The organism is Stutzerimonas stutzeri, assembly GCF_051028275.1.
Lineage (GTDB): Bacteria > Pseudomonadota > Gammaproteobacteria > Pseudomonadales > Pseudomonadaceae > Stutzerimonas > Stutzerimonas stutzeri_AS.
Genome location: NZ_CP069269.1, coordinates 1910860 through 1968280, shown reverse-complemented (window position 1 = coordinate 1968280; position 57421 = coordinate 1910860). Strand labels below are relative to the sequence as shown.

Below are 57421 nucleotides of genomic sequence, written 5' to 3'. Positions count from 1 at the left end.
TGGTGCTCGTCTTGTACCCTTCGGCGTTACTGAAATAAGTGCCTTTGACCAGCGCGCCGACGCGCTCCTCAGCACGCAGCAGATCGTCAGGATCTTTGGTGACGAACCGGATCGAACCGCCCAGCGCACCGGGCCCTGCTGTTGCGTCGCCCGTTCCGGGCTGGACCTCGGCTCGTTTGAGCAGCTCGGGCTCTATACCAATGCGCCCCGTATGGTGGAAGGTCTGGCCCGGCTGGTTAGCACCATCGATGGTGATGTTCAGCAGTGTGTCTTCGAGACCACGCAGATACAGTTTCTGAGCAACACCGGGGCCGCCGCCGACCGACACCTCTGGGCTGGCTTCGAATACATCTCGCAGATCAGCGGCTTGATAATGCTGCAGCTGCTCGGCTTCGACGCTGTCGCCTTGTACATGGCGAGCAGTCACCTCACTGCCGCTCAGCTCCAACGGCTCCTTGGGCTGCGCTTGCGCCAGGCAAGGCATGGCGCCGATCAGCGCAGCAAAAGACAGCGAACCGAGAAGGGATAGCGGAATAGGACAGTGTTGCATGAAGAGCCTCTAACATGAATGCGAACGTTTCGTATTCATGATTCTGGCCCTATAACGCAGTTGCCGCGTATCACTTTTACAACTGTTACGTTGTGTCCCCGCTTCGAGGCAGCCAGATGGTCATGCATAGCCCGCCCTGCTCGTGATTGATCGCCGCCAGACGCCCGCCGATCGCGCGGATCTGCCGTTGGGCCAACGCCAGGCCCAGGCCAAAACCGGGCCGATCACTGCTGACACGCTCGAACGGCTGAAAGATTCTTTCGAGCCATTGCGCTGGTACGCCCGGCCCCTGGTCGGTGATCTCCAGCCGATAGGTCTGGGGGTCGGATTGGAGCTCAACTCGCACCTTTTTGCCCGGCGGCGTATGGTCGAGTGCGTTGCGCACGATATTTTCAATCGCCTGACCGAGTGCGCGATGGCAACTGCCAACCAGCTCTGCTTCGGCTGGCAATTGCTTATCGATTCGGCGATCCGGATATTCGAATTGCGCGTCGTCAAGAATGCTGTCCAGCAGGTCCGTCAGATCCAGCGTTTCGTCACGCAGCCTTGGCCGCTCCGTCTCCAGCCAACTGAGCGTCAGCGCATCCTCGACCAAACGACGCATTGCCGAACAATCCTGGCGAATGCGGGGCAGCAGCGCAGTTGTGTCGCCGCCCTGCTCCGCAAGACTGACCGCCATCTCGATGCGGGCCAGCGGTGTACGAAGCTCGTGTGACATTTCAGCCAGCCGCTGGCGCTGATCGATGATCAAACCACCGATGCGTTCAGCCATGGCGTCAAACGTCTCGGCTACCCCGGCCAGCTCGTCACGCCTCGAACCCAACAGCGCTCCCGCACGGGCCGAGTAATCCCCTTCGCTGAACTGCCGGGTCGCCTGCTCCAACCGTCGCAGCGGTTGCATCAGATGGCGATAGAGCAATAAGCAGCCACAGACCAACAACACCAGGGGCAACACCAATTCGAGTATCAACCGAGCCGGATACCAGTAATGCCCTGGCCGCATGCGCTGTGGCAGCTGGATCAGGAAGCGAAGCTGACCATCGGTAAAGGGCACGTCCATGATCGGGTTCTCCTGAAAGTAGAGATGGATCTTCCAGGACGGGTCCCGCCCAAGGCTGAATTCCCGCAAGAACCGTTCGGACAGCACGCTGCCAGCAAGCGCATGTAACTGCGGATCGACGATCGCCGCCCAGGTCTGCTCCCGTTGCTGAAGCTCACGCAGCCAGTGCTGCAACGCACGCTCATCACCGGCGCGGTACAGGGCTTCGGCCTGCGCGCCGTATTCACGCAGCGTCCGCTGATGCTCGTCGTCGATGAAACTCATCTGCTCTTCAGCCTGGCCGCTCAGCCGTGCGATTACCCAGAACAGCGCCACACTTCCGAGGGCAACGCCCAGGCACAACTTCCAAAACAATCGTCGGTTCATTGGAAGCTGTAACCGCGGCCATGAAGGGTCTGCAGCCGATCGGCAGCCAGCCCGGCTTCGGTCAGTCGTCGGCGAATGCGGCTGATGTGCATATCGAGGCTGCGGTCGTAGCCGCTGTGCTCTCGCTCGAACACGACCCGATACAGATAGGGCTTGGTCAGCACCTCACCGCGCTGCAGCATCAATTGCCAGAGCAACCGGAACTGCAAGGGCGTCAGCGCCAGATCCTGCTCGCCGACGCGGGCATGCTGCCTGTGCCTGTCCAACACTAGAGCGTCTATAGTCAAACAAGGTGGCTGGACCGCTCGATTGTCGACGCTGCGCGTACGCCGCAATATGGCATCGATGCGCAGCTGCAATTCCGTCACGTTGAAGGGTTTGGCGAGGTAATCATCCGCGCCGTGGCGCAACCCGCGAATACGCTCCTCCTCAGCGCCGCAAGCGGTCAGCATGATCACCGGCGTCTGTTGCTGTTCGCGCAAGCGACGTAACACGGAGAAACCGTTTACGTCCGGCAACATCACATCCAGCAATACCAGATCCGGCGCGTTGGCCAGCGCCATTGCCAGGCCACTCTCGCCCAGCTGGCTCAAGCGCACCATGTAGCCTTGCAGGCGAAGCAACTCTCCGAGCTGCGCGCTCAGCACCTGGTCGTCCTCGATAACCAACACTTCAGCCAGATACGCTCCCATCTCGACTCCCTGTCGGGTGAGCTACACCCATGCCAGAAGATAATGATTCTCATATATCGTAAGGCAAGAAGCTCGGCCGGGCTATACGACCCTCGCCGACCGAGTGAAAGGCTGTCGCGCAGGGTTACAGCAGGCGGCGGCGAGATGAATCCACGGAAAGCATCAGCGGGTGCAGGCTACAGGCGCAGATGTGCTAGTAAGCCTGCCGCCGCCCCAGCCAATGCCGAGCCGCATGTCGCTCGATGTTAGTCATGCCTGAATAGCAAAAGAGCCCAGCGCTAGGCTGGGCTCTGTTCCCGGTCATGGATTCAAGGCAATGGATTGCCAAGTCCCGGTTCGTTCGGGTCTGGCTCAGACGCCCTGCCCGGCCGCTTTCCAGGCTGGGTGTCGCTACCAGCGCCAGGCTGAACGTCCGGGTTGTCAGTGATGAAGTCCGGCTCCGGGGAATGGCTAGGGTTCTGTTGCTGGCCCGGCACCGGTTGCTGGTCGTGGGGCCTGTCGAGCGGATCGATACTCATGGATCACCTCCGGTTGAGCGATAGATGCTCATAGCTTCGAGGCTGTTGCAGCTGGTAAGTGCTTGCCGCACGTCGCGCCGGCGTGCTCCGTAGCGTTCGGGGCGCCCCAAACAGGCGATCACAAGCCCGATGCGTTCCAGCGCGGCGACGATCACGCCCAAAGCGCCCTGTCCCGCCTGGTCGTTTGTCCAAAGCGCTCATCCAGCTTGATGGCTTTTGCCATTGTTGAGCGTCAGTCCCAGCGCCAATATCCGGAAACCAATAACAAGAAACCCAGGAGCCAGCCATGCGCGATCATGCAACAGCGGCCAGTGAGTTCGACTACGATCAAACGGTCTCTGCCATCCTATCGGGCGATCTTGCTGCCCTGAACGCCTGCGTCGAGTGCTGCGACCGTCATGCAGAGTCCGGCAAGGTTGCACTCATCTGGGAAGGCCGAGACGGTCAGCGCGCCACCTGGACCTTTGCGCAGCTCAAGGAAGCGTCCGCGCGCTTTGCCAACCTTCTGCACAGCTACGGTATCAAGCCAGGCGACACCGTTGCAGGCTTGCTGCCTCGCACACCTGAACTGCTCATTACCATCCTCGGCACCTGGCGCATCGGCGCTATCTACCAGCCGCTGTTCACCGCATTCGGCCCTAAAGCTGTCGAGCACCGCATCACGCAATCCGGCGCCAAGCTCGTTGTCACCGATACGGCCAACAGTGAAAAACTGGATGACATCGACACAGCACCTCGGCGCCTGGTTGTAGGAAATAGCGTCGATAATTTCTGGAGCCAGGTAAAAGCCCAAGCCAATGAGTTTGAACCCGTGCAGCTCAGTGGAGATGCGCCCTTTCTGGCGATGTTCACCTCAGGCACTACCGGGCCGGCAAAGCAGCTACACGTGCCGCTCAAAGCCATCGTGGCCTTCGTGACCTATATGCGCGATGCCGTGGACCTCCGGCCGGAGGACAATTTCTGGAACATCGCCGATCCCGGTTGGGCTTATGGGCTCTATTACGCCGTCACCGGCCCACTCGCCATGGGCCACGCAACGCTGTTCTATGAAGGCAGCTTTACCGTCGACAGCACCTGCCGCATCGTCAATGAATACGGCATTACCAACATGGCGGGCTCACCCACGGCCTATCGCCTGCTGATGGCATCGCGTCAAGAAGTCGAAGCCTGCGTCAAGGATAAGCTGCGGGCCGTTAGCAGCGCTGGCGAACCGCTCACGCCGGAAGTCATCCGCTGGTTCAAGAGCGGCCTCGGCTGCACCATCCACGACCACTACGGCCAGACCGAACTTGGCATGGTCCTGTGCAACCACCATGCGCTAAGCCATCCCGTCAGCATCGGCACGGCGGGCTACGCCATGCCGGGGCACCGTGTAGTCGTGCTGGATGATGAACAACGGGAGCTGTCAGCTGGTACACCCGGCATGCTCGCCCTGGACCGCCAGCGTTCGCCCTTGCTCTGGTTTGCAGGCTACGTGGGCACCAAAACCAAAGCGTTCGTGGGCGACTACTACCTGAGCGGTGACACGGTGGAGATGAACGCAGACGGCAGCATCAGCTTCGTGGGGCGCGCGGATGACGTGATCACCACCTCCGGCTACCGTGTGGGTCCCTTCGATGTGGAAAGCGCGCTGTTGGAACATCCGGCCGTGATCGAAGCAGCCGTCATCGGCAAGCCAGACCCGGAACGCACGGAGCTTGTGAAAGCGTTCGTCGTACTGCACGGCAGCTACCAAGGCGACAACGCGCTGGCCGATGCGTTACAGCAGCACGTACGGCAGCGCTTGTCCGCTCACGCCTACCCGCGCGAGATCGAATTCGTCAGCGAGCTTCCCAAAACCCCAAGCGGCAAGATTCAACGCTTCCTGCTGCGTGATCGGGAGAAAACTGCGCAGCAGTCAACGGCGGCGGCAGTTAGCTGAGCGCGGGGCGAGCGAGGTTGCGTAGCAGCTCGTTGCGTCCGGCTTTCAGCATCAGCGTTATCGGCCTGTAGCACGACGACTTATGCGGCCCATCGAGGCCGCATTTTTTGCATATGCGCTGAGCATTCCGGATCGCCTGTACAGCCATTCAGATTGAGACCGTACAAGGGCATACAGAGGGATGCTCCAATAGCCTTGCTGAAGGAACATTCATGATCGTTTCGACGGAAGATCGTCACCTGCCCACCAAACATGGCGAGGTGTTCACACGTCGTTGGCGCACCAACCATTCCCACAACATCCCCATCGTGCTGATGCACGACTCGCTCGGTTGCGTCGAACTCTGGCGAGACTTTCCCGAGCGACTTGCCGCGGCTACCGAGCGCGACGTGATCGCCTACGACCGCCTGGGCTTTGGCCAATCCGCACCCCATCCTGGGGGCTGGTCGAACCACTTCATACGAGACGAGGCCGAACGCTTCTTTCCGCCTGTGTGGCATGCGTTGGACATCGAGCATTTCATCGCCCTTGGCCACAGCGTCGGCGGAATCATGGCCGCCAGCCTCGCAGCACACCAACCGCGCCAATGCCTCGCTCTGATCACCATTGCCGCCCTCGCCTTCGTCGAAGACCGTACCCGCCAAGGCATTCTTCAGACCCAAGCGGCCTTCGTCGAACCTGACCAACTGGAGCGGCTTCGCAAATACCACGGCGATAAAGCCGAATGGATACTCTGGGCCTGGATCGAGACCTGGCTATCGGATAGCTATGCCGATTGGACCATCGAAACCAGCGCACCCAGCATTGCCTGCCCGCTATTGGCTATCCATGGTTCCGAAGATGAATACGGATCACCCGCCCACATACACCGCGTCGCTGCGTTAGCCAGCGGCAACGTGACAACGCTGCTGCTGGACGGCTGCCACCATGTACCGCATCGTGAGCAGCCGGAACGCGTGATCGAAGCCATACGGGCATTTCTCAGCAAAAACGAGGCCGATGTATGAAAAGCAATTAGTTATCCTATAATGAACATAGGCAAAAATATTGGATAACAAATTCGTTACTGCGTAGAGCGGTGGCAGCACCGTTAACTGGCACAAGCTGTTAGAGCTTTGCCCCGTACCAATATTCTCGGTTCGACAAAACAGTGTCGATGACCTCGGACTGGGTCATCGCTGTTAACTGAGGAGGCTCCGGAAAGACGTGCTTTGGATGCCACCCCTCCGCTTCGAATTGACCCTCGTCAGTAGGGATAACATGACCGTCAAGGTAAACGTAATCACGACCCGGTTCGATGTGTCCCAACATTTCCTTCATGTACGCTACCCATTCAGCGACCTCTTCATCGCTAGGCTCTTGTTTGCTATAACCGACAAGATCTTCCTTGGCAATTTCTTCCCATGTCTTTTCAACCTCAACAGCTGTAGCAAAGGTGAAAGCTTTTCTGCATTTGGTGCAGAAAAACAACCAGCCACAACCACACCAAGGACAATCGAGCTGACCGGGGTAAGAAACCAATGACTCGTCACAATGACAATGAGAGATCAAATCATCATTTTTCTTCACGAGATAGATAATGCTCAATTACTAATCCCTAATTTTGGTTTGGATAACCGGTTCTACTGGTGCGTTCGGAGCGAGGCGGATAATCGCAGGGCTGCAATGGCCTCTCCCTCCACCCCGTTTCCTCAATAACGCCGTGGTGCCTGCTCTCGGGGAAAGGTGCGATGAGCAGATCCCCCTGAAACACCGTTCGATTCGGACGGGTACCGCAGTCTGATCGGCGCCGGCCAACCCTCCTTCGGGTGGCGGCAGCGGTAGCGATCTGACCGGCCGCCAGCGGCACCTTGGCCCTACCGTATCGCTCGGCGCCGCCAGACTGCCCGATACCACGCTGGTCACGCCAGACGGCGCGCCTAACCGAGCGTGGTATTGAATGCCGGTTTAGGCTACTGATAAAGCCTCGTAGCCCAATAGACGCACCTACGGCAACGATGCGTTGTACTGGATGCGCTGGCCTGGCACTAGGCGATCGCTTTCTATGCTGATCTGCAATCCCGCCCGCGCATGCGCGCCAATACATGCCGCGGCGGTCCGATTCGCGCCGGGCAACAATCCCTTCAATGAAGTGCCCATGCGTTGACCATTCGCGGCTGGCCAGGCGTCGTAGTAGATCGGCGCCACGCCTTCGTTGCGCACCGTCAGACGCACGCAGTCGCCATTGCTGGTGAGCGACGTGATCCGAAACGCGTAGCCGGTCGCCATCGACGCCTCGCGAATACGCCAGCGCGGCTGATAGTCAGGCTGATCGTTTCCGATCATGTAGCTGATGTGATATTGCGCCGCGAGTGACTCGAAGCTCCGTCCCCAGGGACCGTTCGGGGCCAGCACATTCTTTTGGTCGTAATCGCTGTAGTAGTTGAATTCGCCGCCCGCGGGGCTGGAGCGATAACGCGTGCTGCCGAAGAACAGCCAGGAGGCGCGGTTGTATTCCTGATCGCTCTGCGAATGCGTCTCGTGCATGAAAGAATCGTCGAACAGGCCAAACTGCAGCTGCCGCAGGGCCGGAACTGCCGAGAACGGCGTGTACGTGGCGCTAGCAGCGTCGATCGACAGCGACCACGGTGTTTCTACGAATTTACCGCCCAGGTGCGTCAGAAACTTCTGTTGGAAGGCCTTCGACGGAAACGTCGTGCCGAGCTTCAAGGGTCCATCCCAAAGGTGATATTCGGCATAGGAGCCGAAACCGACCTGCAGGAAGGCAAGCCGTGAATCCTCGTCGTAGCGCTGCGCAAACCGGCTGTAGAACTCGAGGATGAAGGCCTGTAGCGTGGGCGAACGCCAGTCCGGCACGAACGTGCGCTGGCCTTCAATCTTGTGGTAGCGCAGCGCGTGATCGGGCGCGCCTGCGACGTGGGCAGGAATCGAGACCTTGGTGTGCCCAGGATAGGTGTCGTGAAAGCGCAAGATCATCTGATGACCGCGCCCCGCCGATGACGCCAGCGCCGCATCAACCCGCGACCAGTCGTAGACGCCCGACTCGTTAACGACATCGCTGTACTTGAAGTAGGCAAATTCCAATTGCACGTCATCGCCGAGCATGGCGAGGCCATTGATGTTGTCGTTCCACAACACGACGCCGGTCATAGGCTGCACCCGGTCGATCGAGGCATGCAGTGGTACCGGCACATAGTCCGCGGCACGCAGGCGTTGCGCAGCGTCGGCCTGCGATGCGCTCGCGACCGCCAGTAGCGCGGCGGTGATGAGCCCGTACAGCAAAGGGCGGCGTGTCTGCCCGGCATCTCTCACGTCGTTGATACGGGAAGTTAACCGCTTCTGCGGCTCGTTGATTGCTTCCCCAGTCGCGCCGTATTCATGATTCAGCATCACCTACCTCTTGCTTTTGGCTTGAATGATTTGACCAAGTGCGATCGAACAGCCGCCGAGATCAGCCGGATTAAGGGCTAGGTTGAACAATTGTGACGAGCCCCGTTTTGCTGCACTCAGAGCATTTAATGCATCTAACGCTACGTGAATACAGGCGTTCAGCTTTTTATGAGAGCCTTGTTGAGAAAATGAGAACACGCATTGAAAACGATGAGTTTTTCGCAAGCATATTGAGCATTTCTGAATCTTCCGTGGTGCCAACCTTTGACATGAGCGCCGGAGCAAGGGCGTGGCTGTCGTGATGCGCCGTCATGACGTAGCACGACCTCTGCAGCCGACCGTTTGACTAACGGACGGGGTTTAGCCCGACTCGAGTGAAGCAAACGGCTTGAACCCTTAGCGGCAACTGGCACAGCACAGAGCCCGCCTGACGGCGGGGTTAACCATGAAGTGAGTCCAAGTGGTTGTGGTGAGAAGCGAGACTGTCGGAACAGGCGAGTCCTGCAGCAGAGCAAGGCCGATAACAATGATGATCTTCGCGATCGCTTGAACGCGTGGCCCCTGCTGCGCGAACTACAGAATGGCCAGGGCAGTGCCCAGAACACGCCGGATATACGAATTCAACCGCACTGACGACAGGATCGAAAAAGCTATTCCTCATCGCTTGTGGGGAGAGTCCATATACGCTAGTTAGGCTACTTGCCACCTGGAAAAAGCCAAGGAAGCTCTGTAATAAACTTTTCTCTAAAACTTGCTTTTGTTGCCCATGCAGCAAGAAGAAATAGCATGGATACTGCCGATAACAACAACTGAATCAGTAATGGGATTTCAATGTATGAGAAATGACTTAAAAGAACTGGCGTAAAGAGAACTAGGCTCAGTGCGCTTAGTATTAGCTGTGTTACGCGGTCAGTGGTCATTAGGGTGTACTCACGGGCCTAACGTTTGGTTAAGGGGCGGGCTTTAGCCCGTCCCAGTGAGCGAAGCGAGCGATTTGAACCAATGGTTAGAGCGCTGCGCCCTCTGCTTGCGGCTCTAGAGATTCAATATCTTTTTTCAAAAGAAAGGGAATTACGAACCAGCCAAGCCCGGCAACAAAGCATGAAAAAACAATTGAAAATAAAACATAGCCTTTAGTAATTATCTTTCTTTATATGCTAAGGCCAGGCTTGCGATAGTAAATGGCACAGAAAGAGCGGCTGTAGCTATCGAAGATATAAACAGAGCATTGAAGAATTTTGGAAATAAAATTACAGCTATAGTTCCGCCTATGACGAAAATGCCAGCGGCTAGCCAGAGCAGAAATACTGAAATTTTAAGCGTGATTCTTAGTGGTTTCATGGCGCTGATAGCCTGTGTACGACTTTAGGAGTCTTTAACGATTAAGCTAAGGGGCCGGCTTTAGCCGGTCCCGAGTGAGCGGAGCGAACGACTTGAAGGCTGTAATGGACTCTCCCCGCACCACGTTTCTTCTATAACACCGTGGTGACTGTTCGCTGGGAGAGGTTCGATGAGACGCATAGCGTTGATTTGGCCAAGTCCGTTTACCAGGTTGCCGAGAGTGTCCAGGTCGGCCGGGTGGATCGGCGCAAGCGGCTCGATTCCGGGGCGTTTGCGCGATATGTACAGGAGCAGCTCGAGCCTGTCGAGTGGGTGATGGAAGCCTGTGGCACGGCTCACCATTGGGGTCGGTTGATGCGGGACAGTGGGCATCGCGTCGTGCTCTTGCACCCCCGTTACGTGCGCCCGTATCGGCGACGGAACAAGACCGATCGCAACGACTGCGACGCGCTCCTGGAAGCCGCGCGCTGCCAAGAGATCCGCCCGGTTCCGGTTAAGAGTGTGCAACAGCAGCAGGTCCAGCAGCTGCATAAGTGCGCTAGGGCTGGCAGAAATCTCGAGTGCAACGCATCAACCTGTTGCGCGGCATCCTGCGCGAGGCTGGGGTTGAAATGCCGACCAGCATCAAGCCCTTTCTGCGCCAAGCGTGCGAACTGATCGAACGGCCTGAAGTGCAGGCGCTGCGCGGCGCGCTGCAAGTGGTGCTGGCTGAGATCAACATAGATGAGCAATCGATGCGCGAATGCGAACAGCAACTGGCTCGCTGGCATGCCGACGATGAAATCGTGCACAAGCTCGACGAAGTCAGCGGCATTGGTCTGCTGACCGCAAGTGCTTTGAAGACCGCCGTCGGCAGACCCGAGCGCTTCGCCAGCGGCCGACATCTGAGCGCCTGGCTGGGCATGACGCCGAACGAATACAGCAGTGGCGAACGGCGACGGCTCGGGCGGATCAGCTGCAAGGGCAACGTCTATGTGCGCACTTTGTTCATCCACGGCGCGCGAGCCGCGCTGTTGGCCGCTAAACGCTGCCAATCAAAAACGCCTGAAAGGCTGACTCAACTACAGCGTTGGGCCTTGGACACAGCCGACCGCATCGGCCACAACAAAGCCGCCGTGGCGCTGGCAAACAAGCTGGTACGGATCTGTTGGGCGGTGTGGTGCCATGAGCGTCGGTTCAGCGGCAACTGGCAAAGCACAAAGCCCGCCTGACGGCGGGGTTAACGATGAAGTGAATTCTAGTGGTTGTGGTGAGAAGCGAGACTGTCGGAACAGGCGAGTCCTGCAGCAGAGCAAGGCCGATAACAATGATGATCTTAGTGATCGCTTGAACGCTTGGCCCCTGCTGCGCGAACTACAGAATGGCCAGGGCAGTGCCCAGAACAGGCCGGATATACGAATGCAACCGCGCTGACGACTGGATCGAAAAAGCTATCCTCATCGCTTGTGGGGAGAGTCCATATACCAGTTGTTAGCTGCGCCGAGGTGGCGGCGGAGGAGGTGGTGGTTTTACGTTTGTGGGTTGAGTGGGGTTAACGGTTATACCACCGTTAATTCCGTTATTAACTGGCGTTCTTGGTGGTGGAGGATTAGGCGCTTTCTTTGACATTTTTAAGCTCCATGAACTCAACAAGTATTACATTGCCGGCAGGGATTAGAATGTTCTTAACATTTAACATGGGTATTTCATTGTTGTCATCGTCAAGCCATGATGAGTCTTCCAGAAGGAAGTGTCCAGAACCCGCCTGTGATGGCCATTCGGTTGGCCATCCGTAAATTCGATTGCCGTCATTTAGATGCAATACTACATAAGTGATATTTTTATCAAAGGCACCGAACCACTCAGAAGGGTAGGATGTTTCTCTTGTGATTTTAAAGAATCTCATTAGACGATGAAATTTGTCATTGTTCGTGAAGTAGGCAAAAGCGATACCGAGTACTATTGCTGAAATGACTGATGTTGTTAATTCGGAATTTTGCGACCATACCCCTAGTGATGCAAGTTTTCCTATGAATAATGCAAGTGCTTTGAATGTATACGCTAATGGTTGTATTAATAGCGTAAATATTAGGGCTTGTACCACGCGTTCAAATTGCGATGGAAGTGAAAACGAAGTAAGTCCGTAATACACCCAGGCTGAGAGGAAGCCTGGGAGCAGGTATCGCAATAAGTTAATGAGTTCTTGCCCGATACTATCCATGGTTGCTCAGCTAACGTTTGGTTAAGGGGCGGGCTTTAGCCCGTCCCAGAGAGCGAAGCGAACGATTTGAACCACTAGTTAGGCGACAACTCACTGCCTGCTAACCGTGAATATGCTTCCCATTCCGGATCACTAAAAGATGAAATGTTTATCGGGAATGCTGGGAAGCACGATAAAGACTAATTGAGAATTTTCATGAAATCATCATGGCTTTTTGCATAGTACTGCCATTCTCGTGAATCTGGGCCAGTGACGATGGCTGTTAAATATGCAGTTCCTTGTTTTTCAACGGCATCTGTAAGTGTGTCCTCTAGGTTATTCATAGCCTCTTGGGTTCCCGGCGACAGGGACTCAAATGCCCAGCTAATAGCATTAACATTAGGGAAGTGTGCTTTGCCCAGCTGCTCAGCCGCATTAACGCGAAACCTAATTATTAAAGACTCTTCACCTAGAGCCGCAGTCGTGACTGACCATGACCCTTGAGGTGGAGTTATTTCGTCGCGCTTCATGCTTCGTAGGCGAGAAATTAGGTTTCGGAGCATATTGTTACTTAACGTTTGGTTAAGGGGCGGGCTTTAGCCCGTCCCAGTGAGCGAAGCGAACGATTTGAACCAGTAGTTAGACGCTGTACTGAGCCGGGCACATAGAGTGCTAAAAGTTAAGGCTCCCAGCCTTGAACAAGGAAATTACTCTTTTGTTTTAACCAGTTCTAGATAACGCCTTAAGCCCTTTTCAAGACTTGCATCTTCGATATAGAAGATGTTTTCGGCTGTGGGCTCACGCATATGGGCTGCATTCATGATTAGTTGACCAAGCCGTAGATCCGGATTGTCCTGCCAAACTTCACGAATTAATTCCAGCATCTCGTCGATGCGTTCTGGGTCTCTCATGTTTAAGCGCCTAACGTTTAAGCTAAGGGGCCGGCTTCGCCGGTCCCAGCGAACGGAGTGAGCGCTTTGAGCGCATAGTTAGAAGCCATATACGCAAGCTCCCAGCAAATCGCCAAACGCATTTGTTAAAGTTCCAATGGCTGTAACAACTATGCCTAATATGACGTTGTTGCCAATTTTTCGTTCTTCAAGGATTGTGGTAATTAGCGTGCCGTCAGTGTGGAGATCAGCAAAGCGGCCGGCACCGGACTGCGACTTATAGATGCCATTTGAGAATAGTGGGGACATTGTGAACAGGAGGCCGACCACTATTACTACCGCCCCAAATCTATTGATCCATGACCAATCTTTATGGATAACAGAAGTGAAGATTCCTGCGCCAATGGCAACGAGGGAAATAACAACCAAGAAAGCTCTAGATGCGAGCGGTTTTACTAAAGGGTCGAGTAGGTGGTTGTCGGGATTTCGGTTTTTGGTGAACACAGATCAATCCTTTGGCTTCTAACGTTTGGTTGAGGGGCGGGCTTGGCCCGTCCCAGAGAGCGTAGCGAACGACTCGAACCACTGGTTAGGCGCATTCCAGAGTAACCTCGTCTATTGCGCGGCGCGACATAGACTCCAGCTCTTCGATGAACCTATCTAGTAGCACAGGCTCCGTTTTCAGAAAAAAGCGTGCTTCAGCCGCCTCCTCCCGGGTCTTGTACTTTACGTGTTCCGCCTGTTGATATGTTGAAATGTACAAAATCTCGGGCACTTGGAAATGCAGTCTCGCGGAAAATGCACCACTCGCGTATTCCGGACCGCTCTTTCCAAGCTCCATATCGTGCAAACCACCATATATCTGTGTTCGAAAGACCTGAAGCGAGGCAGCAGTCTCTTCCGGCCAAGATGTCGGTACGTAAACCTCGTTCAGAAACGAGGACCTTCCGTCGCTCACTTCCACGGTAAGTTCGATAATGTCGTCGTCCGACCAGACTTTGGTGAAGCGAACTCGTGGTTTCATATGCGCCTAACTATAATTAGACACCAAGTGGTGTATAAGACGCCGGACGGGCGTGGTGTATAACATTCTTGAGCATCGTGGCTGAACCCGTCTAGATCAGGGATCTTGGCGCTCCGGTGACGGTATAAGGCAGTTATACACCAGCAGCCTATGGCCTGTGGTGCGCCATAAGCGCCTACGAACAGAAGCCGACATTACGCCTTAGCCGCCCAAGAGACTACTGGCCGCTTCGCATGCTGTGACGGAGGTTGGCCTCGCCCTCTCCTGCCGGCTTCTCTATATCGCTGTTACAGCGGTACTACCAGTTACAGCCGACACGCAGACGCTCACCGGCTTGCCTGCAGTTGCTGACCAAAGAAATTCTATTAAGACGCACCGGACGATGAGGCCGTCGACCTACGCCGGCAAGCCACTCGTCAAATATCTTCGTCTCTGTAAGCTGAGCTAGGTGGCAATCGGGCCGCGACAGTTACCGGCTTGCAACGCCTAGCGGAATTCACCCGTGCATCAATACTGACGTTACGAGCGCTTAGGAGGGAGTGCGCTTCGCTGGATTCAAGGATCAGCCTTGGTACACCAAGAGGAGACGCTACATGGATCAATTTACCGGTGGCTGCCTTTGCGGAGACGTTCGCATCGTGGCCTCTGGTCGCCCATTTCGAGTTGGCGTTTGCCATTGCCTCGATTGCAGGAAACACCACGGCGTGCTCTTTTTCGCTGCTGCGGTATTTCCAGAACATGCCATCTCGGTTGAGGGTGAAACGCATGATTACGCCGGCCGGCATTTCTGTCCTCGCTGCGGCTCGTCCGTTTTTGCCCGCACCGGTGACGAGATTGAAGTGCACTTGGGTGCGCTCGATTTGCCGGACCAACTGAAGCCTACATATGAATGCTGGACGACCCGCCGTGAATCCTGGCTGCCCTCCTTCGGGCCGACCCAGCGCTTCACGCATGATCGAATTGCCGCTGACGGCCAGGAAACCAGCGCTACTGAGCAATGCACTGAAAAAGAAGACGTCAACGACAGCTAAGGCTAGTACTGCGTGAGTGAGACGAAGCAGTGACGTTTCCTCAATTCCCAACACTCCGCTCGCTCTTTAGCCGATGCCAGCCAAGCCAAGCCAAGCCAAGTCTGACCCGCTCCTGCGTACGCAAAAGTATTGTGGGGCTGATAGCGACTGGCAGCCGATGGCTTAAAATCGCGCCCGGGCCGGACCATGTCAGCCTCCCCACGGCTGGTTGGCGAAAGGTGCAGCGAACGGGAATGTGCCGTTTGCCTCGCTGGGCTCTCCTCTCTTACCCGCTGCCCTTTCGCATTCGCTGACGAAAGGCACAGGCTGTTTTCTTCCGACTGGACTCACCGATGCTCGCGTTCGTCATCTTCATCATCACGTTGGTTTTCGTCATCTGGCAGCCCAAGGGGCTCGGCATTGGCTGGAGCGCACTGGCCGGAGCCCTGGTGGCGCTGGCCACTGGCGTGGTCGGCCTGCAGGATGTTGCGGTCGTATGGGATATCGTCTGGGATGCGACCTTCACCTTCGTCGCGTTGATCATCATCTCGCTGATCCTGGACGAAGCGGGGTTTTTTGCCTGGGCAGCCCTGCACATCGCCCGCTGGGGTGGTGGGCGCGGACGGCTGCTGTTTCCCTTGATTATTGTGCTCGGCGCAGTGATCGCCGCGCTCTTTGCCAACGATGGTGCTGCACTGCTGCTGACGCCAATCGTGCTGGCGATTCTGTTGCGGCTCGACTTCAGCCCGCCCGCAGCGCTGGCCTTCATCATCGCCACGGGCTTCGTGGCAGACACCACCAGCCTGCCGCTGGTGACATCCAACTTGGTCAACATCGTCACCGCCAACTATTTCGGCGTGTCGTTCTCCCGCTACGCGCTGGTCATGGTGCCGGTCAACATGGTGTCGTTGTTGGCGACGCTGGCAGTGGTCTGGCTGTATTTCCGCCGCGAGATACCGCTTCGCTACCCTGTCGATCGGCTGGAAGACCCCGCCTCGGCGATCCGTGACCATCGGGTATTCCGCGCCGCGTTTCCGCTGCTCGGTCTACTGCTGGTGTGCCTGTTCGTTACGGCCCGCTGGGAGATCCCGATCGCCTTCATCATGGGCAGCGCTGCGTTGGTGTTGATGGCGATTGCGGGTCGCTGGCTGTCGTTCGGCAAAGGGCACGTCGTCTCCATGCGAGCCGTATTGACCAATGCGCCATGGCAGATCGTGCTGTTCTCGGTGGGGATGTATCTGGTCGTTTATGGGCTGGGCAATGCGTGGCTGACAGACTGGTCCGCTGGCGTTCTGGCCTGGTTGGCGCTGCAGGGTGACCTTATTGCGACCCTGGGGACCGGCTTCGCGGTGGCGATCCTCGCCTCGATCATGAACAACCTGCCCGCAACCTTGATCGGCGCCCTGGCTATCGATCAGGCCCAGGTCGCGCCGCTCACCCAGGAGTTGATGATCTACGCCAACGTCATTGGTAATGACCTGGGGCCGAAATTCACACCCATCGGTAGCCTAGCAACCTTGCTCTGGCTGCATGTACTGGCAGGAAAAGGCTACCGCATCACCTGGGGTCAGTACGTCAAGGTGGGCCTGATCATCACGCCGCCTGTCTTGCTGGTGACGCTGACAGCGCTCGCATTCTGGCTGCCGCTGATCTCGGCCAATTAAACGCTAAACGTGCGGATCGAGCATGAGCCAGCTCGCCGGTGATCCGATCTCATAATCTCACGGTCACCGGCAAGCGGCCCTACCCGGTATCACTCGGCAGTGCTGAGCACACCGCGCTGGATCTGGTCGCGCTCGATGGATTCGAACAGCGCCTTGAAGTTGCCTTCGCCAAAGCCGCTATCGCCTTTGCGCTGGATGAACTCGAAGAACACCGGGCCCAGTACCGTACCGGAGAAAATCTGTAGCAACAGGCGCTGTTCGCCGTTTTCCTCCGCGCCATCAAGCAGGATGCCACGCGACTTGAGCTCCTCCACCGGCTCGCCGTGGTTGGGCAGCCGCTCTTCGAGCATCTGGTAGTAGGTTTCCGGCGGTGCGGTCATGAATACCGTGCCGCCAGCCTTCAGTTTGTCCCAGGTCTCGATCAGGTTGTCGGTCAGGAAGGCGACGTGCTGGATGCCCTCGCCGTTGAACTGCATGAGGAATTCCTCGATCTGCCCGGCGCCCTTCGATGATTCTTCGTTGAGCGGGATGCGGATCATGCCGTCCGGCGCAGTCATGGCCTTGGACGTCAGGCCGGTGTACTCACCCTTGATATCGAAATAGCGGATTTCACGGAAGTTGAACAACTTCTCGTAGAAGTCCGCCCAGTAGGCCATGCGGCCACGATAGACGTTATGGGTCAGGTGATCGATCAACTTCAGACCGGCACCGACTGGATGACGGTCAACGCCTTCGAGGAACACGAAATCGATGTCATAGATCGAGCTACCTTCACCGAAGCGGTCGATCAGATACAGCGGCGCACCGCCGATGCCCTTGATCGCAGGCAGCCGCAATTCCATCGGGCCGGTAGGCAGCTCTACGGCCTGCGCACCCAGCTCCAGCGCGCGCGAATAGGCCTTTTGTGCGTCTTTCACTCGAAACGCCATGCCACACACGGACGGCCCATGCTCGGCTGCGAAAAAGGCAGGTAGACCTTTCGCCTCGCGATTGACGATGGCATTGATTTCGCCTTGGCGATACAACGCCACATCCTTGGACCGATGATTGGCGACGTGGGTGAAGCCCATGCTCTCCAGCACCGGCTCGATGACGTTCGGGGTGGGCGAGGCAAATTCGATAAATTCGAAGCCCATGAGGCCCATCGGGTTTTCAAACAGGTCGGCCATGATTGGCTCCTTGACTAACTGTGCATTGATTGGAGTGACGTGAGGAAACGTCACCCCGGCGGCGCACAGGAGATGCCTCGAACACTGCGACCGAGGTGGTCGCCGAGGGTCAGTCGGAAGCCAAGGATTTTCATGATGCCGGTGTATCTGGCTGGACATCCGGATGGGCTTGCTGGAACGCTGGGTGCGCCAACGCCAGTTGCTCGACACGCTGGATTCTTGGAAGCGCACTCAGGTCCACGTTGAATCGCCGCGCTGCATAGAGCTGCGGAAGCAGATAGACATCGGCCAGGCCCGGCTCCCCAAAACAAAAGCCTTCGTCACCAATCAAGGCTTCCACCGCCTTGAGACCCTCGCCGACCCAATGGCCGATCCAGGCCATCACATCGTCTTCGGCGACGTGCAGACCGCGCAGGCGGTTGAGTACCGCCACGTTGTGCAAGGGGTGAATATCACAGCCGATCAGGGCAGCCACCGCACGGTGGCGAGCACGCGCCAACAGGTCGGCAGGTAGCAGCGGCGTTTCGGGATAGCGTTCCTCGAGATACTCGATGATGGCCGGTGACTGGATCACCCGCTCCCCTTCATCGGTGGTGAGCATCGGCACCCGTCCTTGAGGATTCAGCGACAGATATGCCGGTTGGCGGTGCTCGCCTCCTTCACGTATCAGGTTGACCGGCATCGAACGGTAATCCAGCCCCTTCAACGCAAGCGCAATACGCGCGCGGTAGGAGGACGTGGAGCGGTAATAAGTATGAAGTTCCATGGCGAATCAGACCTGCAGGCTCGCGTTTAGTTAGCGCGCTTTTATTTTTGCGTAATCAAATTACGTTTAGTGGAATTTGCTCGACTGAAGCACAGGTGTCAAGCGCCGACGCGTTGCACGTGGGCAGTGTTGATTTCAGCAATCCACTGTTTCGTTACGCCACTCGTCTGCTGCCCGCTTATCCGCCAATCAGAACAAAGAACCGAGCCGCGTTGCCGAACGCAACACAGAGCGAGGTAAACCCATGAACGCTGAAAACGCCCACCCGAACGAAGACCAAACCCAACCTGACTACGACGAATACGGCGATGTGCCTGACTCAGCCGATACCACTGGCACCGACGAGCGGCCCGATCGGGACGAGAGCCCGCTGGGGTGATCCCGAGCGATGTGACCGCGCCGGGCGTCGTCGCTGCCCGCCACCAACCCTGATGATGACGAGCTAAGGAAAAGACATGAACCGACTCTTCGACAAGACTGCTTCCCAGAACGTCCACGGCTGGGAGCGTACCGCTTCGCTGGCGAGCGGCTTGATGCTGATCCGCAAAGGGCTGCACCGCGGCGGGCTGAGTGGCATCGTTCAGCTGGCAATGGGCGGTATGGCGTTGGCTCGTGGGATCAGTGGCCGCTGTGAGGCCAAGCGAGTACTCACCCAAAACGCTCAGCATCGCCAGAACGTACCGCAGCACAATCCAGTGCAGAAGGAGCGCTACGCCCACATGCCGCTCGACTCGGAAGTTCATAGCCCTGATTTCGACGAGCCGCAGACAACGATGCCTGACACGACGCCGATGGGCCACGAAACGCACCCTGGCGAGCGCAGCGTGCCGCGGTAAGCGGGTACTTGATGGGGCATTAACCCTGAGTCGCTGGCGACAGTGCCCGTTCTCTCTCCTGAGGTGATTGGCCATCTGTAGGGCGGCCATCCGACAGATTCGACACACAAAGGACGCTGCCGCCGAACGGCGATTGTCTAGTTTTTGACGGCATGATATTTATGCGACGTGATTCCGTCACATATCGAAACAATTCGCTAGGTACACACAGAAATGGGCACAACAACAGTGGATATGCCAGAGGCTGAGCAGTGGGGTGTCGTTTATTCCTACGGCAGCGTGCTGGCGTTGTTTGAGAATGAGCTGGACGCTCAAAACGAAGCGTCCAGCTTCGGCGGCGCCGTGGTTCGGGTTGCCCGAAACCTATGGTCAGCCCTTTGCGATACAGGTGCCTCTGCCGAGACCTGTTGAGCCACCTCTACGCAGCGCAACGGATCTACCAACCGTTGCGCGACGCGAAGAGCCCTTCCCAGATAGGCATCCGGCTTCGCCTGTTGTCCTCAGCTTTGCATCCAACCGAGTCTCGCACCTGAGCAGCTTCGGGCGCGCCCCGCTACCAGATGATTCGTCTGATATGCGGCGCCGCCATGTAGGCACAGGCAATACAAAGGCTAACGATAAACATCATCATAGGAACGCGATTGGGTTTCGGCTGCTTGATATGACGCTTTCGGCTCATGGCTGTCTCCGGTATGCACACCTGCGTGCGATGCTAAGAACGATCCAGCCTGCCGAAGTTTCACCCCGCACCCGTTGGCCTGCTGCCGAGGGTTACACGTTGGAATCCGACGTGACCCGGCACATTCAGTTTGCAGCGTTGTCGCACTCTGATGTCCGCTACAGGCGCAAGCAAATGCGATCCAGACGGCCTGTACTCATCGCGATACGGGACGAGCCGTAGGCCCGGACTTCGCCCTCGTTCCGGACCCGTCTTATCGTAGCGCCTGCTGTACCGCATTGATCGTGCTGCATGGCGCCTGCGACTGTTGAATGAGCTTCTGACGCTGCTGGTCGATGATGTCGAAGACCCGGCTTGGTTGAATCTCGATATCGTCAAACGTCAGCAATTGGCCCGGTTCCACGGCTCGCTTGAGTACGGTATTACGCAGCAGACCGATGGGCACATGGTCCAGCTCGTCTGCCAGGCGTACCGCCTCGCCTCGTACGTCGAAACCGCCGATACCACGACCTATCATTTCGCCTGCTTTCATATCGCGCTTTGCAATCGCGGCGACACCCAGAGTCGGTTTGACGGAGTTGTTGAGCAATACACTGCCACCGGCTAGCACGCGTCGAACGGTTTTACCGACCTCAAGCGAACACAGATGGAATGGACGCGTCAGCACGTAATACGGGCCAGGGCCGAGCTTGAAGTACTCGATGGCGGGCGCCTGGTTTTCGTCATGACGGCACACCAGAAACACGCCGCCAGCCGGATAACCACTCGGAATTACATAGTCGACGATTGGCTGCGCCATGCCATCGGCAATCAGGCCGAGCACGTTGCCGCTGAGGTTGAGGTCGGTCGACGCAAGCCCTTCCAGACCACGGCGGGTGATGGTCGCGCCGAATCCGTTGCCGACTACAACCTGCTCTATCTGCACCTTGGTGCCATCAGTGAACGAGGTGGTTTGGTTGATGCTGATGCCCTGGCGCTTGGACCAGTACGTCATGTCTTCAAGGCTGGGGTTGTGGTTCAGATAGCCCTTCATGTTGCCGTACACAAGGGGCTTGAAACCCATCTGTATCGCTTCTTCGTGCAAAGCCGCCAGAGAGCCGGGCTGGTCGCCTTCGGCTTCGGTCAGGAAGCCTTTGCCCGCCAGGTGGGACCCGGTGGTGACCTGCAGTTCGGCATTGATGGTAACAACCGGTAAACCGGCTTCAAATGCACGCTCGATCACTTCAGTGCCAAAGAACACATCGCCCGTACATTCGACAATGATGTCGGAGTTCTCAAGCAGATCATCGATCGAGTTGGTCAGCGCGTCCTTTAGCGGAAAGTCGCCCAAGCTGTCGATTCGTCTGCGGGTTAGAACACGACTGATCGTCATGTCCTGGTAGTGCTGCATGATCAGGCGAACGAAGCAGTGCGAGATCATCCCTGTACCCGAAACACCCACCCTTTTGATCGTTGCGTCTGTCATTTCTGAAATCCTTTTGCAAAGCTCAGGCCTTCCGACCCTAACAGTTGGATATGTTTTGCGACTCGACCATTCGGCCTAATCAGTTTTGATTCACCGCCTGGCTAACCGATAGCTGCGCTGGTTCTCCAATGCTGAACGGGTAGGCCTTGAAAGGGACTCTGCTGGGCGCAGGTCCGCACGGTTCTGCTGGCAGATCGCTCATGCGGCGAATGACGTGGCGTAGCTCATCCCGCCAGTGTTTTGGCCGAATGCCGAAGGTCGTTTCGATTAGCGAGCAGTCCAGCACTGACCAGGCGGGCCGCATGGCGGCGCGAGGCAATCGATCGCTGGCTACCGGCACAACGCGAGGGGCTTGCTCGATCAGCCCGACCAGTTCGGCTTCACGGAATATCTCCGTGGCGAACTCCGCCCAGCTGCAGGATGATGAACCGCTGTAGTGATACAGCCCCCACTCCAGATCACCGTCGCGGCAGTAGCGCAGAGCCAGCTCGATCAGTACACGCGCAACGCTGCGCGCGCGGGTCGGGCAGCCGACCTGATCGCTGACCACTGAAACTTCGTCGGTCTTGCCGCCCAGATTGAGCATCGTTTTGACGAAATTGTTGCCCCGCTCACCGTAGATCCAGCTGGTTCGCAAGATGAGGAAGCGATGCAGCGTCTGGCTGATGGCTTGCTCGCCTGCGTGACGAGTGGAGCCGTATACGCTGTTCGGCATCGGCTGATCGGTTTCACGGTACGGCTCGGTACCGTCGCCTGAAAACACGTATTCGCTGGACAGATGGAACAAGGGGATATCGAACTGGCGGGCGGCGGCAGCCAGGTTGGCCGCACCGTCGCGGTTGACCGCCTCAGCCTGTGCCACTTCCGCCTCGGCGTGATCCAGGTTGGTATAGGCTGCAACGTTGATGATAAGCGCCGGTTTGTAGCGCTCGACCGCCTCGTAAACGAGGTCTGCGCGGGTGATGTCCAGGGCACGGCGAGACAAACCGATTGCATCCAGCCCAAAGCTCGCAGCCTGATTTATCAGGCAATAACCGACCTGCCCTTCGGCACCACATACAAGAATTCGCATGTTGTCTTCTAACGCACGAGAGAGCCCGACAACAGACGCGTCAGTACAGGTAACGGTTTTAGAGGCAGCTTTGGGCCGCTGTTCATTCGTCTCGCCCGCCCCCTTTGGGAATAGCTCGCGCACTGTCACGCCCAGCGCCTCAACCGGCGCATCGGCCGGCTCCGGAACCGGCGAAAAGCTGAAGCTCTCCATCAGCCCAGCCGCGATGATGCGTGCTTTGGCGAACTGACCTCGGACCAGCATCGCAGCGATCAGACTGAGCCGGGACGCGAAGAGGCCCAGCACGCGTCGTTTTCGGAAGTACTTTCGAGCAACGAAAATCTCGTTACGCACGAGATGTCGGTGAAGTGCGATGCGGGCGGGATCTGGCTCTCGCAGGATATCGATCGCGCCACTGACGCGCCGCAGGTGCAGTACCTTGCTGGCAGCCACCAGGTAGCCCGGCACGTTCTGGCTGATGCGCATGGTGAATTCGGTATCGTCCCCCCACATGAACATGGGGGCCAGCGGCAAGCCATGCTGAGCCAGTGAGCTGCGCGGAACCAGAATGGACACATAAGTGGCCGGGCGCACCGGAATGACGCCGATGTCCAGCAAAGCAGGCCAGTTTTCGTAATCGATGGAATTGGTACGCTCATCGACCCGAGGCACGTTGGTGAGCAAACCGCTTTCGGTGTAGGCCATCGAGAGCAGGTACGCATATGGCTGTTTCCGCTCAGCGAGACGCTCCCCACCCTGCATCAACTGCTCAAGCGCATCCGGCTCGGGTATCACGTCGTCGTCCATCATCCAGATGAAGTCCGCACCCTGTTGATAAGCGAGCCGAAAGCCCGCGCTGAAGCCTCCTGAAGCGCCAGTGTTATGCGACAGCACATAAACCTTTAGGTTGGGTAGCTCCGACTGCAACAGCATCTGGTCTGTGCCGTCATTACTGGCATTGTCCACGACGATGATGCCCGCGCATGGGCGGGTCTGTGCATGAATCCCGTCCAGGCAGCGCTTTAGCAGGTCCTTGCGTTTGTACGACAGCACGACTGCGTATATCTGATCCATTGAAACGCTCGGTTCAATTCAACAAGGCAGAAAATTGCACCCAGACAGCAATGCACTTACCGGTTCGCGTGGCGCGACGGAGATGAGCTGCGGTGGCGTGATGGGCTTTAGCCATGACGCACAGCTCAGACTCAGTTGCTTCAAGAGGGTTCACTAAATTGCAACGAAATATATTGCGCTTTCGGCCATACGTTCCCACCTGCCGAACCGGACAAAAACCCCGCGCCAGACGCCACGGACGGACTCGATGAGATAAACGGATGCATCGCGCTGGCTGCAACGAGCACCCGCGTCGCTCGACCGATCACTGAACCCACCACAATACGACACGCGTGGCGAACTCAATGTCCGGGGCCTGTTCAGATGTTCTGATAGCCAAAACGGAGAAGCTGGATGAATAGACGTTTATTGGCGCTGGTTAGCCTGACGTTTGCAGTGCCTGCGCTAGGACAGGACCCGTTAGTAGCCACACAATTGAATGGCATGGACCTGGAGATTGAAGAACTGGGCGTACCTTCGGCGTCTTCCGACAAGGTAGACCTTAAAGGCGTGCTGGCGATCAGAGTCACCAATCGCAGCGGGGAGATTGCCTCCTGCCAGTTTCACGCATTACCCGAGGAGACGGTGATGACGGCAGCGCCGGCCGCTTCCATCAGCCCAAACGAGCAAGCTGTCATGAGAGTGCCGGGTAAGTATTCGGCGGGCGGACCTATCGCCTTACTGGTGTGTAAACCAGAGGGTGTTCCGAATCGCTGAACCGAAGCGTCTTGTCTGCAGTGAGTTAAGCGGGCATCTATGCCGATTCGTCGGCTTACAGAACGAGGAGAACGTCATGAACAGATCCATCATGAAGTCGCTGGCATTGGCCACGCTGCTTGCCGCTGCTGCTCAGCCAGTTCTCGCGCAATGGCCGGCAGGCACGCCCCGTGAAGACACCGGCGCGCGGCCAAGCCCAATGGGCAACCCCACCCCCACGGAAAAGCTCGAAACCTACCGAAACGAGCAGGGTCAGATCGTGACCGAGGATGGACGTCGAGTTAGGGGCATGCCAGAAGACGATTCGGTACCTAATAGAAACATGCACCGTACCGAACAAGAGACTGTCACAGCCGACCCGCCGCACGCCTCGGCAACGCCGGGCGAAATCGAATAACCAACCGTCCACGGGTTGGCTGGAAGCAGCCAGCAGCCGTTGGGACTGGGAGACAGGGCCGAGCAGCGAATTGCTCGCCCTGTTTTGTTATACGAAACGCTCTGTATACCAGCAGACCGCGTCAATTTTTCTATAACGCTTTGATCGAATCACGGAACGCAACCGAATGAGCCGCTCGACGCTGGCTGGACGACTAGTGGCTACTGCTTTGCTCGGCCTGTTGACAGGCTGCACCGGGACCGAACGCCTCGACTCGGCAGTCGCAACCATCAATCAGGATTACAGCCGCCTGCAAGACGAAGCGCTGCTGCTGAATATCGTACGTCGCAGCGTCTCGCTACCCGCCCACTTCACAACGGTGACCACCATCCGTGGCCGGAGCCGTTTTTTCGCAGGAGCCAACCTGACACTTCCATTCGGCGGGCAGGCGCCCTCGGACTTCAGCTTCAATCCCCATATGTCGGTCGAACAAGGCCCGGGGTTCGACGTGTCGACTCAGGATAACCAGGAGTTTTACCGCGGCTATGTGGCACCGATCAGCACTGTCTCGCTGGCGTTCATGTTGCGCCAGGACTATGCACCGGAGCTGATACTCTCGCTTTTCCTCGAGAGCGCACAGATCGAAGGGCCGAACGGAACGGAGCGTTTCTACAACAATCCGTCCAAGGTGGTCGACTTCGAGCGCTTCCAGAACCTGATAAACCGCCTTGTCGATCAGGGCATCACCATGGAAACCGCCTTTCTTGTCAGCAACTTTGGTCCGGAGCTCGAGCTCAAGCAGCCCCCCTCCATCGATCAGCTGATTTCAGTTCGCAAGGAGGACCTGGCAATCAGTTCGAGCGGCAACAACCGCTATCAGCTCACCGAGTCGGTTGAAAGCGCCCGGTTCTGCTTCGTCCGCCCTAAGGAAGAGCTGTTCAAGCTTGCACGCTGCAAGCTTGAAGGTCGCAAGGAGTTCCAGCTAGGCGACTCGGACTTCTTCGGCAGCGTGGGTGGCGGCCGGGTGTATTTCGAAGCCAAAGGCATCGGCAAGGTCGAGCTGCACACCCGCTCGCTGGCCGAAGTGTTCGACTATCTCGGGGAGTGCGTGCGCGAACAGGAAGCGCAAGGCTCATTGCTTACGATCAGAACCCACCTAGGGCCACAACCCATCATTCGCGTGCAAAAAGGCATGACGACGAACGCGGTAGTCAGCACCGAATTCGCGGGCGATCGCTACTGGATTCCCAAAGGACCAGACGGCGGGCAGTCCGGAGCCGTGCTGTCGATGGTTTCGCAATTGCTGGCCCAAGCTCAATCCGTTGAGAACATGCCCATCAACAGCACGATCAATTTGATTGGCCAGTAGGCGTTGCGCCTGAATGGCCGACCGTCGGTAATGAGCCTCCGCCCAGAACTCTCATGGATGATGGGGTACGAAATTCATGTCAGCGCCATCCTCTGGTGATGACTTCCCAGAAAATTGCAGAGGAGAAGCAGCATGAACCTGAAATGGCAAAGAACCGTTGGCGGTATCGCTCTGGCAACTGCCCTGGCGGCTGGATCGACCATGACTCACGCGGCCGACACGGACTACAACACCTGGGATGCCGATAAGTCTGGCTCCGTGGATTACAACGAGTGGGGCACCCGCTTCGATAACGATGGCATGTTTTCACGCTGGGATGCGGACAGAGACGGTGTCCTGACCAACGATGAGTACGGCCAAGGTGTCTATAACACCTATGACAGCGACAAGAGCGGTGACTGGAACGAGGATGAGTACAACCGGTTCCGCGATGACTCGGGCGACGGAGGTTGGCTCGACGTCTAGCACCGCGGCTCCAGTCTTTACCATGTAGTAACCACCCCCTCTCGGGGGTGGTCTCGTTTCAGGCGTCAGGTTTTTTCTTCAGCGTGAGCCCAGCCGCCCGCGAATGGAACGTCCCGCCCACCCCAGGCTCCCATTTTGATCTGTTGATCAATCAATCGGAGAACCTCGATGGCGCAACAATCGCAACACAACCGCAGCATCCGCCTCGCTTCGCGTCCGCATGGCGCGCCAACGCGCGACAACTTCCGGCTCGAAACCCATCCGTTACCGAGCCCAGGCGACGGCCAGCTATTACTGCGCACGGTCTATCTTTCACTGGACCCCTATATGCGCGGCCGCATGAGTGCCGGCCCCTCATACGCCCCGCCGATGGAGGTCGGCGATGTGATGGTTGGCGGTACGGTATGCCGCGTCGTCGAGTCACGTCATGCGGATTATCAGGAAGGCGACTGGGTGCTCGCTGGCAATGGCTGGCAGGACTATGCGCTGTCCGATGGACAAGGGCTGATCAAGCTCGACCGCAACATGCAGCACCCTTCGCATGCCCTCGGCGTGCTGGGCATGCCTGGGTTCACTGCCTATATGGGGCTGCTCGACATTGGCCAGCCCAAGGCTGGGGAAACGTTGGTGGTTGCGGCGGCCACCGGCCCGGTCGGAGCGACAGTTGGACAAATCGGCAAGCTTAAAGGCTGCCGGGTCGTGGGCATTGCCGGTGGGGCTGAAAAATGCCGGCATGCTGTCGAGACGCTCGGCTTCGATGCCTGTGTCGATCACCGGGCCAGTGACTTTCCAGATCGGCTGGCCCAGCACTGTCCCCATGGCATCGACATTTACTTTGAAAACGTCGGCGGCAAGGTATTCGATGCCGTGCTACCACTACTCAACACCAGCGCACGGGTGCCGGTCTGCGGGGTCGTTGCCCAGTACAACAGCACCGATCTGCCAGACGGCCCGGACCGCCTGCCATTGCTGCTCGACACCCTTCTGAAAAAGCGCATGCGCATGCAGGGCTTCATCATCTTCAACGACTACGGTCACCGCTACGACGAGTTTGCCCGAGACATGAGCGCCTGGTATGCCGAAGGCAAGGTCAAATATCGCGAGCAGATCGTACAGGGCCTGGAGAATGCGCCCGAGGCGTTTATCGGCCTGCTTGAAGGCAAGAACTTCGGAAAGTTGGTCGTGCAGGTTGGCGAGGCCTGAGTCCTTTCTGGCCATTCGGGGCGCATAAGACGCCGGCTTGTTTTTTTTGGGGGGGGGCTGGAGCGTAAACGCCAGCCCCAACGGTCGAAACGCAAGTCGGCGAAACCCAATCCTCAATGTATCGCCGACTCCGCCAGCAAGACTCATTATCCCGCTCGCTCTTACAGATGCACTAGCGAAACCGCATGCTGTTTGTAGCAGCGCGCTTGCTCGCGATCCGCCCACCTCTGTCAAGCGCAGCGCGATGCATCGGGATCTTTCAGCCCTGCCCCAACCCGGCGGACATCTCACAACGCCGCGCATCCCTCGCCTGTTGCAAGTGCGGCGGGCGTACGCCGGGGATTGGCTTGGCCAGCCGGATTTTCAGGAACTCGGTGGCGTCTGCGTTAAGGCCCCTACCGCCGCCGTAGGGGAAGTTGTTGTCGTTGGCCACCAGCAAGGTGCGCGAGTCCAGCGGCAACACGCTTTCTATAGTCACGTACGGAAAGGTGAACGAACGCAGGCCGTCACGGTTCAGGTCGTCTGGGTCGGCAAGCTGCATGAGGTCGACCACTTCAGTCTTGTGAACAGCCCCGCCGCTTGCGACACCACGCGTGTCGATCAGGTAGATTTTTTTGAACGGTGTGCCATTGGTGGCCGTCGCTCCGTTGCGTTCGATAACCAGAAAGCGTGTCTCGTCGACAGCGGTCATGTCGCCGATGGCGTGATCGGGCGCTTGCAGGCGATAAAAGAACACCTTTCCGGTGTAGCGCTCCTGATCGATGTCGAACTCATTGATACGCAGCGTGCCGGCAGGATCGCCATTGACGGTCTTTTCCAACAGCGCATACAGACGGTCGCCACGCGGGTTGATTGCCATCCCTTCGAAACCGCCCGAACCGTTCAGGTTGGCAGTCGCGCGCCCCGCTACGACGTCGGCGTGCTGCGGGGCGTAGACACCCGGCAGCGAGATGGCGCTGCGAGTAACGGTGCCAGACGCATCGGTCTTGACCAGGTACGGGCCGAACTCATCGCCAAACCACATCGCGCAGTTCTTGTCGCGGCGCACCGACTCGACGTCCAGGTCGGCGCCGGTCAACAGCCGACCAAAGTTGATGGCGCTGTCCACGCGCGGCTTGGAGCCGTCGTTGTAATAAAAGCGGTAATCGGCCTGGATCGGCAGTCCCAGCTTCTGATTGACATCGTTAAGCGTCAGGCGCGACGGATGGGTGAAACGCGCCAGGGGTGCACCGCTGAGGTAGTCGCTCGCGCTGACCTTGCCGCTGCCGCCAGTAGCTGTACGGAAATCCGGCCGGACGCTGTAGAGCCGCAACAAGGTGTCTGCAGAGTTGGTCTGACCGCCGAAACCGTTGTCGGTCATGAATATGAAGCTGTTTTCATCCGCACCCGGCAGCACTGCGGAGAAGCCCTGGACCGGTTGGCGGTTTTCATACGGTGGCGCGAAAGTCCCGTAGGGGTTCGCGCTGGCCATCTGCCCCGAAGTCGGGCCATCTGAGAAGGTATCGGCCGGCATCATTGCCCACCCCACCAAGGTGTTGCTGGCGGCCATGGCCGGAGCGGAGATCGCAGCGGCAAGCGCTACGACCAGCGGCTTAAGGATTCGCATGTAGGGTTCTCCATCCAGTCGGAGCCGGCGCTGCGCGACATGCACGACGCTCTGGCATCGGAGACCAACCATAGAAACTGACTGTGTCAGGAATATGGCTAAAAACTGAAGAAGTGTCGACATAACGGCGCAACAGCTTGCGAAGACAGCATCCGGCTAGGACTGGCAGGGTTTCAGGCGACGTAATGCGACTCGCTGCCTGGGCGAGGTTGAACCAGGCGCGGGTATCAAGCAGCAGGTTGGTACCGTTCAAGCCCTCATCGCGCCGCTTTCACCGCTAGCTGTTCAAGCTCGGTACCAACTGCGCCGGGCAGCCTGCGATGCCAAACCAGCGCGAACCGATTGGCGGCGGGGTGAGTGGCCACACTCATGACACGCGAACGGCCGTGAGCAGCTATCGCCCCAAAAAAGGGATCGCTCGGCGAGTACCGCACCTTTGTGGTTCGACTCTGGCGGGGCTACAGCCAGATGCCGTATTCCGTAGGGCGGGCTTTAGCCCGCCAGTACTGCGCAGCTCCGCCCTTTCTCAGGGTCGCTGGCACGCAACCTGCTATGGCTTAGGCAACGCCTGCCGAGCGATTCGGCAGAGCCTCCCACGGTCAGCGAAGACCACTAGCCGTAAACGGCGCGGGACAGGTGCAACGGGCAACGAGGCTCGACAGTCACCTCCATACCATACGAATACCAGGCAAAGGCGCCTGGAGCTGCCCGACGGCTCCAGGCGCCTTTTTTGTTTTTGTACGACGGAGTCGCACGCGGCTTCGACGGAGGAACCGGTCATGAACGCAATCGTCACCCCGATCAAGAGTGAAACGCTGGTCGTTATCGGCAACGGAATGGTCGGCCACCACTGCGTCGAGCAGCTCGTCGAGCGCGGCGCGCTGGGTCAGTACCAAATCCATGTGTATGGTGAAGAGCGCCAACGCGCCTATGACCGCGTGCACCTCTCCGAATATTTCGGTGGCCGCGATGCCGATTCACTGGCCCTGTGCGAGGCCGACTACTACGCCACCCACGGCGTGAATCTGCACCTGAATGTGCAGGTGCTGGAAATTGACCGGGAACGCAAGGAGGTGGTCACCAGCGAAGGCCGTCAGGCCTACGACAAACTGGTCCTGGCGACCGGCTCCTATCCCTTCGTGCCGCCGATCCCTGGCGCTGACGGTAATGCGCGCCTGGTCTATCGCACCCTGGATGATCTCGACGCCATCCGCGCTGCCGCCAGCAACGCTCAACGCGGCGTAGTCATCGGTGGCGGGCTGCTCGGGCTGGAAGCCGCCAACGCGCTCAAGTCGCTCGGCCTCGAAGCCCATGTGGTCGAGTTCGCCCCGCGCCTGATGCCGGTGCAGCTCGATGAGGAAGGCGGCGAGGCACTCAAGGCTCGCATCGAGGCGCTGGGCGTCGGCGTGCACCTGTCACGCGCCACTCAGGAAATCGTAGTCGGCGAGGAATATGCCTATCGGATGAATTTCAACGACGGCGAGTTTCTTGAAACCGACCTGATTGTCTTCTCCGCCGGTATCCGCCCGCAGGACGCCCTGGGCCGCAGCGCTGATCTGGAAATCGCGCCACGCGGCGGTGTAGTGATCGACTCCGACTACCGCACCAGCGACCATTCGATCTTCGCCATTGGCGAATGTGCGTCCTGGAACGGCATGGTCTTCGGCCTGGTCGCCCCTGGTTACACAATGGCACGCAACCTGGCCGCCCTGCTCACCGGCGCACCGCATCAGCCGTTCAGCGGCGCCGACATGTCGACCAAGCTCAAGCTGCTCGGCGTCGACGTCGGGTCCATCGGGGACGCTCATGCCGCCACGCCTGGTGCCAAGAGCTACCGTTTCATCGACGAAGCCAACGCCAGCTATCGACGTCTGGTGCTATCCGCAGACGGCAAACGGGTCATCGGCGCGGTGCTGATTGGCGACAACAGCTACTACGACACCCTGCTTCAGTACGCGCAGAACGGCATCAAGCTTCCGGCCGATCCGTCCAGCCTGATATTGCCCTTGTCCGATGGAGCTCCGACGCTGGGCGCGGACGCCCTGCCCGACACCGCGACGCTCTGCTCATGCCACAACGTCACCAAAGGCGCAGTCTGCTGTCAGGTCGATGCTGGCGTTATCGATCTCGGCGAACTCAAAGCTGCCACCAAAGCCGGCACCGGTTGCGGCGGTTGCAGCGCCTTGCTCAAGCAAGTCTTCGAGCATGAGCTGACCGCCCGTGGCGTGGAAGTCGACAAGAGCCTGTGCGAGCACTTCGCCCACACCCGCCAGGCGCTGTACGGCATCGTGCGCGTCGAAGGCATCCTCAGCTTCGAAGAGTTGCTGGCCAAGCATGGCCGCGGCCACACCGGCTGCGACATCTGCAAGCCCGCCGTGGGCTCGATTCTCGCCTCTTGCTGGAACCAGCCGATCACCGATCCCGGTTTGATTCCGCTGCAGGACACCAACGATACCTTCATGGCGAACATGCAGAAGAACGGCACCTACTCCGTGGTGCCGCGCATCGCCGGCGGTGAAATCACCCCGGACAAGCTGATCGCCCTGGGCGCCGTCGCCAAGAAATACGACCTCTACACGAAGATTACCGGTGGTCAGCGCATCGACCTGTTCGGCGCCCAGCTGCATGAGCTGCCGGACATCTGGGGCGAGCTGATCGAAGCGGGTTTCGAGACCGGCCATGCGTACGGAAAGTCGCTGCGAACGGTGAAGTCCTGCGTCGGCAGCACCTGGTGCCGCTACGGCGTGCAGGACAGCGTGGGCATGGCGCTGCGTTTGGAGGATCGCTACAAGGGGCTGCGCGCGCCGCACAAGATCAAGTTTGGCGTTTCCGGCTGCACCCGTGAATGCGCCGAGGCGCAAAGCAAGGACATCGGCGTCATCGCTACGGAAAACGGCTGGAACCTCTACGTTGCAGGCAACGGCGGCATGCGTCCGCGCCACGCCGAACTCTTTGCCACGGATCTGGATGACGAAACCCTGATCCGCTACATCGACCGCTTCCTGATGTTCTACATCCGCACCGCCGACAAGCTTCAGCGCACCTCCGTCTGGCGTGAGTCGCTCGAGGGCGGCCTCGACTACCTCAAGGACGTCATCATCGACGACAGCCTGAACCTCGCCGCCGAGCTGGAAGCACAGATGCAGCGGGTGGTCGATCGCTATGAGTGCGAATGGGCCAACGCCATCAAGGACCCGGAAAAGCTCAAGCGCTTCCGCACCTTCGTGAACGACCAGCGCGGCGATCCGGACATTCACTTCGTCAAGGAACGCGGCCAGCGCCGACCCGCGCACGCATCCGAACTTCATCTGATTCCCGTCACCGAGGAGGTGCTCTGATGAGCCAGCCCAACGCTATCGGCAAGCAACCAACCGAGTCCGTCTGCTGGCGCGCGCTGTGCAGCCGCCGCGATCTGGTCGCCAATTCAGGCGTGGTCACCTGGCTGGACGGCAAGCAGGTGGCGCTGTTTCACCTGCCTGAAACGGAGACCGGCGAGCAGGTGTTCGCCATCTCCAACAAGGACCCGAAATCGGGCGCCAATGTGATCGGTCGCGGCATTTTGGGGCAGCTGAAGGGCGACCTGGTGATTGCGTCGCCGCTGTACAAGCAGCACTTCCGCCTGACTGACGGCAGCTGCCTGGAATATCCGGAACAGCAATTGCAGGTTTGGCCAGCACGCCTCAATGGCGATGCAGTGGAAATCGCCGTCGAGTGAATTTCCTGCGGTTGAGAGCGCTCCCCAGTGCTTCCACGATCAGGCCCACAGGGGGAGCGGTCCTGACCGGGAGTTTTTTTCTAACAGTTAGCGCACGCACTGCCCGGCGATTCGCCGGGCCAGACACGAATCCAGCCCGCCCCCTTTGGTCGGGCTCTAAAACGCCCACAGGGAAACCGTCATGTCCTACATCATTCCTTCGGAATTCGTCACCAAGATGGTCGACGCCGGTGAGTCCAAGATTTTCATGTCCACACGGGATACGCTGATTCGCGCCTTCATGGCGGGCGCCATCCTGGCTCTGGCCGCGGTATTCGCCGTGACCATCACCGTGCAGACCGGCTCGCCGCTGGTGGGCGCGATGTTGTTCCCGGTCGGTTTCGTCATGCTTTACCTGATGGGGTTCGACCTGCTCACCGGCGTCTTTGTCCTCGCGCCGCTGGCGCTTCTGGACAAGCGCCCGGGCGTGACCGTCAACGGCGTGCTGCGCAACTGGGGGCTGGTGTTTCTGGGTAACTTCGGTGGAGCGCTCACCGTCGCCTTCATGATGGCCTTCGTGTTCACCATGGGCTTTTCCACCGATCCGGGCCCCGTTGGCGAAAAGATCTCTCACGTCGGTGAGTCGCGTACCCTGGGCTACGCCGAGTTCGGCGCCGCTGGCTGGTTCACCATCTTCCTGCGCGGCATGCTGTGTAACTGGATGGTCTCGATGGGCGTGGTTGGCGCGATGATTTCCACTTCCGTCAGTGGCAAGGTCATCGCCATGTGGATGCCGATCATGCTGTTCTTCTTCATGGGCTTCGAGCATTCGGTCGTGAACATGTTCCTCTTCCCCTCGGCGATGATCATGGGCGGCAATTTCTCGGTCATGGATTACATGGTCTGGAACGAAATCCCGACCGCGCTGGGCAATCTGGTGGGCGGTCTGGCCTTCACTGGCCTGACGCTCTACACAACCCACGTCCGGACCGCACCGAAGCGCGCACTGGCGCGTTGAGACGGCAATAGAGCGATCCAACTGCTTCGCCAGCAAGCTGGCTCCTACAAAGGCGGCGGTGACGTCACTGGAGGTCAGGCACACATGCTGTAAGAGCGAGCTTGCTCGCCAATAGCTGGCCGATACCACAAGCCAGCGTGACGTTGGGAACAGCTTCGCCAGCAAGCTGGCTCCTACGAAAGGCGGCGGTGACGTCACTCGAGATCAGCAACACATCCTGTAGGAGCGAGCTTGCTCGCGAATAGCTGGCCGATACCACGAAGCAAGCGTGACGCTGGGAACAGCTTCGCCAGCAAGCTGGCTCCTACAAAGGCAGCGGTGACATCACTCGAGATCGGGCACACCCCCTGTAGGAGCGAGCTTGCTCGCCAATAGCTGGCCGATACCACAAGCCAGCGTGACGCTGGAGCAGCTTCGCCAGCAAGCTGGCTCCTACAAAAGGCAACGGTGACGTCACTCAAGTCAGGCACACATCCTGTAGGAGCGAGCTTGCTCGCGATAACTGGCCGATACCATGAAGCAAGCGTGACGCCGGAGCAGCTTCGCCAGCAAGCTGGCTCCTACGAAAGGCGGCGGTGACGTCACTCGAGATCAGCAACACATCCTGTAGGAACGAGCTTGCTCGCGAATAACTGGCCGATACCACAAGCCAGCGTGACGCTGGAGCAGCTTCGCCAGCAAGCCGGCTCCTACGAAAGGCGGCGGTGACGTCACTCGAGATCGAGCAACATCCCGTAGGAGTGAGCTTGCTCGCGAATAGCTGGCCGATATCACGAAAGCAGCGTGACGCTGGAGCAGCTTCGCCAGCAAGCTGGCTCTTACAAAGGCAGCGGTAACGTCACTCGAGATCAGGCACACCCCCTGTAGGAGCAAGCTTGCTCGCGATCAGGTTGTTGCGCCGCTTACGCAAGATTGGTTGGGTTAGATGTCGAGCAAATGAGCAGTCAACTCAAGGTTTCGGTGGGCCAACACACCGACAAGGGCGTCAAGGAAACCAATCAGGATTTCCATGGCGTCTACATTCCCAACGAACCCCAACTGAGCACCAAGGGCATCGCCATCGCCCTGGCTGATGGCATCAGCAGCAGCGCCGTCAGTCACATCGCCAGCGAGTCGGCCGTCAGCGGCTTCTTCGCTGACTACTACAGCACCTCTGACGCCTGGTCGGTGAAAACCTCGGCGCAACGCGTTTTGATGGCGACCAATTCCTGGCTGCATGCCCAGGGCCAACAGAGCCCTTATCGATTCGATCCGGATCGTGGCTACGTGTGTACCTTCAGTGCGCTGATTATCAAGTCGACCACCGCGCACCTGTTCCACGCGGGCGACTCTCGCATCTACCGGGTCCAGGGTGCTGCGCTGGAGCAACTGACCAACGACCACCGCATGTGGCTCTCGGAAGACAAGAGCTACCTGAGCCGGGCATTGGGTATCCATCCGCAGCTCGATTTGGACTACCGAGCCGAGCCGGTCGAGGTGGGCGACACCTTCATCCTTGCTACCGACGGCATCTACGAGTGGATCAGCGCGTCGTCAATGCTCGGTGCCGTAGCCCACCACAGTAACGACCTCGACGCAGCCGCGCGGGCCATCGTCGAGCAAGCGCTTGAACAGGGCAGCGACGACAACCTCACGGTGCAGATCCTGCGCATCGACGCGCTTCCGTTACAGGCCGCCGAGGAGCTGTTCCAGCAGCTGACCGAACTCCCCTTCCCGCCCATTCTTGAAGCGCGCGCGTCATTCGACGGCTACACCATCGTGCGTGAAGTGCACGCCAGCAGCCGCAGCCATGTCTACCTCGCCACCGATGATGAAAGCCACACGACGGTGATCATCAAGACGCCCTCGATGGACCTGCAACGGGACGTGCAGTATCTGGAACGCTTCCTCATGGAGGACTGGGTGGCGCGCCGCATCGACAGCGCGAATGTAGCCAAGCCGTGCATGCAGACGCGCAAGCGCAACTACCTGTACAGCGTCAGTGAATACGTCGAAGGCCAGACGCTGGCGCAATGGATGATCGACAATCCCCGCCCCGACCTGGAAACCGTGCGTGGCATCGTCGAGCAGATCGCCAAAGGCGTCCGAGCCTTTCACCGTCTGGAAATGCTGCATCAGGATCTGCGTCCGGCCAACATCATGATCGACGGCACCGGCACGGTGAAAATCATCGATTTCGGCTCCACTCGCGTTGCCGGCCTCATGGAAGTGGCTTCGCCCATCGCACGCAACGAGCTGCTAGGCACCGCGCAGTACACGGCGCCTGAGTACTTTCTTGGCGAGAGTGGCACCCCTCGTTCTGACATGTTTTCGCTGGCGGTAATCACCTACCAGATGCTGACAGGCGCGTTGCCATATGGCACTCAGGTCGCCAGCTGCCGCACCCGCGCGGCGCAAAACAAGCTCAGCTATCGACCAATCCGCGAGCACGACCGCGGCGTACCGGCCTGGATCGATGACGTCCTGCGTAAGGCGCTGCATCCAGACCCGTACAAACGCTATGAGGACATGTCGGAATTTGTCTTCGAGCTGCGCCAGCCAAACCAGTCTTTTCTAAACAAGGCGCGCCCGCCTCTTCTGGAACGCAACCCGGTGCTGTTCTGGAAAGGCGTTTCACTGCTGCTGATGATTGCCGTGATCGTGTTGCTCGTACGCTAAGCATCAATCCGGTCGTTGCGGCGCGTAAACGTTGAGTTCCGGATCGGTAATGCCATCTTTCGAAGGGTCGAGAATCCAGCGCAGTTGCGTTACGAGCTCCTCACAATTTTCGCCGCGCTGCTGCCAATCCTGAAACGCGATACGCGCCGCAGTCAGCGATGACTCAGCGACCTGCTCAGCCTCGGTCGTGGCGTCAACGGGCTGCCACTGATCGAAGACCGATTTGAGCGCGTGCTGCGCCTGCTCGACGCCCAGCTCGCCGTCGGCCCAGCGCGACGTGATGTCCTGTGCTTTCTGCAAGGCGGTTACTGAGGGGTTAGACGAGTCCATCTTGGGGTTACCTCCAGCTAATGCTTGTTTTGCTTGGAGTGCTGCAGCACCTGCAAATTCGCCCCGCCGATCAGCCGAAGCGTTGATGCTGCAGATGTGCCGTCGAATAAAGGGGTGATTGCCAACCTGCCGTTCGGCCCCTTATCGGAACGCGTGCTCAAGATGCGGTGCCAGATCAAAAACGGCTCTGTTTGCTTTGATCCTTCCGCTCTTCCGATGGCGAGGCCTAATCTTGACTTCAAAACAGTCCAGCCAGAACGCCGATGTGGTCATCGTCGGCGCAGGTATTGCCGGACTTTCCTGTGCGGTACGCCTGGCCGATGCTGGCTTGCGTGTCATCGTATTGGAGAGCAGTGACGTTCCGGGCGGTCGCGCGCGCAGCTGGGCAGACCCCACCACGGGTCTCGATGTCGATATCGGCCCCCATGTGCTGCTCAATAAGTACGCGAACATGCAGGCCCTGCTGGAACGCCTGGGCACGGCCCATCAGATCTGCTGGCAAACGGAGGAATTGCTGACAGTGCTCGACCGGGGCAAGCATCTACGATTCAAGGTCGGCGGTCTGCCCGCACCACTGCACTATGCGCGCAATCTGCGGCAAATGCTGCGCAACGTTCCGCTGCGTCATCTGCTCAGCAATGTCCGCTTGGGTTGGCGAACCATGCGCAGCTCGCCGCGCGAGCTGATGATGCTGGACGACCGTAACGGCCGCGACTACCTGCTGAGCAGCGGTGTCAGCCCCGGATTTATCGATTGGTTCTGGGCGTCGGCCTCCATGGCGTTTCTCAACTTGCCCGTCGAACAATGCTCGGCCGCCTCACTGATGCGCCTGCTGGCGCAGGGCCTGGGGCACAACGACCTGGCCTTCGGCTTCCCAAAGGTAGGCCTGAGCGACCTCTATGCCTGGCCGGCGATTCGGTTGCTACAACGCAACGGCTGTCAAATACGCTTCGGCTGCGCCGTTAACGGCCTGGATCGGCTCGGATCGGACGTGCGCGGGGTGACGCTTGCTGATAGTTCCAGTATCGAAGCATCAGCGGTCGTGCTCGCCGTGCCGCCCACCGCAATTGAATCGGTACTGCCTCGCCACCACTTGCTGACTAAGACCGCGGCCCGCTTCGAGCCCAGCCCTTATATCAGTTGCTACCTATGGTTTGATCGCACACTCAGCGACGCTCGCTTCTGGGCGCGCCCATGGTCTCCGGAGTGCTTCAACACGGACTTCTATGACCTGGCGAACATTCGCGACGGCGCGACCGGTCCAGGCTCAATGATTGCCACCAACATCATCTGGAGCCACCGCGCCGCCGAGCTGTCGGACCGGGAAATCATCGACGCAACGCTCGCGGAAATCGCCGACTTCGCTCCAGCAGTACGACAGGCCAACGTGGTAGGCACAGCCGTACACCACATACCGATGTCAGTCCCCTGTGCGGCACCTGGAATCGAAACCAGCCGACCTGCCATACAACAGGAAAAAGGACTGTTCATCGCTGGCGACTGGGCCAATACCGGGCTGCCGTTCTGTATGGAAAGCGCGACACGTGCTGGCGCGCTCGCGGCAGAACAACTGCTGGCAGAGCGCGGCATTACGGCGAAACTGGCGTTGCCAACCCCTGTGCCTGGCGGCCTGACCAAATGGCTCAGGCGCAGCGATAGTCCCGATGGCTTCTAGACGCCAAAACTGGGCCTTGGAGCCCCGCTTTCGCATCGAGCGCACGCGCTTGTGGTCGTATCAGAAAGCACGCTACTTGCCCGGAACCTCTGCATGCACCTGATCAATCTCTTTCTGCCATTGTACGACAACGACCAGCGCGCATTGCCCAAGGCGCTGTTTGCTGAAGTTCGGGACGAACTCGTCAATGAGTTTGGCGGCCTTACCGCCCATAGCCGAGCCCCTGTCGATGGGCTCTGGCAAGAGGATGGCCGCCGTGCCGTGCGCGACGACCTGGTGATCTATGAAGTGATGACGGCCGAGCTTGACCGTGCCTGGTGGAGCGAATTTCGCGCGTCGCTGGAGACCCGCTTTCGCCAGGAGCACATTCTGATACGTGTGCAGGCCGTTGAAGTGCTCTAAGCGGCGACGCCACTCGGGGCGCCAATTCACTTGATGACCACCTAGTAGAAGACATTCATTCCGGGTATTTGCGGCGGGCTTTGCTGTTTCTGGTCCATCGCAACCATGCCGCTGCGCACAGAACCGTGAAATTTTAATGAACCCGCCGGGGTTTCCATTGTCAGTCCAGTCTGCAGGACTACAAGGGCCAGTGGCCCACACAGGGAGAAAGCACCCTCCCGCTTATGATCGGCATTTCCGGAGCGCTGTTGTTCGACCTATCGAAGCATGCAGCTGACGCACTTAGCCAGACCGGAATTCCGCCTATGTTTCGGCCCGTTCACCGGGGCCTTCATCTTTGCCAGCGCGAACATTATTCATGCCCTTATCTCGTCATCTCGTTGCACTCCTATCCCGTATCAACTGGACCGTTGTTCAGCGCCGTGCCTACAAAGCCGGCCTAGTCGGTACGTTGCTGGCAGTCATCGCGCCAGCTCACGCTCAACAGGCGACCAATGATCGCTGGGTCAGCGACACGCTCTCCACCTACGTACGCAGCGGCCCTACTGATGGGTATCGCATCGTTGGCAGCCTCACCTCAGGCCAGAAGGTGGAGCTGCTGGATACCAGCGGTGACTACAGCCAGGTACGCGGCGAGAACGGCGATCGCGTCTGGATTCGCAGCAGCGATCTGCAGGAACTCCCGGGTCAGGCCGAACGTGTGCCGCAGCTCGAGCAGCAGGTTGCCGAGCTCAGCGAAGAACTGAAAACCATCGACGAATCCTGGAAAACCCGCGTTCAGGGCATGCAAGAAACCCTTGATTCGCGCAAGGCGCTCATCGATGAACTGGAGGCACGACGCAAGGCTTTGGATCAAGCGCTGACGGCCACCGAATCCGACCTGCGCGAAGCCGAGGCGCGCCTGGGCGACGAGAACAATCAGGTACTGATGCGCTACATGGTCTATGGCGGCAGCATTGCTGGCGCCGGACTGCTGGTGGGCCTGATACTTCCCGCCATGACCCGCGGTCGCAAGCGTAACGACCGCTGGTTCTGATTAGAGCGAATCGAGCGGAACTCAACTCGGTTCGACGACTCGCTCAGGCTCGGATGGTTGGAATGCCGAAGGGGCAAACTCGGACTGACCAGTGCGTTCCAGAATTTGTTCTGGCGTCATCGGTCTGTCCAGGAGAAAGCCCTGCAGTGTCTCGCAACCGAGCCGGGTGAGAAATGCCTGCTGCTCGGCTGTTTCGACGCCTTCGGCTACCACCTCCAGGCCCAGCGCTTTGGCTAGCGCAATGATGGCCGAAACGATGACCGAGTCTTCATTGCCGACACTCATCTCCTTGACGAAAGCCCGGTCGATTTTCAGCTCGCTGGCCGGCAGACGTTTGAGGTAAAGCAAGCTCGAGTAGCCCGTGCCGAAATCATCTATGGAGGCCTTCACGCCCAGCTGCGTGAGTTTTTCCAGCGTTTCGATTGTGGTCTCCGGGCTGCGCATGGCCACGGTTTCGGTCACTTCAATGGTGAGCATCTCCGGCGCAATGCCGTGTCGCTCGATCGCTTCGATCACCGTGCCGACCAGGTCGGGTTGATCGAACTGAACCGCCGAAAGGTTGACCGCCATCGTCCAATCACCAAAGCCCTGCTTGTGCCACGCCCTGAGCTGCTGGCAAGCCTCATTGAGTACCCATTTACCCATTGGGATGATCAAGCCGGTCTTCTCCGCCATCGGCAGGAAGACATCAGGTGACAGCAGGCCACGCTGCGGATGCTGCCAGCGCAACAAGGCCTCGAAACCTCGCACCGGCCCGGCCGGCGCTTCGAACTTGGGCTGGTAGTGCAGGCGCAACTCGCCGTTGGATTCAGCCAGCCTCAAGTCATGCAACAGCTGCAACTGTTCAACCGCATTGGCATTCATCGAGGCTTCGAAAAAACTGTAACCATTTCGGCCCGCGCTTTTGGTGTGGTACATCGCTGCGTCAGCATGCAACAGCAGATCGCGCTCGGTCTGACCGTCACCTGGGTAGACAGCAATACCAATGCTCAACGAAACGCTGAGGGCATAGCGCGAGAGGACGAACGGCTCGCCGACGGTCTGCACCAGCTCGGCAGCCAGGGTGGCTGCGTCGTTGGGATCGGTGATGGTCGCCAGCAGCACGAACTCGTCTCCTCCCAGTCGCGCCAAGGTGTCCTGGGCACGAATGCGGGCGCGAAGGCGCTCGGTCACGCTGATCAGCAACTGGTCGCCCAGGTGATGACCATAGGCATCGTTCACCGCCTTGAAGCCGTCCAGATCCATGAACATCACCGCGAAGCAGGACCGTTCACGCTGCGCCACCTTGAGAGCCTGGCTCATGCGGTCCTCGAGCAACAATCGGTTCGGCAGTCGGGTCAGGTTGTCGTGAAGCGCCAGCTGCAGCAGCTCGCCATTGGCTTTTTCCAACGAGCTTGCCAACACCGAGGTCCGAGCCTGCAGCCGCGCATCCAGCACCGAAACGATCAGGGTGATTGCCAGCACCGCGAGCGTTACCACAATGACCAGTAGCGCCAGCCAGTTGGTATTTACGCCGTTGGCCGCCCCGCAGAAACTCCCCTCCGGAAAGCCCGCCGCTGCCATGCCGGTGTAGTGCATCCCAACTATTGCCAGGCCCATCACCAGTGCCGCAGCACCGCGCCAGATCCGCACGTGCTGCACATTGGACCGCAGCCGGAAGGCCAACAACAGGGCAGCGCCAGACGCGACTACGGCGACCACCACCGAAGCGATCAGCCACGCAATGTCATAGACGATACCGGGTTGTATGCGCAGCGCCGCCATCCCGCTGTAATGCATCGCTGAGATACCCGCTCCGATCAGCAGCGCACCTTGGACAAGACGATTCCAGGGGAGCTCGCTTTGACAGACCAGCCATAGCGCCAGCGCGGAAGCGCCGATGGAGATCAGTAGCGAGCCCGCCGTTATCAAGGGGTCATAACCCAGCGGAATCGGCAGATCGAAGGCCAGCATGCCGATAAAGTGCATCGACCAGATTCCCAGCCCCATCGAGAACGCACCGCCGAGTAACCACCACCTCGCCGCGCGGCCAGCCGACGTCGCAACACGGCCTGCCATGTCCAACGCTGTGTAGGAGGCCAACATGGCCACAACAAACGAAAAGAAAACGAGAATCTCGTTATAGCTACCGACCAGCATTGGCCTTCCTTCCCAGAAACGAAACGTGATCTTGACTGAAAAACCCAATGAAGGCTAAGTGCCATCTATGAAGCACTGCTAGCGGCAACCAAGCCTGAGCTGTTTGCTCTGGTTCTGTTCGCTGTATCGGTTTCGTCTCGGATGGCTGGAGTAGAGGGCACGGATATCTGCCAAACGGTCTTGGACCTACTCGACCATGGGCCTCGACCAACCGTCACGTTCGCGCCATTAAACTTGACCGAACGACCGAACTTGAGGCGAAATGCGGCCACTTTGTCGTCATGAGGACTGGGCTAAGCGCCGCACCAGCGTGCTACACGGTTCGATCCCGCTATACATCCCGGGTGGGTGTGCTTGGTCACGCCCTCGGCTCGTTCCGCTCTGTATTGCTTTCAAACACTTGTGCCGTCTGGCCGCTGATCGGCCAGGGGCAGTTCTGCCCCACCGGAACGCCTGCCATCAATTCGGATCAAACTCGATACCGCTGCACTTCCTACAAGGACCCGCGCCAATGGCCTCATTGCAACAACGCACCTTCTCCGTAATTGCCAAGAAACAGCACGAGCTGCTCGACAGCTGGACCCGAGAGCTTGAAGCCAGCGGCATGTATCGCAACGTCAAGATCGAAGAGTTTCGCCAGCAGACCGCCGAATTCATCCGTTTGCTGATCGAAGGGGCTGGCCAGGCCGAAACCACCGATCTGCGCGCGGGTAGCTGGGAAGAGATGCGCCTGTTTCTCGAGCAGCTGTCACGCAGCCGCGTGCTGCTGGGATTCGATTCGCAGCAAACGGCTGGCTTCATCTTCTCGTTCAAGCGCCCATTGATGCCGCTGCTGCAGGACGAATACGCCGACGAGCCGGCTTTGCTTGCTGAACAACTCTGGACGCTCTCCGAGCTGATCGACCAACTCGGCTTGCACACCGTGCGCACCTTCCAGAAATCCCGTGAAGCAGTCATCAAGCGTCAGCAGGAGGAGCTGCTCGAGCTGTCCACCCCTGTGGTCAAGCTATGGGACGGCGTCCTCGCGCTGCCGATGATCGGCACCCTCGACTCTCAGCGCACTCAGGTGGTAATGGAGTCGCTGCTGCAACGAATCGTCGATACCGGTTCGGAAATTGCCATCATCGACATCACCGGCGTGCCGACTGTGGACACACTGGTCGCCCAACACTTGCTGAAGACGGTCACGGCCATTCGCCTGATGGGTGCCGATGCAATCATCAGTGGGGTACGGCCACAGATCGCGCAGACCATCGTGCACCTGGGGCTCGATCTTCAGGGCATCGTCACCAAGGCTTCTCTGGCTGATGCGCTGGCGCTTGCGCTGCGTCGCTCCGGGCTGACTGTCAGCAAGGCGGTGTAATGGAGCGCATTCCAATACTACGAATGGGCGAGTTTCTGCTCGTCACCATTCAGGTCGACATGCACGACCAATTGGCACTGACCCTGCAGGACGATCTGGCCGAGCGCATCAGCTCGACGTCTGCCAAAGCGGTGCTGATCGACATCTCCGCGCTGGACATGGTCGATTCGTTCATTGGCCGCATGATCAGCTCGATCTCAGGGCTATCCCGCATCATGGACGCCGAAACGGTCGTGGTTGGCATGCAGCCCGCAGTGGCAATCACGCTGGTCGAATTGGGGCTGACGCTGCAAGGCGTGAGCACTGCGCTCAACGTCGAAAGAGGCATGCAGCTGCTGCATAAACGGATGGCCGCTAAATGACCGTTCGCACCAGCGGCAGCACCCCGGTACGAATCGAACAGGACGTGGTCATGGCGCGCCAGGCGGTTCGCAAACTGGCGCAAGACTGTGGCATGCGCTTGATCGACCAGACCAAGCTCGTCACCGCGGTCAGCGAATTGGCCCGTAACACCGTCGTCTACGGCGGCGGTGGCGATATGGACTGGGAGGTACTGGATGAAGGCCCGCGGACCGGCATTCGCCTGACCTTTCGTGACGAGGGACCAGGCATCGCTGACATCAAACTGGCGCTAACCGATGGCTGGACCTCTGGCGGCGGCCTCGGGCTCGGGCTGACCGGCGCCAGGCGTCTGGTGGACGACTTCGAACTCGACAGTACACCGGGCATCGGCACACGCATCAGCATTACCAAATGGTCATGAACATCCAGGGGTCCGTCACCACCGTTCTGCCGATTGAAGACGAAAGCCAGATCGGCCATGCGCGGCGCGTCGCACAATCACTGGCCGTCGAGCTTGCGTTCGACAAGACCGATGCCGGTCGCGTCGCACTGGTTGCAACGGAGCTGGCGACCAACCTGCTCAAACATGCGCACCATGGCGCTTTGCATCTGCGCAAGTTACCGGCGCTGAGCGGTCAAGGAATCGAGCTGATCGCCATAGACCGTGGCCCAGGATTCAACCCCAACGAATGCCTGGCCGATGGGTTCTCCACCGGTGGCACTCAGGGGACAGGGCTCGGTGCGTTGACGCGGCAGACACAGCTGTTCGATATTTATTCCGACAGCAGAGGCTCGGTAGTGCTGGCGCAGCTGTACCCTCGTCGCGTTTCGGCGCTGCCACTTCGGTTCGGGGTCAGTCAGCATTCGCTAAAGGACGACCCGGCCTGCGGTGACGTCTGGCACCTGGCTATAGATGGCTCAAAGCTTAGTGCGCTGGTCATCGACGGCATCGGACATGGTGAAGATGCTGAGGAGGCCGGTCTGGCCGGTGCTGCCGCTTTTGCCGAGACCCCGTTTGCCGACCCAGCGATCAGCATGCTCGACCTGCACCAGGCGATGATCGGCACACGCGGTGGCGCAGCAGCCATCTCGTTGTTCGACGCTGGCAAGGTGCGTTTCGCCGGAATTGGCAACATCGGGGCTTGCCTGCTGACATCCGAAAAGAGTCGCGGCATGGCGTCTCATCCTGGCATCGTTGGTTCTCAATTTCGCAAGGCCGTTGCGTTCGACTACCCCATCGACTCGCGGCAGCTTCTGGTCATGTTTAGCGATGGGCTACAGTCGCGTTGGGACCTGCGCGACTACCCTGGTCTGGTGCATCGTCACCCGGCCATTATCGCTGCGCTGTTACACCGCGACTTCTGCCGTGGCCGCGACGACGTGACCGTCATGGTGATTGCGCTGGAGGCAATCGTTGACTGACTCGAACACGAACGATCTTATTGACCAGCTGCGCAACGAGAACGACCTCTTACGCGCCGAACTCGAAGAAACCAACCAGGGCGTCCTCGCGCTTTATGCCGAACTCGACACCCAGGCCGAGCAGTTGCGTCAGGCCTCAGATCTGAAAAGTCGCTTTTTGTCGTACATGAGCCACGAGTTCCGTACGCCGCTGGGCTCCATTCGCAGTATTACCCGTCTGCTCAGCGATGAGCTTGACGGTCCGCTCAGCCCGGAACAGCACAAACAGGTGCTGTTCATCAGTGGCGCAGCCGGCGAGCTCAGCGACATGGTCGATGATCTGCTCGATCTGGCCAAGATCGAAGCAGGTCGCATCACCATTTCCCCGGCCTGGTTCGACATGTTGGACCTGTTCGCTGCGTTGCGCGGGATGTTTCGCCCGATCGTCGACGCCAACGCGGTGGACCTGATCTTCGAAGAGCCGCAACACATGCCACGGCTCTATACGGACGACAAGAAGCTCGCGCAGATCCTGCGCAATTTCATTTCCAATGCGCTCAAGTTCACCCAGAACGGCGAGGTGCGTATTTCCGCCTGTGCCGAAGGCGACGGCGAGGTTCGCTTCGCCGTGACGGACACAGGCATCGGTATTCCGGAAGACATGCACGTCAATCTGTTCGAAGACTTCGTCCAGATCGATACCCCGTTGCAGAAGCGCCTTCGTGGCACCGGCCTGGGGCTGTCGCTGTGCAAACGCTTCGCCGAGCTGCTGGGTGGCCGCGTTGGTGTCGACAGCAAGCCGGGGGTGGGATCGACATTCTACGTAGTCATTCCCGTCGCGATTTCCACGGAGCGCCCAGATGGAGCATAAAAGCCGGCTGCTGATCGTCGACGACAATGCTGCGACCCGCTATGCAATACGCCGGGTGCTGGAGCGCCACGGTTACGCCGCGCTCGAAGCCGGAACGGGCACCGAAGGACTGGGCCTGATCGCCTCCGGGGAAATAGACGCGCTGATCCTCGACGTGAATCTCCCCGACATGAGCGGCTTCGATATCGTGCGCCAGCTGCGAACCGATGACCGCACGCGTCTGCTTCCGGTGATTCACGTTTCCGCAGCATCGATCCAGACCGGCGACATCATTACCGGCCTGGATGCAGGAGCCGACGCCTATCTCATCCATCCGGTCGACCCGGACGTGCTCCTGGCTACCCTGCGTACGCTGTTGCGTGTGCGAGATACCGAGCATGCGCTACGTGAAAGCGAGGCGCGGTTTCGTGAGATTTTCTCCCAGGTGTCGGCGCCAATTGCGGTTATCGACCCACAGTTGCGGATCCATGAAAGCAACCGTGCGCTTTCCCTGTTGCTCCGCGATCAACCGGAACCAACCGCATTGACTGCGAGCCTTGCCGAGGGGCAAGACGCCAAGTTGCAGACGCTGCGGGACAGTCTGGCGAGTGGCTCCCGCTGGCATGACACCTTGATCATGCATGTGGCGGGCGAGCATCGCGAAACCAAGTGGCAGGTTTCACCCTACAGATCGTCTGAACTCGGCCTGGTGGTCATCGAAGACATTACCGAACAGCGTCAACGCGAGCGATCGCAACGGCAGCAACTCGACAACGCCAACAACGAGCTTGCTCGCGAAGTCGCCGAGCGCGTCCGCACCGAAGGGCAGCTGATGCAGGCGCAGAAGATGGACGCGCTGGGCAAACTGACCGGTGGCATCGCGCACGACTTCAACAACCTGCTGACCGGTATCATTACTGGCATCGAACTGCTCAAGAAGCGCCTGCAAGAAGGCCGCACCGATGCCGTCCTGCGTTTTGCCGATACAGCGCTCAACTCGGCTCGCAGTGCCGCGTCGATGACCAACCGTCTATTGGCCTTCGCCCGGCAGCAACCGCTGGATGCGCGTCCGGCAAACCTCAACGACCAGATCCGCTCGCTCGAAGAGCTGCTGCAGCGAACCATCGGCGAGCACATATCGCTGAATCTGGAGCTGTCTGAGCAAAGCGCGGTGGCCCAGGTCGATGCGAATCAGCTTGAAAGCGCCATCCTCAATCTGGTCATCAATGCGCGCGATGCCCTGCCCCGTGGCGGCAATATCACCATCCGCACAGCTGCCTTACGGTCTGAGCATGATCCAGACCTGGCTGACGGAAACTATGTCGTGCTGACCGTGAAGGATGATGGTACCGGCATCGCACCGGATATCCTTGGCAAGGTCTTCGACCCCTTCTTCACCACGAAACCGCTTGGCCAAGGTACCGGCCTGGGTTTGTCATCGATTTATGGATTCGCCCGGCAATCCGGCGGCGAAGCCAGGCTGAGCAGCGTTGTCGGTGAGGGCACCGAAGTCTCGCTGGTGCTTCCAGCAGCCGCCGTTACCACCCAAACGGTCATCGCCTCGGGCAATGACCTGCCGCAGGGCAACGGGGAGCATGTTCTCATCGTCGAGGACATGCCGGCCGTCCGTATGCTGGTCGCTGAGATGCTGAGCGAGGCTGGCTATCGATGCAGTGAAGCCGGTGACGTCGCTACCGCATTGTCAGTGCTGCAGGACGACCCCAGCGTCAATTTGCTGTTGACCGACGTGGGGCTTCCTCAGCTTTCCGGACGGGAGCTGGCTGACGCAGCGCGAGCGCATCGCCCTGCTCTACCCGTGTTGTTCATGACGGGTTACGCGGAAAACGCGGTCCGCCGCGATCGCTTTCTCGCCGCCGGAATGGATATGGTGGTCAAGCCGTTCCAGATTGGCGAGCTGCTCGGTAAAGTGCGGCAGATGCTCGATCAGACAGCGACGTCTGCTGCTGGCTGATCGGGCCGCAACGCCGGCAGCGCGCGTCAGTGCTTTGTTTCATGCTTGTCGGTCGCGATCAGGTCTTCCCAGTCGCCGAACTTGTACCAATCGTCCCCCATCATTTCAGCTGGATGCTGGGTTCGGCCTGCACCGTTGCCGCAGGCCAGCGAGTCGGCGGGGCAATAGCGATCGCACCCCCAGCAGATGCGCTCGGGGTGCGGCGGGTTCAGCGGAAATTTCTTGGCCATCGCAGGCCTCGGTCGTCGCATGGAAATGAGCGGTCAGGCTAACCAGCTCAGCCTTTGACGGACTTGATCCGGCTCAAGAGCCCTCTGATCTCAGACTTTGACCTCGGTCAGTTCCATCACGTGGGTGATCGCGCCCATCTTGGCGTCCCAGACATAGCGAAAATGCGCACCTTGTACAGGGAGCGAAACCGCCTGCGGACGAAAGGCTGCGACACACTCATGCCCTTCCAGCCTCACGCTTCGATAGAGCAGCCCCCAGGTCTTGCCGTCGCGATGCTCACGTGCGAAAGCCTGACTGGCAACGTAAGTGGTCAGGTCCGGTTGATGGAGTTCAGGATGGTCGCGTACGTCTAACACCGGCTTGATCACCTTGTTGACGTAGGCGCGCATGGTGATTTCGACGTTGGCTTCACGGGTCGCGGCGAGGAAGCGCTCCTGGTGAAATTTGGTTTCGGCAATCGCGGCATCGACCGAACTGGCGCAGTAATAGACACCATAGGTGCCGTCACTAAACCGACTTGGATTGCCGATATGGGTGAACGCGGCCATCACTGCCGTCGAGCCCGGCCCGCTGACCCGGTCGCCCGGTGCCACGCGCTGCAGCATTCCCGCCTCTTCACGAAGCCGGTCGTTGGTCATCGCCTCGATGGCAAACGCCATGTCCAGGTCATCGGGATCGAGCGTGTCTTCAAACACGCCGAGCGGGGGAAACGAACTGTTGACCAGCCGATAAGCCTTTCGCCAGGCCGGCAATACCGATGGCGGCGGCATCAGCCCCGAACCCCGTCCAGATAACGGCGCACGTCCGCCAGATCGACAACCTGACCACCCAACATGTAGTCCAGTGCGCTTTTGCCATTGAACGGTGCAGCATCGTTGGCTTTGTGCACCCACTCATAGGCGCGCTCGCTCTTGTTGCTGAAGATGATCCGCAGCGCCTTGTGAATCCCCATCAGATAGGAAATGCGCTCCAGCGTGTCACGTGGCAAACGCACTTCCGGCAGTTTCTTGTATTTGAAGTAAGTGGTATTACCGACCGACCCCAGGAGCACCCGCTGTTGTTCGGCGCTGCACTTCCACAATCCCATCAGATTGAAGAAGAACGTCAGCGCCACTCGGCCCGCGTCGGGCGAGGTAATGTCGGGCTTGCTGACCGCCTGTTCGAGCTTCATGTGGACTCCGCCTGGTGAGTTGAAACTAGCTATAGGCTACTACGCATACGAATAACTTCAAGTTTTAAATACGCTTATGTATAACTTTCCTTTGGGCACATATGTTCCCGTGGGTGGTATCAATAGCCTGACTGTCATGAACTGGCCTTGTATCGGCAACGCTGGTCGCGGCGCTGAGTCAGATCATCAGTGAAGATTCGAAAGCTATTGGTGGAAACCAGATGGTGAACAGCCGTGCCTTGCCTGCCGATGCGCCTGACGCCGCCGTGCCCGGCCTGGTCCTGTTGTGCAAGCGACCAGCCCTCGGTCACGCCAAGCAGCGATTGGCAGCGACGCTGGGTAAGGAGCGTGCGCTAATATTGGCGAACGCGTTACTCGAGTGCGCTTTGGAGGACCTGTGCCAGTGGCCCGGCGCAAGCGTTATCGCGCCTGACAACTCTGTGCACCTGGAATGGGCGCGCTCACTGGCCCCAGGCGCCCACTGCTTAGCGCAAGCGGAAGGCAACCTGGGCCAGCGTCTAAACGCGCTGGACATCAACCTACGCAATCAAGGCATGCGTCAGCTGATGTTCATTGGCAGCGATTGCCCTGCTCTGACGCCGGGCGACTACCGCAACGTCAAAAGCCTCCTTCAGGACTTCGACACCGTTCTGCTCAATGCACGTGATGGCGGCGTCGTGCTGATGGCCTCGAATCAGCCCTGGCCCGACCTTACTTCACTTCCCTGGAGCACTGGTGATCTGGGGGCTGCACTAGCACAGCTGTGTCGACTGGCGGGGCAGCGGGTTGCCGTTGCTGGCGAGTCCTTTGATATCGACATCGCGGCCGATCTGCCATTGCTTCAAGAAGCCTTGACGAACGATCCCCGCCCCGCGCGACGCCGCCTGCTGGATCACTTACAGATTCAGAGCAATGCGTAACCACCGATCAATCAGCGTAATCATCCCCTGTTGGCGGGATGAGCGCGCATTGGCGCGACTGTTGGACCGTCTGGTCTGCGTATTCATTACCGCGGCTGTTCCTGGTGAAATAATCGTCGTGGACGGGGCCAATAGCGAAACCTGCAAGCAGCTGTGCGAGCGTTTCGCCGCCCACTGGCTGCCGTCCGAGCCCTGTCGCGGTAAGCAGTTAAGGCTCGGCGCCAGCCATGCCCGCTACCCGCTGTTGTGGTTCCTTCACGCTGACGCCGAACTAGCAGGCGAGCCGCTGGGCGCGATGCTGGCCGCCACAGGCAACGGAGCTGTGGGCGGCTACTTTCGGTTCCGCTTCGCTGGTGCACCCAGCTGGCAGGGCTCCGTGCTCGAACGCTTGATCAACTGGCGCTGCCGCCTCGGCGTGCCGTATGGCGACCAAGGACTGTTCGTCGACGCCGCGCAGTATCAGATCTGCGGTCAGCACAGCCCTTGGCAGCTGTTTGAGGAAGTGGAGCTGGTGAAAAAGCTCCGTCGACAGGGTAGATTCGTACGCTTGGATGACGGTGTTCGAGTCGACCCTCGTCGCTGGCAACGCGACGGCTGGTGGCAGCGTTCTCTACGCAACCGCATCCTGGCGCTGAAGTTCGCCTGCGGCGTTCCGGCTGACCGCCTCGCTCGACAATACAACGCACGCAAGCACGGCTGAGCTGCCGAATTGGCCGACTGCTGAACTCTGACCGCTCGACTGTCTCTACAGTTTCTATCCCCCGCACCGAAGCGGGCATTCCGGAGAGAAACTGTTTGCTTGATCTAGACGCAATGGATCTGCCGACAAGCGTGGGCCTCCTGATCGCCTGCGCGGTGGTGATTGGCGTCGTAGGGACCCGTCTGACCAAGGTCGTCGATGAACTTGCTGATCGAACAGGCATGGGCGAAGCGATGGCGGGCGCGATTCTGCTGGGAATGGCGACGTCGCTGTCTGGCATCGTCCTGTCGATTACCGCAGCCTGGCAGGGACAACCGGAACTGGCGATGAGCAACGCCCTCGGTGGCATCGCGGTGCAGACGCTGTTTCTTACGGTTGCCGACCTTGCGTTGCGACGGGTCAATCTTGAGCACGCGGCCGCTTCGATGGGAAATCTCATGCAAGGCACTTTGGTCTTGTGCCTGCTATCACTGATTCTCGTTGGCGCCTTCTCACCAGATGTAGCCGTCTGGAGCATTCATCCAGTTACCCCGCTGCTGCTGATCGGCTATCTCTACGGTTTACGCGTGATAGCCAAAGGTCAACGTGAAGCCATGTGGCTTCCGGCCCGAACGCGGGAAACCCGTGAAGACACACCGGATGAGGGACCATCGGAACACTCGCTGGCTTCGCTTTGGATCCGATTCGTGATCATGGCCGGGATACTCGGCATCAGCGGCTGGCTGCTGGAAGCCTCGGCAAGCGGAATAGCAGCCCGCACATGGCTCAGCGAAGCGGCTGTAGGGGTCCTGATGACCGCTGTGGTGACCTCCCTGCCGGAGCTGGTTACCTCGGTTGCCGCGGTCAAGCGAGGCGCTTTGACCCTGGCCGTGGGCGGGATCATCGGAGGTAATGCGTTCGACACCCTGTTCGTCGCGGCTTCGGATGTCGCCTATCGAGACGGCTCGATCTACCACCATATATCGAGCAGCGTTCTGCTTTGGGTGGCGCTGTCGATCCTCATGACAGCTGTGCTGCTGATGGGCCTGTTACGCCGAGAGAAACACGGCCTTGGCAAGATCGGCTTCGAGAGCGTGACGCTGATCGTGCTCTATTTCTCCGGGGTCGCGATGGTGCTCGCGAAAAGCCAGCTCGGCTGACTAAACCTCAAAACAGCCCCAGCTGTTCATCGATCAAAGCGGAAAAACAGTCGTTCACGAATGGCAGGATGGCGTCGGCAATCGGTTTCAGCTGCCGAGAGACGTAGTGGTCGTAATCAATGGCTGCACGGCGGACCTCCAAAGGCTCCGGTCCGGCGACTGTGATCACGTAGCTGATCCAGCCACCATTCTGGTATTGCCGCTGACGCCCCTGCTGCAGGTTATATTCGTCGGCGATCCGCGCAGCACGTACATGCGGGGGTACGTTGCGTTCGTAGTCGTCCAAACGACGACGCAAGCGCTTGCGAAAGATCAGCAGCTCATCAAGCTCACCGCCCAGCGTGCGTTGAACATAGCTGCGCACGTAGTCCTGATAGGGTTCGCGGTTGAAGATGCGCCGGTACAGCTCCTGCTGAAATTGCTGCGCCAGCGGTGACCAGTCGGTTCGCACCGTTTCCAATCCTTTGAAAACCAGCCCATCACTGCCGTCGGGCCGCGTGACCAGCCCAGCGTAGCGTTTCTTGCTGCCCTCTTCCGCGCCACGGATAGTCGGCATCAGGAAGCGTCTGAAATGGTTTTCAAATTGCAGTTCCAGCGCGCTTTGCAGCCCGTATTCCTCCAGCAGATGCTCGCGCCACCACTGGTTGATCTGCTGAACCAGGCGTTGGCCGATACGCGCCGCGTCCTCATCGTTGTGAGCGCACTTGAGCCAGACGAAGGTCGAATCGGTGTCGCCGTAGATCACGCTGTAGCCCTCGGCTTCGATCAGCTCGCGGGTGCGCCGCATGATCTCATGGCCACGCAAGGTGATGGACGATGCCAGGCGCGGGTCGAAAAACCGACAACCACTGGAGCCGAGCACCCCATAGAACGCGTTCATGATGATTTTCAGTGCTTGGGACAGCGGCTTGTTGTCTTCCCGCTTGGCCGCCTCACGACCTTCCCAGACGCGCTCGACTATCGCCGGCAGGCAATGCCGCGTTCGCGAGAAGCGTGCGCCGCGAAAACCCGGAACCGATTCGCTGTCATCGGGCTGGCGCATGCCTTCGACCAGCCCCACCGGGTCGATGAGAAAGGTCCGGATGATCGACGGGTAAAGGCTTTTGTAATCCAGCACCAGCACTGATTCGTACAGGCCCGGCTGCGAATTCATCACGAAGCCGCCAGGGCTAGCCTCGGGTGGCCGCTCGCCGAGGTTCGGTGCAACGAAGCCCTGGCGGTGCATCAATGGAATATAGAGATGTTCGAACGCAGCCACCGAACCACCCATACGGTCCACAGGCAGACCAGTGACCGTGGCGCGCTCGAGCAGGAAGGTCAGCAGTTCGGTCTTGTGGAAGATTCGGGTAACCAGCTCGCAGTCTTTGAGGTTGTAGCGCGCCAAGGCCGGCTTGTCCTCGGCGAACATGCGGTTGATTTCGTCCATGCGGTGGTAAGGCGTGTCGATGGCCTTACCTTCACCGAGCAGCGTTTGAGCCACGTTTTCCAAGCTGAACGAGTTGAAGCTCCAGGTAGCCGAGCGCAGCGCCTCGATACCATCGATTATCAAGCGCCCCGCTGCCGCAGCGAAAAAATGGTTGCCTCGACCGCCATGCTCGCGCCACGCCATTTCCTCCCCGCCACGGCCCAGGCGTAGCGGGACCTGATAACGCTGGGCCTGTTCGCGCAGCACACGCAAGTCGAACTGAACCAGATTCCAGCCAATGATGGCGTCCGGGTCGTGCAGCGCCATCCATTCATTGAGCCGTTCGACCAGTTGCCGACGGCTATCGCAGTATTCGAGCTGAAAATCCACCGTGCCTGCATCGCCGTTGGCTGGGCCGAGCATGTAGACCTGCCGCTGACCGCACCCCTCCACCGCGATGGAGTACAGCTCACCACGCATGGTGGTTTCGATGTCCAGGGAGGCCAGTCTGAGCCGTGGTCGATAATCGGGTGACGGTTTGATCTGCGCATTGAGGAGCACACCGTCAGCGTCCGGCTCACCCACGAAGCTGACCGGAGCGGTGATGAATCGCTCCATCAGATAACGCTCCGGTGGGCGGATGTCTCCCTCATAGACGTCGAGCCCCGCCCCCCCCAGTCGCTTGTCCAGCGTCACCAGCTGACGGTGTTGCTTGCAATACAGGCCCACCACCGGCCTGTGTCGAAAATCGGTAAGCCCCAGCGGCCGCAGCTCTACGTCGAGCTCACCCTTGAGCAGCATTTCCGCTTTACGCTGTTGCGCCACCGGGACGAACGCAACCGACGGCTGATACGGGACACGAAGTCGGCGCGGCCCGGCGTCGGTCGCCACCCAGAACTCCACTTCTGTGCCAGCTGCCGTGTCGCGCCAATGCCGGGTCAGGACGAAGCCCTGCTGTAAATCCACCGCGTTTCCCGTCCGAGCCTGTTTGAACGCCCATTCTACCGCGGTGCTGAAGCGCCGGGTCGGGCAAGAGACTTATCAAGTCATCATACGACACCTTTGAATCCATGACGCTCAAGAGCCTCATACAGCGACTTTTCTGCGTTGACAGGCTCGATATCGCTGCAATACTCGACCAGGTCATACGACGACTATACGAATAACAACAATGGAAACTTCACATGACCACACGCATCACCGATTCACGAGTCGACGAGACACTCGACTCCCGTCGGAGCTTCCTGAAACATTCACTGATGGTCACGGCCGGCGTTGCCTCGGTTGGCAGCCTCGGTCTGACACGCCTGGTGGCTGCCGAGCCGCTGACCCAGCGCTACCCGGACGAACTGGTGGAGATACTCGATGAAAGCTTTGCCAAGTATCGGTTGTTCAATGCCAGCGTCGAGCGGCTGGCCAGCGGCATGCGCTGGGCAGAGGGGCCGGTATGGATTGGCGATGGCCGCTACCTGCTGGTCAGCGATATTCCTGAAAACCGAATCATGCGCTGGGATGAGATAACCGGTTCGTTCGACGTCTACCGCCAGCCGTCCAATCACTCCAACGGGCTGGCGCGAGATCTTCAAGGCAGACTGCTGACATGCGAAGGCTCGACTACTAACGGCCAAGGCCGGCGTGTAACACGCACCGAAACCGATGGCAGCATCACTGTGCTGGCCGAGGAATTCGAAGGCAAGCGCTTCAATTCGCCGAATGATCTGGCAGTTCACATGGACGGCTCGATCTGGTTCACCGACCCGCCCTTCCAGACCAGCAATTTCTACGAAGGGCACAAGATCGAAACCGAGCTGCCAGACGCCGTCTACCGCATCGATGGGGAAACCGGCACCGTAACGCGCGTAGTCGACCAAATCTCCGGTCCCAACGGGCTCTGCTTCTCGCCGGATCAAAAGACCTTGTACGTCGTCGAAGGCCGTGCAAAGCCGAACCGCCTGGTCTGGGCCTACCCGGTCAATGACGACGGCACCTTGGGCGAGCGTCGCAAGCACATCGAAGCATCGGCCTATGGCGCGCTGGATGGAATCAAGTGCGACGAAGACGGCAACCTGTGGTGTGGCTGGGGCAGTTCGGGCGCACCGGAAGCAGTGACGGCCGATCTCGATGGCGTGATGATATTCAACCCGCAGGGCAAGGCCATTGGCAAGATTCGGCTACCGGAACGCTGCGCCAACCTGTGCTTCGGCGGGGCTAAGGGCAACCGCCTGTTCATGGCCAGCAGCCATTCGCTCTATGCCCTGTACGTCAACACGCGTGACGCGACCTTCGGTAAATCCGCCACCTGAACGGTGGCGCGCCTCATCAGACTCCGCGTTGTATATAGCGTTTGCTCGCGATCGGATACGCACCGGCTAGAGGTGATCGCGAGCAAGCTCGCGCCTACAGAGCGGAAGCGCATCAGAATGCGCGAGCAGGTCAGGCGACGGAGGACTCTTCACCCTGGTGAATGACCCGCGCAGCGCGCAGCATGCATTTGGCCATTTCCGGTGGGGAGAACTTTGTCAGGATGTCGTTGGCGCCGGCGGCCTTGGCCTTGTCGGTGCTAATGGTGCTGTCCAGCGAAGTATGCAGCAGCACATAGAGCGATGCGTAATCGGGGTGTTTGCGTAATGCCTGAGTGAACGAATAGCCATCCATTTCCGGCATCTCGATATCCGAGACCACCATGTTGATCGCATCGTAGCTGCCCTTGAGGCTGTCCAGTTTCTCGAATGCCTCTCGGGCGCTGCGCACCGCATGGCAGGTGACGCCCATTTTGCTCAGCGCCGAGACGGACATGTGGATGGCAACCTGGCTGTCATCGACGACCAGCGCACGGGTTTCGGTCAGCAGCTGGGCATCCTGATCATCCAGATCGGAGAGATCGGCCTCGACCGGTATCGGCGAGATGTTATGGATGACCTTTTCCACATCGAGGATCTGAATCAATTCCCCATCCACATCCGCCGTGCCCGTGATGAACGAGCTTGAGCGTGCGCCGTAGGGCGGCGGCAGAATCTTTGATGACTGGATATGTACGATCCTCACCACCGATTGCACGTGCAGCCCCTGCTTGGAGCGGCTGATTTCGGTGACGATCAGACAACCGCCCTTGGGGTCCTGCAACGGCGCCATGCCGATGGCCAGGCTCAAATCAATCACCGACAACGGCTGACCGCGAAGCGTGGCGACACCACGTACATGCGGGTGCGATTCAGGCAGGCGCGTCAGCGAGGGCGTCGGAATGATTTCGCTGACCTTCAACAGGTTGATCGCCATCTGCTTGCCGCTGCGAAGCGTGAACAGCAGAAGCGATAAGGAGTCGGTGGCGGATACGTTGTTCATGGGTCGTCCTGATGAGAAAGCCGGTCTCGAGCGGAGATATCACCTCGCTACCGGCTTGTCGGCAAGAGACGAAAAATCTTCAGTCGCCCGCTGCGCAAGCCGACGAGATGTCCGCATAGCACTGATCAGACGCGCTCGAATACCGCCGCGATACCCTGTCCGCCGCCAATGCACATGGTGACCAGCGCGTAGCGACCCTGGATGCGCTGCAGC

At 59.0% G+C, this 57421-nt stretch carries 53 protein-coding genes and 1 pseudogene (2 of these 54 running past the window's edge); 30 read left to right on the top strand and 24 right to left on the bottom strand.

The window, feature by feature from the left end:
* From JQR87_RS09125 to JQR87_RS09110, 4 genes are all read right to left on the bottom strand, one after another.
* Positions 1–550, bottom strand: the start of a protein-coding gene (locus tag JQR87_RS09125) for a TonB-dependent receptor domain-containing protein (RefSeq protein ID WP_407290758.1). Its footprint begins 1412 nt before the window's first position; the window shows 550 of its 1962 coding nt (coding positions 1–550); it begins with the start codon at positions 548–550; its stop codon lies beyond the left edge, outside the window.
* An 85-nt stretch (positions 551–635) separates the two neighbouring features.
* Positions 636–1976, bottom strand: coding sequence for a histidine kinase sensor domain-containing protein (locus JQR87_RS09120; protein ID WP_407290760.1), 1341 nt, complete (start codon positions 1974–1976; stop codon positions 636–638).
* Positions 1973–2668 carry a response regulator transcription factor gene (locus JQR87_RS09115; protein ID WP_407290762.1) on the bottom strand — a complete coding sequence of 232 codons (696 nt, stop codon included), beginning with the start codon at positions 2666–2668 and terminating at the stop codon, positions 1973–1975. The genes JQR87_RS09120 and JQR87_RS09115 overlap by 4 nt, the downstream gene beginning before the upstream one ends.
* Before the next feature lie 308 nt (positions 2669–2976).
* Entirely contained in the window at positions 2977–3186 is a 210-nt protein-coding gene (locus tag JQR87_RS09110; RefSeq protein ID WP_407290763.1) for a hypothetical protein, read from the bottom strand.
* A 286-nt stretch (positions 3187–3472) separates the two neighbouring features.
* On the opposite strand from JQR87_RS09110, the gene JQR87_RS09105 reads away from it, so the two are divergent.
* Entirely contained in the window at positions 3473–5107 is a 1635-nt protein-coding gene (locus tag JQR87_RS09105; protein WP_407290764.1) for an acyl-CoA synthetase, read from the top strand.
* Positions 5108–5319: 212 nt separating this feature from the next.
* On the top strand, positions 5320–6114 hold the full coding sequence (locus tag JQR87_RS09100; protein ID WP_407290766.1) for an alpha/beta fold hydrolase: 795 nt from the start codon (positions 5320–5322) through the stop codon (positions 6112–6114).
* Positions 6115–6214: 100 nt separating this feature from the next.
* Here JQR87_RS09100 and JQR87_RS09095 read toward each other — a convergent pair whose 3' ends face one another.
* Positions 6215–6694 (bottom strand): hypothetical protein, encoded by a 480-nt coding sequence (locus JQR87_RS09095; RefSeq protein WP_407290767.1) that lies wholly within the window; start codon positions 6692–6694, stop codon positions 6215–6217.
* A gap of 399 nt (positions 6695–7093) precedes the next feature.
* Entirely contained in the window at positions 7094–8257 is a 1164-nt protein-coding gene (locus tag JQR87_RS09090) for a hypothetical protein (RefSeq protein ID WP_407290769.1), read from the bottom strand.
* Between the two features lie 1725 nt (positions 8258–9982).
* On the opposite strand from JQR87_RS09090, the pseudogene JQR87_RS09085 reads away from it, so the two are divergent.
* Positions 9983–11049 (top strand): annotated as a pseudogene (locus JQR87_RS09085) (IS110 family transposase).
* Positions 11050–11426: 377 nt separating this feature from the next.
* Here JQR87_RS09085 and JQR87_RS09080 read toward each other — a convergent pair.
* The 5 genes from JQR87_RS09080 to JQR87_RS09060 form a co-directional block, all read right to left on the bottom strand.
* On the bottom strand, positions 11427–12038 hold the full coding sequence (locus tag JQR87_RS09080) for a DUF6338 family protein (protein WP_407290770.1): 612 nt from the start codon (positions 12036–12038) through the stop codon (positions 11427–11429).
* A gap of 179 nt (positions 12039–12217) precedes the next feature.
* The gene (locus tag JQR87_RS09075; RefSeq protein ID WP_407290771.1) at positions 12218–12547 is read right to left on the bottom strand and encodes a DUF695 domain-containing protein; all 330 of its coding nucleotides are present in this window, start codon (positions 12545–12547) and stop codon (positions 12218–12220) included.
* 177 nt (positions 12548–12724) lie between these two features.
* Positions 12725–12928, bottom strand: a complete 204-nt coding sequence (locus tag JQR87_RS09070) for a hypothetical protein (protein WP_407290773.1) — start codon at positions 12926–12928, stop codon at positions 12725–12727.
* A 78-nt stretch (positions 12929–13006) separates the two neighbouring features.
* Entirely contained in the window at positions 13007–13411 is a 405-nt protein-coding gene (locus JQR87_RS09065) for a hypothetical protein (protein ID WP_407290774.1), read from the bottom strand.
* An 85-nt stretch (positions 13412–13496) separates the two neighbouring features.
* Positions 13497–13871: a hypothetical protein gene (locus JQR87_RS09060; RefSeq protein WP_407290776.1), complete on the bottom strand. Its 375-nt coding sequence runs from the start codon at positions 13869–13871 to the stop codon at positions 13497–13499.
* A 653-nt stretch (positions 13872–14524) separates the two neighbouring features.
* Between JQR87_RS09060 and JQR87_RS09055 the strand changes: the two genes are divergently transcribed.
* Together JQR87_RS09055 and JQR87_RS09050 are read left to right on the top strand one after the other, a co-directional pair.
* Entirely contained in the window at positions 14525–14962 is a 438-nt protein-coding gene (locus tag JQR87_RS09055) for a GFA family protein (protein WP_407290777.1), read from the top strand.
* A 332-nt stretch (positions 14963–15294) separates the two neighbouring features.
* Complete coding sequence (locus tag JQR87_RS09050) at positions 15295–16605, top strand: arsenic transporter (RefSeq protein WP_407290778.1); 1311 nt, start codon at positions 15295–15297, stop codon at positions 16603–16605.
* An 89-nt stretch (positions 16606–16694) separates the two neighbouring features.
* Here the strand turns inward: JQR87_RS09050 and hppD are convergent, their stop codons facing one another.
* Positions 16695–17774 (bottom strand): 4-hydroxyphenylpyruvate dioxygenase, encoded by a 1080-nt coding sequence (hppD, locus tag JQR87_RS09045; protein ID WP_407290780.1) that lies wholly within the window; start codon positions 17772–17774, stop codon positions 16695–16697.
* A gap of 130 nt (positions 17775–17904) precedes the next feature.
* Positions 17905–18540 (bottom strand): maleylacetoacetate isomerase, encoded by a 636-nt coding sequence (gene maiA / locus JQR87_RS09040; protein ID WP_407290781.1) that lies wholly within the window; start codon positions 18538–18540, stop codon positions 17905–17907.
* 244 nt (positions 18541–18784) lie between these two features.
* Here maiA and JQR87_RS09035 point away from each other — a divergent pair, with 244 nt between their 5' ends.
* From JQR87_RS09035 to JQR87_RS09025, 3 genes are all read left to right on the top strand, one after another.
* A complete protein-coding gene (locus JQR87_RS09035) occupies positions 18785–18919 on the top strand; it encodes a hypothetical protein (protein ID WP_407290783.1) in 135 nt (44 codons plus the stop codon).
* A 76-nt stretch (positions 18920–18995) separates the two neighbouring features.
* Positions 18996–19376 carry a YgaP family membrane protein gene (locus JQR87_RS09030; protein ID WP_407290785.1) on the top strand — a complete coding sequence of 127 codons (381 nt, stop codon included), beginning with the start codon at positions 18996–18998 and terminating at the stop codon, positions 19374–19376.
* A gap of 213 nt (positions 19377–19589) precedes the next feature.
* Positions 19590–19787 (top strand): hypothetical protein, encoded by a 198-nt coding sequence (locus JQR87_RS09025; protein ID WP_407290787.1) that lies wholly within the window; start codon positions 19590–19592, stop codon positions 19785–19787.
* Positions 19788–20308: 521 nt separating this feature from the next.
* On the opposite strand, the gene JQR87_RS09020 is transcribed toward JQR87_RS09025, so the two are convergent.
* A complete protein-coding gene (locus JQR87_RS09020; RefSeq protein ID WP_407297770.1) occupies positions 20309–21475 on the bottom strand; it encodes an NAD(P)-dependent oxidoreductase in 1167 nt (388 codons plus the stop codon).
* Between the two features lie 124 nt (positions 21476–21599).
* Complete coding sequence (rfbD, locus tag JQR87_RS09015) at positions 21600–23645, bottom strand: dTDP-4-dehydrorhamnose reductase (RefSeq protein WP_407290789.1); 2046 nt, start codon at positions 23643–23645, stop codon at positions 21600–21602.
* A 393-nt stretch (positions 23646–24038) separates the two neighbouring features.
* Here rfbD and JQR87_RS09010 point away from each other — a divergent pair, with 393 nt between their 5' ends.
* The 5 genes from JQR87_RS09010 (at position 24039) to JQR87_RS08990 (ending at position 27814) form a co-directional block, all read left to right on the top strand.
* Positions 24039–24401: a hypothetical protein gene (locus tag JQR87_RS09010; RefSeq protein ID WP_407290791.1), complete on the top strand. Its 363-nt coding sequence runs from the start codon at positions 24039–24041 to the stop codon at positions 24399–24401.
* 76 nt (positions 24402–24477) lie between these two features.
* Positions 24478–24798 carry a hypothetical protein gene (locus tag JQR87_RS09005; RefSeq protein WP_407290792.1) on the top strand — a complete coding sequence of 107 codons (321 nt, stop codon included), beginning with the start codon at positions 24478–24480 and terminating at the stop codon, positions 24796–24798.
* A gap of 166 nt (positions 24799–24964) precedes the next feature.
* The gene (locus tag JQR87_RS09000) at positions 24965–26146 is read left to right on the top strand and encodes a hypothetical protein (protein WP_407290793.1); all 1182 of its coding nucleotides are present in this window, start codon (positions 24965–24967) and stop codon (positions 26144–26146) included.
* 132 nt (positions 26147–26278) lie between these two features.
* On the top strand, positions 26279–26611 hold the full coding sequence (locus JQR87_RS08995; RefSeq protein ID WP_407290795.1) for a hypothetical protein: 333 nt from the start codon (positions 26279–26281) through the stop codon (positions 26609–26611).
* A 168-nt stretch (positions 26612–26779) separates the two neighbouring features.
* On the top strand, positions 26780–27814 hold the full coding sequence (locus JQR87_RS08990) for an NADP-dependent oxidoreductase (protein ID WP_407290797.1): 1035 nt from the start codon (positions 26780–26782) through the stop codon (positions 27812–27814).
* A gap of 259 nt (positions 27815–28073) precedes the next feature.
* Here the strand turns inward: JQR87_RS08990 and JQR87_RS08985 are convergent, their stop codons facing one another.
* Positions 28074–29420 (bottom strand): esterase-like activity of phytase family protein, encoded by a 1347-nt coding sequence (locus JQR87_RS08985; RefSeq protein WP_407290798.1) that lies wholly within the window; start codon positions 29418–29420, stop codon positions 28074–28076.
* A gap of 779 nt (positions 29421–30199) precedes the next feature.
* Here JQR87_RS08985 and nirB point away from each other — a divergent pair.
* The 4 genes from nirB to JQR87_RS08965 all read left to right on the top strand — a co-directional run bounded on the left by nirB (position 30200) and on the right by JQR87_RS08965 (position 36790).
* Positions 30200–32758 (top strand): nitrite reductase large subunit NirB, encoded by a 2559-nt coding sequence (gene nirB, locus JQR87_RS08980; protein ID WP_407290800.1) that lies wholly within the window; start codon positions 30200–30202, stop codon positions 32756–32758.
* Entirely contained in the window at positions 32758–33135 is a 378-nt protein-coding gene (gene nirD, locus JQR87_RS08975; RefSeq protein WP_407290802.1) for a nitrite reductase small subunit NirD, read from the top strand. The genes nirB and nirD overlap by 1 nt, the downstream gene beginning before the upstream one ends.
* 181 nt (positions 33136–33316) lie before the next feature.
* Positions 33317–34132: a formate/nitrite transporter family protein gene (locus JQR87_RS08970; protein ID WP_407290804.1), complete on the top strand. Its 816-nt coding sequence runs from the start codon at positions 33317–33319 to the stop codon at positions 34130–34132.
* A 936-nt stretch (positions 34133–35068) separates the two neighbouring features.
* A complete protein-coding gene (locus tag JQR87_RS08965) occupies positions 35069–36790 on the top strand; it encodes a protein kinase domain-containing protein (RefSeq protein ID WP_407290806.1) in 1722 nt (573 codons plus the stop codon).
* Between the two features lie 3 nt (positions 36791–36793).
* On the opposite strand, the gene JQR87_RS08960 is transcribed toward JQR87_RS08965, so the two are convergent.
* The gene (locus JQR87_RS08960) at positions 36794–37120 is read right to left on the bottom strand and encodes a hypothetical protein (RefSeq protein WP_407290807.1); all 327 of its coding nucleotides are present in this window, start codon (positions 37118–37120) and stop codon (positions 36794–36796) included.
* A 232-nt stretch (positions 37121–37352) separates the two neighbouring features.
* Here JQR87_RS08960 and JQR87_RS08955 point away from each other — a divergent pair, with 232 nt between their 5' ends.
* From JQR87_RS08955 to JQR87_RS08945, 3 genes are all read left to right on the top strand, one after another.
* Entirely contained in the window at positions 37353–38795 is a 1443-nt protein-coding gene (locus JQR87_RS08955) for a hydroxysqualene dehydroxylase (RefSeq protein WP_407290809.1), read from the top strand.
* Positions 38796–38888: 93 nt separating this feature from the next.
* A complete protein-coding gene (locus JQR87_RS08950; RefSeq protein WP_407290810.1) occupies positions 38889–39197 on the top strand; it encodes a hypothetical protein in 309 nt (102 codons plus the stop codon).
* A 358-nt stretch (positions 39198–39555) separates the two neighbouring features.
* Positions 39556–40233 carry a TIGR04211 family SH3 domain-containing protein gene (locus JQR87_RS08945; protein WP_407290812.1) on the top strand — a complete coding sequence of 226 codons (678 nt, stop codon included), beginning with the start codon at positions 39556–39558 and terminating at the stop codon, positions 40231–40233.
* 21 nt (positions 40234–40254) lie between these two features.
* On the opposite strand, the gene JQR87_RS08940 is transcribed toward JQR87_RS08945, so the two are convergent.
* Positions 40255–42372, bottom strand: coding sequence for a putative bifunctional diguanylate cyclase/phosphodiesterase (locus JQR87_RS08940; RefSeq protein ID WP_407290814.1), 2118 nt, complete (start codon positions 42370–42372; stop codon positions 40255–40257).
* A 511-nt stretch (positions 42373–42883) separates the two neighbouring features.
* On the opposite strand from JQR87_RS08940, the gene JQR87_RS08935 reads away from it, so the two are divergent.
* The 6 genes from JQR87_RS08935 to JQR87_RS08910 are packed head-to-tail and all read left to right on the top strand — an operon-like array spanning position 42884 to position 48300.
* Positions 42884–43735, top strand: coding sequence for an STAS domain-containing protein (locus JQR87_RS08935; RefSeq protein WP_407290815.1), 852 nt, complete (start codon positions 42884–42886; stop codon positions 43733–43735).
* Entirely contained in the window at positions 43735–44097 is a 363-nt protein-coding gene (locus tag JQR87_RS08930) for an STAS domain-containing protein (protein WP_407290817.1), read from the top strand. Before JQR87_RS08935 ends, JQR87_RS08930 begins: the two co-directional genes overlap by 1 nt.
* Positions 44094–44498, top strand: coding sequence for an anti-sigma regulatory factor (locus tag JQR87_RS08925; RefSeq protein ID WP_407290818.1), 405 nt, complete (start codon positions 44094–44096; stop codon positions 44496–44498). Before JQR87_RS08930 ends, JQR87_RS08925 begins: the two co-directional genes overlap by 4 nt.
* Positions 44495–45499: an ATP-binding protein gene (locus JQR87_RS08920; RefSeq protein WP_407290820.1), complete on the top strand. Its 1005-nt coding sequence runs from the start codon at positions 44495–44497 to the stop codon at positions 45497–45499. Before JQR87_RS08925 ends, JQR87_RS08920 begins: the two co-directional genes overlap by 4 nt.
* On the top strand, positions 45492–46349 hold the full coding sequence (locus JQR87_RS08915) for a sensor histidine kinase (protein WP_407290821.1): 858 nt from the start codon (positions 45492–45494) through the stop codon (positions 46347–46349). Before JQR87_RS08920 ends, JQR87_RS08915 begins: the two co-directional genes overlap by 8 nt.
* Positions 46339–48300, top strand: a complete 1962-nt coding sequence (locus tag JQR87_RS08910; RefSeq protein ID WP_407290823.1) for a response regulator — start codon at positions 46339–46341, stop codon at positions 48298–48300. Before JQR87_RS08915 ends, JQR87_RS08910 begins: the two co-directional genes overlap by 11 nt.
* Before the next feature lie 26 nt (positions 48301–48326).
* On the opposite strand, the gene JQR87_RS08905 is transcribed toward JQR87_RS08910, so the two are convergent.
* From JQR87_RS08905 to JQR87_RS08895, 3 genes are all read right to left on the bottom strand, one after another.
* The gene (locus JQR87_RS08905) at positions 48327–48530 is read right to left on the bottom strand and encodes a DUF3079 domain-containing protein (RefSeq protein ID WP_407290824.1); all 204 of its coding nucleotides are present in this window, start codon (positions 48528–48530) and stop codon (positions 48327–48329) included.
* A 90-nt stretch (positions 48531–48620) separates the two neighbouring features.
* Complete coding sequence (locus tag JQR87_RS08900) at positions 48621–49301, bottom strand: RES family NAD+ phosphorylase (protein WP_407290826.1); 681 nt, start codon at positions 49299–49301, stop codon at positions 48621–48623.
* Positions 49301–49702: an MbcA/ParS/Xre antitoxin family protein gene (locus JQR87_RS08895; protein WP_407290828.1), complete on the bottom strand. Its 402-nt coding sequence runs from the start codon at positions 49700–49702 to the stop codon at positions 49301–49303. The genes JQR87_RS08900 and JQR87_RS08895 overlap by 1 nt, the downstream gene beginning before the upstream one ends.
* A 221-nt stretch (positions 49703–49923) precedes the next feature.
* On the opposite strand from JQR87_RS08895, the gene JQR87_RS08890 reads away from it, so the two are divergent.
* From JQR87_RS08890 to JQR87_RS08880, 3 genes are all read left to right on the top strand, one after another.
* Positions 49924–50622 (top strand): DUF2064 domain-containing protein, encoded by a 699-nt coding sequence (locus JQR87_RS08890; protein ID WP_407290830.1) that lies wholly within the window; start codon positions 49924–49926, stop codon positions 50620–50622.
* Positions 50615–51322 carry a glycosyltransferase gene (locus tag JQR87_RS08885; protein ID WP_407290832.1) on the top strand — a complete coding sequence of 236 codons (708 nt, stop codon included), beginning with the start codon at positions 50615–50617 and terminating at the stop codon, positions 51320–51322. The genes JQR87_RS08890 and JQR87_RS08885 overlap by 8 nt, the downstream gene beginning before the upstream one ends.
* 95 nt (positions 51323–51417) lie before the next feature.
* Positions 51418–52461, top strand: a complete 1044-nt coding sequence (locus JQR87_RS08880) for a sodium:calcium antiporter (protein ID WP_407290833.1) — start codon at positions 51418–51420, stop codon at positions 52459–52461.
* 7 nt (positions 52462–52468) lie between these two features.
* Here JQR87_RS08880 and JQR87_RS08875 read toward each other — a convergent pair whose 3' ends face one another.
* The gene (locus JQR87_RS08875; RefSeq protein WP_407290834.1) at positions 52469–54832 is read right to left on the bottom strand and encodes a DNA polymerase II; all 2364 of its coding nucleotides are present in this window, start codon (positions 54830–54832) and stop codon (positions 52469–52471) included.
* A 218-nt stretch (positions 54833–55050) separates the two neighbouring features.
* On the opposite strand from JQR87_RS08875, the gene JQR87_RS08870 reads away from it, so the two are divergent.
* Positions 55051–56169, top strand: a complete 1119-nt coding sequence (locus tag JQR87_RS08870) for an SMP-30/gluconolactonase/LRE family protein (RefSeq protein ID WP_407290835.1) — start codon at positions 55051–55053, stop codon at positions 56167–56169.
* Positions 56170–56299: 130 nt separating this feature from the next.
* Here the strand turns inward: JQR87_RS08870 and JQR87_RS08865 are convergent, their stop codons facing one another.
* Both JQR87_RS08865 and JQR87_RS08860 read right to left on the bottom strand, forming a co-directional pair.
* Complete coding sequence (locus tag JQR87_RS08865) at positions 56300–57208, bottom strand: chemotaxis protein CheV (RefSeq protein ID WP_407290837.1); 909 nt, start codon at positions 57206–57208, stop codon at positions 56300–56302.
* Positions 57209–57333: 125 nt separating this feature from the next.
* Positions 57334–57421, bottom strand: the 3' portion of a protein-coding gene (locus JQR87_RS08860) for an acetyl-CoA C-acyltransferase family protein (RefSeq protein ID WP_407290838.1). The gene runs 1100 nt beyond the window's last position; only the last 88 of its 1188 coding nucleotides appear in the window; its start codon lies beyond the right edge, outside the window; its stop codon occupies positions 57334–57336.

Excerpts from the sequence above, each read along its gene's own strand:
- JQR87_RS09120 (WP_407290760.1), bottom strand. The coding sequence starts at position 1,976 with ATGAACCGACGATTGTTTTGGAAGTTGTGCCTGGGCGTTGCCCTCGGA.
- JQR87_RS09115 (WP_407290762.1), bottom strand. The coding sequence starts at position 2,668 with ATGGGAGCGTATCTGGCTGAAGTGTTGGTTATCGAGGACGACCAGGTG.
- JQR87_RS09110 (WP_407290763.1), bottom strand. The coding sequence starts at position 3,186 with ATGAGTATCGATCCGCTCGACAGGCCCCACGACCAGCAACCGGTGCCG.
- JQR87_RS09105 (WP_407290764.1), top strand. The coding sequence starts at position 3,473 with ATGCGCGATCATGCAACAGCGGCCAGTGAGTTCGACTACGATCAAACG.
- JQR87_RS09100 (WP_407290766.1), top strand. The coding sequence starts at position 5,320 with ATGATCGTTTCGACGGAAGATCGTCACCTGCCCACCAAACATGGCGAG.
- JQR87_RS09090 (WP_407290769.1), bottom strand. The coding sequence starts at position 8,257 with ATGACCGGCGTCGTGTTGTGGAACGACAACATCAATGGCCTCGCCATG.
- JQR87_RS09080 (WP_407290770.1), bottom strand. The coding sequence starts at position 12,038 with ATGGATAGTATCGGGCAAGAACTCATTAACTTATTGCGATACCTGCTC.
- JQR87_RS09075 (WP_407290771.1), bottom strand. The coding sequence starts at position 12,547 with ATGAAGCGCGACGAAATAACTCCACCTCAAGGGTCATGGTCAGTCACG.
- JQR87_RS09070 (WP_407290773.1), bottom strand. The coding sequence starts at position 12,928 with ATGAGAGACCCAGAACGCATCGACGAGATGCTGGAATTAATTCGTGAA.
- JQR87_RS09055 (WP_407290777.1), top strand. The coding sequence starts at position 14,525 with ATGGATCAATTTACCGGTGGCTGCCTTTGCGGAGACGTTCGCATCGTG.
- JQR87_RS09050 (WP_407290778.1), top strand. The coding sequence starts at position 15,295 with ATGCTCGCGTTCGTCATCTTCATCATCACGTTGGTTTTCGTCATCTGG.
- hppD (WP_407290780.1), bottom strand. The coding sequence starts at position 17,774 with ATGGCCGACCTGTTTGAAAACCCGATGGGCCTCATGGGCTTCGAATTT.
- maiA (WP_407290781.1), bottom strand. The coding sequence starts at position 18,540 with ATGGAACTTCATACTTATTACCGCTCCACGTCCTCCTACCGCGCGCGT.
- JQR87_RS09035 (WP_407290783.1), top strand. The coding sequence starts at position 18,785 with ATGAACGCTGAAAACGCCCACCCGAACGAAGACCAAACCCAACCTGAC.
- JQR87_RS09030 (WP_407290785.1), top strand. The coding sequence starts at position 18,996 with ATGAACCGACTCTTCGACAAGACTGCTTCCCAGAACGTCCACGGCTGG.
- JQR87_RS09025 (WP_407290787.1), top strand. The coding sequence starts at position 19,590 with ATGGGCACAACAACAGTGGATATGCCAGAGGCTGAGCAGTGGGGTGTC.
- JQR87_RS09020 (WP_407297770.1), bottom strand. The coding sequence starts at position 21,475 with ATGATCTCGCACTGCTTCGTTCGCCTGATCATGCAGCACTACCAGGAC.
- rfbD (WP_407290789.1), bottom strand. The coding sequence starts at position 23,645 with ATGGATCAGATATACGCAGTCGTGCTGTCGTACAAACGCAAGGACCTG.
- JQR87_RS09010 (WP_407290791.1), top strand. The coding sequence starts at position 24,039 with ATGAATAGACGTTTATTGGCGCTGGTTAGCCTGACGTTTGCAGTGCCT.
- JQR87_RS09005 (WP_407290792.1), top strand. The coding sequence starts at position 24,478 with ATGAACAGATCCATCATGAAGTCGCTGGCATTGGCCACGCTGCTTGCC.
- JQR87_RS09000 (WP_407290793.1), top strand. The coding sequence starts at position 24,965 with ATGAGCCGCTCGACGCTGGCTGGACGACTAGTGGCTACTGCTTTGCTC.
- JQR87_RS08995 (WP_407290795.1), top strand. The coding sequence starts at position 26,279 with ATGAACCTGAAATGGCAAAGAACCGTTGGCGGTATCGCTCTGGCAACT.
- JQR87_RS08990 (WP_407290797.1), top strand. The coding sequence starts at position 26,780 with ATGGCGCAACAATCGCAACACAACCGCAGCATCCGCCTCGCTTCGCGT.
- JQR87_RS08985 (WP_407290798.1), bottom strand. The coding sequence starts at position 29,420 with ATGCGAATCCTTAAGCCGCTGGTCGTAGCGCTTGCCGCTGCGATCTCC.
- nirB (WP_407290800.1), top strand. The coding sequence starts at position 30,200 with ATGAACGCAATCGTCACCCCGATCAAGAGTGAAACGCTGGTCGTTATC.
- nirD (WP_407290802.1), top strand. The coding sequence starts at position 32,758 with ATGAGCCAGCCCAACGCTATCGGCAAGCAACCAACCGAGTCCGTCTGC.
- JQR87_RS08970 (WP_407290804.1), top strand. The coding sequence starts at position 33,317 with ATGTCCTACATCATTCCTTCGGAATTCGTCACCAAGATGGTCGACGCC.
- JQR87_RS08965 (WP_407290806.1), top strand. The coding sequence starts at position 35,069 with ATGAGCAGTCAACTCAAGGTTTCGGTGGGCCAACACACCGACAAGGGC.
- JQR87_RS08960 (WP_407290807.1), bottom strand. The coding sequence starts at position 37,120 with ATGGACTCGTCTAACCCCTCAGTAACCGCCTTGCAGAAAGCACAGGAC.
- JQR87_RS08950 (WP_407290810.1), top strand. The coding sequence starts at position 38,889 with ATGCACCTGATCAATCTCTTTCTGCCATTGTACGACAACGACCAGCGC.
- JQR87_RS08945 (WP_407290812.1), top strand. The coding sequence starts at position 39,556 with ATGCCCTTATCTCGTCATCTCGTTGCACTCCTATCCCGTATCAACTGG.
- JQR87_RS08940 (WP_407290814.1), bottom strand. The coding sequence starts at position 42,372 with ATGCTGGTCGGTAGCTATAACGAGATTCTCGTTTTCTTTTCGTTTGTT.
- JQR87_RS08935 (WP_407290815.1), top strand. The coding sequence starts at position 42,884 with ATGGCCTCATTGCAACAACGCACCTTCTCCGTAATTGCCAAGAAACAG.
- JQR87_RS08930 (WP_407290817.1), top strand. The coding sequence starts at position 43,735 with ATGGAGCGCATTCCAATACTACGAATGGGCGAGTTTCTGCTCGTCACC.
- JQR87_RS08925 (WP_407290818.1), top strand. The coding sequence starts at position 44,094 with ATGACCGTTCGCACCAGCGGCAGCACCCCGGTACGAATCGAACAGGAC.
- JQR87_RS08920 (WP_407290820.1), top strand. The coding sequence starts at position 44,495 with ATGAACATCCAGGGGTCCGTCACCACCGTTCTGCCGATTGAAGACGAA.
- JQR87_RS08910 (WP_407290823.1), top strand. The coding sequence starts at position 46,339 with ATGGAGCATAAAAGCCGGCTGCTGATCGTCGACGACAATGCTGCGACC.
- JQR87_RS08905 (WP_407290824.1), bottom strand. The coding sequence starts at position 48,530 with ATGGCCAAGAAATTTCCGCTGAACCCGCCGCACCCCGAGCGCATCTGC.
- JQR87_RS08900 (WP_407290826.1), bottom strand. The coding sequence starts at position 49,301 with ATGCCGCCGCCATCGGTATTGCCGGCCTGGCGAAAGGCTTATCGGCTG.
- JQR87_RS08895 (WP_407290828.1), bottom strand. The coding sequence starts at position 49,702 with ATGAAGCTCGAACAGGCGGTCAGCAAGCCCGACATTACCTCGCCCGAC.
- JQR87_RS08890 (WP_407290830.1), top strand. The coding sequence starts at position 49,924 with ATGGTGAACAGCCGTGCCTTGCCTGCCGATGCGCCTGACGCCGCCGTG.
- JQR87_RS08885 (WP_407290832.1), top strand. The coding sequence starts at position 50,615 with ATGCGTAACCACCGATCAATCAGCGTAATCATCCCCTGTTGGCGGGAT.
- JQR87_RS08870 (WP_407290835.1), top strand. The coding sequence starts at position 55,051 with ATGACCACACGCATCACCGATTCACGAGTCGACGAGACACTCGACTCC.
- JQR87_RS08865 (WP_407290837.1), bottom strand. The coding sequence starts at position 57,208 with ATGAACAACGTATCCGCCACCGACTCCTTATCGCTTCTGCTGTTCACG.